The sequence below is a fragment of the Granulicatella sp. 20925_1_28 genome (assembly GCF_041433575.1).
Lineage (GTDB): Bacteria > Bacillota > Bacilli > Lactobacillales > Aerococcaceae > Granulicatella.
On sequence record NZ_JAPWBS010000014.1, the window covers coordinates 1 to 44,597 of the forward strand.

At 38.8% G+C, this 44,597-nt stretch carries 52 protein-coding genes; 11 read left to right on the forward strand and 41 right to left on the reverse strand.

What is annotated here, in order from left to right:
- Positions 1 to 29: 29 nt before the first annotated feature.
- The 16 genes from O3793_RS07035 to O3793_RS07110 form a co-directional block, all read right to left on the reverse strand.
- Positions 30 to 395, reverse strand: a complete 366-nt coding sequence (locus O3793_RS07035; protein ID WP_371446404.1) for a glycine cleavage system protein H — start codon at positions 393 to 395, stop codon at positions 30 to 32.
- 1 nt (position 396) lies between these two features.
- Complete coding sequence (locus O3793_RS07040) at positions 397 to 750, reverse strand: arsenate reductase family protein (protein WP_371446405.1); 354 nt, start codon at positions 748 to 750, stop codon at positions 397 to 399.
- Positions 747 to 1,994 (reverse strand): FtsW/RodA/SpoVE family cell cycle protein, encoded by a 1,248-nt coding sequence (locus O3793_RS07045; RefSeq protein ID WP_371446406.1) that lies wholly within the window; start codon positions 1,992 to 1,994, stop codon positions 747 to 749. The genes O3793_RS07040 and O3793_RS07045 overlap by 4 nt, the downstream gene beginning before the upstream one ends.
- On the reverse strand, positions 1,969 to 2,850 hold the full coding sequence (locus O3793_RS07050) for a YihY/virulence factor BrkB family protein (RefSeq protein WP_371446407.1): 882 nt from the start codon (positions 2,848 to 2,850) through the stop codon (positions 1,969 to 1,971). Before O3793_RS07050 ends, O3793_RS07045 begins: the two co-directional genes overlap by 26 nt.
- Before the next feature lie 230 nt (positions 2,851 to 3,080).
- Positions 3,081 to 4,439, reverse strand: coding sequence for an FAD-dependent oxidoreductase (locus O3793_RS07055; protein WP_048709539.1), 1,359 nt, complete (start codon positions 4,437 to 4,439; stop codon positions 3,081 to 3,083).
- Between the two features lie 268 nt (positions 4,440 to 4,707).
- Complete coding sequence (locus O3793_RS07060) at positions 4,708 to 6,039, reverse strand: DUF2130 domain-containing protein (protein WP_371446408.1); 1,332 nt, start codon at positions 6,037 to 6,039, stop codon at positions 4,708 to 4,710.
- A gap of 156 nt (positions 6,040 to 6,195) precedes the next feature.
- Positions 6,196 to 6,537, reverse strand: a complete 342-nt coding sequence (locus O3793_RS07065) for a thioredoxin domain-containing protein (RefSeq protein WP_048710993.1) — start codon at positions 6,535 to 6,537, stop codon at positions 6,196 to 6,198.
- 63 nt (positions 6,538 to 6,600) lie between these two features.
- Positions 6,601 to 6,813, reverse strand: a complete 213-nt coding sequence (locus O3793_RS07070; RefSeq protein ID WP_285252049.1) for a hypothetical protein — start codon at positions 6,811 to 6,813, stop codon at positions 6,601 to 6,603.
- A gap of 9 nt (positions 6,814 to 6,822) precedes the next feature.
- Positions 6,823 to 7,344: a cysteine hydrolase family protein gene (locus O3793_RS07075; RefSeq protein WP_371446409.1), complete on the reverse strand. Its 522-nt coding sequence runs from the start codon at positions 7,342 to 7,344 to the stop codon at positions 6,823 to 6,825.
- Positions 7,345 to 7,354: 10 nt separating this feature from the next.
- Positions 7,355 to 8,014: a YoaK family protein gene (locus tag O3793_RS07080; protein WP_371446410.1), complete on the reverse strand. Its 660-nt coding sequence runs from the start codon at positions 8,012 to 8,014 to the stop codon at positions 7,355 to 7,357.
- Between the two features lie 5 nt (positions 8,015 to 8,019).
- Positions 8,020 to 8,301 carry a DUF1294 domain-containing protein gene (locus O3793_RS07085; RefSeq protein ID WP_371446411.1) on the reverse strand — a complete coding sequence of 94 codons (282 nt, stop codon included), beginning with the start codon at positions 8,299 to 8,301 and terminating at the stop codon, positions 8,020 to 8,022.
- Positions 8,301 to 8,564, reverse strand: coding sequence for a glutaredoxin (locus O3793_RS07090; protein ID WP_371446412.1), 264 nt, complete (start codon positions 8,562 to 8,564; stop codon positions 8,301 to 8,303). Before O3793_RS07090 ends, O3793_RS07085 begins: the two co-directional genes overlap by 1 nt.
- A gap of 12 nt (positions 8,565 to 8,576) precedes the next feature.
- Complete coding sequence (locus tag O3793_RS07095) at positions 8,577 to 9,020, reverse strand: ribonuclease HI family protein (protein WP_371446413.1); 444 nt, start codon at positions 9,018 to 9,020, stop codon at positions 8,577 to 8,579.
- Positions 8,977 to 9,189 carry a cold-shock protein gene (locus tag O3793_RS07100; RefSeq protein WP_371446414.1) on the reverse strand — a complete coding sequence of 71 codons (213 nt, stop codon included), beginning with the start codon at positions 9,187 to 9,189 and terminating at the stop codon, positions 8,977 to 8,979. The genes O3793_RS07095 and O3793_RS07100 overlap by 44 nt, the downstream gene beginning before the upstream one ends.
- Before the next feature lie 58 nt (positions 9,190 to 9,247).
- The gene (locus tag O3793_RS07105) at positions 9,248 to 10,141 is read right to left on the reverse strand and encodes a hypothetical protein (RefSeq protein WP_371446415.1); all 894 of its coding nucleotides are present in this window, start codon (positions 10,139 to 10,141) and stop codon (positions 9,248 to 9,250) included.
- A gap of 104 nt (positions 10,142 to 10,245) precedes the next feature.
- A complete protein-coding gene (locus tag O3793_RS07110; RefSeq protein ID WP_048783211.1) occupies positions 10,246 to 10,590 on the reverse strand; it encodes a hypothetical protein in 345 nt (114 codons plus the stop codon).
- Positions 10,591 to 10,853: 263 nt separating this feature from the next.
- On the opposite strand from O3793_RS07110, the gene O3793_RS07115 reads away from it, so the two are divergent.
- The gene (locus tag O3793_RS07115) at positions 10,854 to 11,129 is read left to right on the forward strand and encodes a hypothetical protein (RefSeq protein WP_048710985.1); all 276 of its coding nucleotides are present in this window, start codon (positions 10,854 to 10,856) and stop codon (positions 11,127 to 11,129) included.
- A 66-nt stretch (positions 11,130 to 11,195) separates the two neighbouring features.
- Here the strand turns inward: O3793_RS07115 and O3793_RS07120 are convergent, their stop codons facing one another.
- From O3793_RS07120 to rpsP, 9 genes are all read right to left on the reverse strand, one after another.
- Positions 11,196 to 13,193, reverse strand: a complete 1,998-nt coding sequence (locus O3793_RS07120; RefSeq protein WP_371446416.1) for a heavy metal translocating P-type ATPase — start codon at positions 13,191 to 13,193, stop codon at positions 11,196 to 11,198.
- Between the two features lie 141 nt (positions 13,194 to 13,334).
- A complete protein-coding gene (gene rplS / locus O3793_RS07125; protein WP_048784034.1) occupies positions 13,335 to 13,682 on the reverse strand; it encodes a 50S ribosomal protein L19 in 348 nt (115 codons plus the stop codon).
- A 166-nt stretch (positions 13,683 to 13,848) separates the two neighbouring features.
- Positions 13,849 to 14,196, reverse strand: a complete 348-nt coding sequence (locus O3793_RS07130) for an ArsR/SmtB family transcription factor (protein ID WP_371446417.1) — start codon at positions 14,194 to 14,196, stop codon at positions 13,849 to 13,851.
- The gene (gene trmD, locus O3793_RS07135; protein ID WP_371446418.1) at positions 14,197 to 14,937 is read right to left on the reverse strand and encodes a tRNA (guanosine(37)-N1)-methyltransferase TrmD; all 741 of its coding nucleotides are present in this window, start codon (positions 14,935 to 14,937) and stop codon (positions 14,197 to 14,199) included. It abuts the gene before it with no gap.
- Between the two features lies 1 nt (position 14,938).
- Complete coding sequence (gene rimM, locus O3793_RS07140) at positions 14,939 to 15,454, reverse strand: ribosome maturation factor RimM (RefSeq protein WP_005606733.1); 516 nt, start codon at positions 15,452 to 15,454, stop codon at positions 14,939 to 14,941.
- Between the two features lie 12 nt (positions 15,455 to 15,466).
- Entirely contained in the window at positions 15,467 to 15,808 is a 342-nt protein-coding gene (locus O3793_RS07145; RefSeq protein WP_371446419.1) for a hypothetical protein, read from the reverse strand.
- Positions 15,808 to 17,100, reverse strand: coding sequence for a DUF1576 domain-containing protein (locus O3793_RS07150; RefSeq protein ID WP_371446420.1), 1,293 nt, complete (start codon positions 17,098 to 17,100; stop codon positions 15,808 to 15,810). The genes O3793_RS07145 and O3793_RS07150 overlap by 1 nt, the downstream gene beginning before the upstream one ends.
- A gap of 532 nt (positions 17,101 to 17,632) precedes the next feature.
- A complete protein-coding gene (locus O3793_RS07155; RefSeq protein WP_048711554.1) occupies positions 17,633 to 17,878 on the reverse strand; it encodes a KH domain-containing protein in 246 nt (81 codons plus the stop codon).
- Positions 17,879 to 17,917: 39 nt separating this feature from the next.
- Positions 17,918 to 18,190, reverse strand: coding sequence for a 30S ribosomal protein S16 (gene rpsP / locus O3793_RS07160; protein WP_048711556.1), 273 nt, complete (start codon positions 18,188 to 18,190; stop codon positions 17,918 to 17,920).
- A 201-nt stretch (positions 18,191 to 18,391) separates the two neighbouring features.
- Here rpsP and O3793_RS07165 point away from each other — a divergent pair, with 201 nt between their 5' ends.
- Complete coding sequence (locus O3793_RS07165) at positions 18,392 to 20,926, forward strand: transglycosylase domain-containing protein (protein WP_371446421.1); 2,535 nt, start codon at positions 18,392 to 18,394, stop codon at positions 20,924 to 20,926.
- Positions 20,927 to 21,033: 107 nt separating this feature from the next.
- On the opposite strand, the gene ccpA is transcribed toward O3793_RS07165, so the two are convergent.
- A complete protein-coding gene (gene ccpA, locus O3793_RS07170) occupies positions 21,034 to 22,035 on the reverse strand; it encodes a catabolite control protein A (protein WP_371446422.1) in 1,002 nt (333 codons plus the stop codon).
- A 155-nt stretch (positions 22,036 to 22,190) separates the two neighbouring features.
- Between ccpA and O3793_RS07175 the strand changes: the two genes are divergently transcribed.
- Entirely contained in the window at positions 22,191 to 23,294 is a 1,104-nt protein-coding gene (locus O3793_RS07175) for an aminopeptidase P family protein (protein ID WP_371446423.1), read from the forward strand.
- 55 nt (positions 23,295 to 23,349) lie between these two features.
- On the opposite strand, the gene O3793_RS07180 is transcribed toward O3793_RS07175, so the two are convergent.
- Positions 23,350 to 23,823 carry a YtxH domain-containing protein gene (locus O3793_RS07180; RefSeq protein ID WP_371446424.1) on the reverse strand — a complete coding sequence of 158 codons (474 nt, stop codon included), beginning with the start codon at positions 23,821 to 23,823 and terminating at the stop codon, positions 23,350 to 23,352.
- Positions 23,824 to 23,841: 18 nt separating this feature from the next.
- Positions 23,842 to 24,246, reverse strand: a complete 405-nt coding sequence (locus O3793_RS07185; RefSeq protein WP_048710581.1) for a DUF948 domain-containing protein — start codon at positions 24,244 to 24,246, stop codon at positions 23,842 to 23,844.
- Between the two features lie 147 nt (positions 24,247 to 24,393).
- Here O3793_RS07185 and O3793_RS07190 point away from each other — a divergent pair, with 147 nt between their 5' ends.
- On the forward strand, positions 24,394 to 25,263 hold the full coding sequence (locus O3793_RS07190; RefSeq protein WP_371446425.1) for a mechanosensitive ion channel family protein: 870 nt from the start codon (positions 24,394 to 24,396) through the stop codon (positions 25,261 to 25,263).
- Positions 25,264 to 26,018: 755 nt separating this feature from the next.
- Here O3793_RS07190 and cbpB read toward each other — a convergent pair.
- From cbpB to zapA, 10 genes are all read right to left on the reverse strand, one after another.
- The gene (gene cbpB, locus O3793_RS07195) at positions 26,019 to 26,495 is read right to left on the reverse strand and encodes a cyclic-di-AMP-binding protein CbpB (protein WP_371446426.1); all 477 of its coding nucleotides are present in this window, start codon (positions 26,493 to 26,495) and stop codon (positions 26,019 to 26,021) included.
- A complete protein-coding gene (locus O3793_RS07200; RefSeq protein WP_048784056.1) occupies positions 26,485 to 27,033 on the reverse strand; it encodes a YfcE family phosphodiesterase in 549 nt (182 codons plus the stop codon). The genes cbpB and O3793_RS07200 overlap by 11 nt, the downstream gene beginning before the upstream one ends.
- A 2-nt stretch (positions 27,034 to 27,035) precedes the next feature.
- Positions 27,036 to 28,478 (reverse strand): glutamate racemase, encoded by a 1,443-nt coding sequence (gene racE, locus O3793_RS07205; protein WP_371446427.1) that lies wholly within the window; start codon positions 28,476 to 28,478, stop codon positions 27,036 to 27,038.
- Between the two features lie 460 nt (positions 28,479 to 28,938).
- Entirely contained in the window at positions 28,939 to 29,664 is a 726-nt protein-coding gene (locus O3793_RS07210) for a hypothetical protein (protein WP_371446428.1), read from the reverse strand.
- A gap of 1 nt (position 29,665) precedes the next feature.
- Positions 29,666 to 30,517: an ATP-binding cassette domain-containing protein gene (locus tag O3793_RS07215; protein WP_371446429.1), complete on the reverse strand. Its 852-nt coding sequence runs from the start codon at positions 30,515 to 30,517 to the stop codon at positions 29,666 to 29,668.
- The gene (locus tag O3793_RS07220) at positions 30,517 to 30,882 is read right to left on the reverse strand and encodes a GntR family transcriptional regulator (RefSeq protein WP_048713660.1); all 366 of its coding nucleotides are present in this window, start codon (positions 30,880 to 30,882) and stop codon (positions 30,517 to 30,519) included. Before O3793_RS07220 ends, O3793_RS07215 begins: the two co-directional genes overlap by 1 nt.
- 180 nt (positions 30,883 to 31,062) lie before the next feature.
- Positions 31,063 to 31,374 (reverse strand): thioredoxin, encoded by a 312-nt coding sequence (gene trxA, locus O3793_RS07225; RefSeq protein WP_048713665.1) that lies wholly within the window; start codon positions 31,372 to 31,374, stop codon positions 31,063 to 31,065.
- 76 nt (positions 31,375 to 31,450) lie between these two features.
- A complete protein-coding gene (locus tag O3793_RS07230) occupies positions 31,451 to 33,808 on the reverse strand; it encodes an endonuclease MutS2 (protein ID WP_371446430.1) in 2,358 nt (785 codons plus the stop codon).
- Positions 33,809 to 33,863: 55 nt separating this feature from the next.
- Positions 33,864 to 34,400 (reverse strand): CvpA family protein, encoded by a 537-nt coding sequence (locus O3793_RS07235; protein ID WP_371446431.1) that lies wholly within the window; start codon positions 34,398 to 34,400, stop codon positions 33,864 to 33,866.
- A 6-nt stretch (positions 34,401 to 34,406) separates the two neighbouring features.
- Positions 34,407 to 34,763, reverse strand: coding sequence for a cell division protein ZapA (gene zapA, locus O3793_RS07240; protein ID WP_285252341.1), 357 nt, complete (start codon positions 34,761 to 34,763; stop codon positions 34,407 to 34,409).
- Positions 34,764 to 34,901: 138 nt separating this feature from the next.
- Between zapA and rnhC the strand changes: the two genes are divergently transcribed.
- Entirely contained in the window at positions 34,902 to 35,816 is a 915-nt protein-coding gene (rnhC, locus tag O3793_RS07245; RefSeq protein ID WP_371446432.1) for a ribonuclease HIII, read from the forward strand.
- A 357-nt stretch (positions 35,817 to 36,173) separates the two neighbouring features.
- Here the strand turns inward: rnhC and O3793_RS07250 are convergent, their stop codons facing one another.
- The 3 genes from O3793_RS07250 to O3793_RS07260 form a co-directional block, all read right to left on the reverse strand.
- On the reverse strand, positions 36,174 to 37,076 hold the full coding sequence (locus O3793_RS07250) for a magnesium transporter CorA family protein (protein WP_371446434.1): 903 nt from the start codon (positions 37,074 to 37,076) through the stop codon (positions 36,174 to 36,176).
- A 121-nt stretch (positions 37,077 to 37,197) separates the two neighbouring features.
- Positions 37,198 to 39,468, reverse strand: coding sequence for a pneumococcal-type histidine triad protein (locus tag O3793_RS07255; protein ID WP_371446436.1), 2,271 nt, complete (start codon positions 39,466 to 39,468; stop codon positions 37,198 to 37,200).
- A gap of 135 nt (positions 39,469 to 39,603) precedes the next feature.
- Positions 39,604 to 40,644 (reverse strand): M42 family metallopeptidase, encoded by a 1,041-nt coding sequence (locus O3793_RS07260; RefSeq protein WP_371446437.1) that lies wholly within the window; start codon positions 40,642 to 40,644, stop codon positions 39,604 to 39,606.
- A 166-nt stretch (positions 40,645 to 40,810) separates the two neighbouring features.
- Here O3793_RS07260 and O3793_RS07265 point away from each other — a divergent pair, with 166 nt between their 5' ends.
- The 6 genes from O3793_RS07265 (at position 40,811) to O3793_RS07290 (ending at position 44,432) form a co-directional block, all read left to right on the forward strand.
- Entirely contained in the window at positions 40,811 to 41,254 is a 444-nt protein-coding gene (locus tag O3793_RS07265) for a DUF1307 domain-containing protein (RefSeq protein ID WP_371446439.1), read from the forward strand.
- 74 nt (positions 41,255 to 41,328) lie between these two features.
- The gene (locus O3793_RS07270) at positions 41,329 to 41,910 is read left to right on the forward strand and encodes a DUF1307 domain-containing protein (protein ID WP_371446441.1); all 582 of its coding nucleotides are present in this window, start codon (positions 41,329 to 41,331) and stop codon (positions 41,908 to 41,910) included.
- Between the two features lie 71 nt (positions 41,911 to 41,981).
- Positions 41,982 to 42,527 carry a DUF1307 domain-containing protein gene (locus O3793_RS07275; RefSeq protein WP_371446443.1) on the forward strand — a complete coding sequence of 182 codons (546 nt, stop codon included), beginning with the start codon at positions 41,982 to 41,984 and terminating at the stop codon, positions 42,525 to 42,527.
- A gap of 29 nt (positions 42,528 to 42,556) precedes the next feature.
- On the forward strand, positions 42,557 to 43,165 hold the full coding sequence (locus O3793_RS07280; RefSeq protein WP_371446445.1) for a DUF1307 domain-containing protein: 609 nt from the start codon (positions 42,557 to 42,559) through the stop codon (positions 43,163 to 43,165).
- 30 nt (positions 43,166 to 43,195) lie between these two features.
- On the forward strand, positions 43,196 to 43,834 hold the full coding sequence (locus O3793_RS07285; RefSeq protein ID WP_371446447.1) for a DUF1307 domain-containing protein: 639 nt from the start codon (positions 43,196 to 43,198) through the stop codon (positions 43,832 to 43,834).
- Positions 43,835 to 43,868: 34 nt separating this feature from the next.
- The gene (locus O3793_RS07290) at positions 43,869 to 44,432 is read left to right on the forward strand and encodes a DUF1307 domain-containing protein (protein ID WP_371446449.1); all 564 of its coding nucleotides are present in this window, start codon (positions 43,869 to 43,871) and stop codon (positions 44,430 to 44,432) included.
- Positions 44,433 to 44,597: the final 165 nt, after the last annotated feature.

The following is a 44,597-nucleotide window of genomic DNA, read 5'->3' on the forward strand; positions in this document are numbered from 1 at the left end:
TGAGAACTCGTAGTTTTCTTTTTTATCTTTTATTTCACTTCACATTGTTCACATGGAAGGTCTTCGTCTAATAAAGCGTTAAATTCCACTTCGTCTACTCCATTTAAACGAACAATCCAGTTTTTCTCTTCTTCTAATTCATTTAAGAACTCTGGATTCTCTTCTAATTCATCATGGAAAGCCACGACTGTTCCGCTCAGTGGAGATAGTAATTCCGTCACTGCCTTTGCAGCTTCGACACTAATAATCGAATCTTCTGGAGTAACAGATTCACTCTTTAGTAATTCCACAAAGCTCACATCTCCAAGGTCATCTTGTCCTTTTGGCGAAAGACCAATCACATATTCTGACCCGTCTTGTTTAATCCATAATCCATTTTCACTATATTTCTTCATCTTATCTCTTCCATTTCTCTTCGTAAACTTCTTCTTTAAAACCAAATGTAGCTTCCCCATTATCCAACACAAGTGGACGTTTGATGAGCATGCCGTTGCTTGCCAATAGTTTTGCAGCTTCTTCATCACTCATTGTAGGGAGTTTATCTTTTAGGCCAAGTGAGCGATACAATTCGCCACTCGTATTGGCCATTTTCTTCCACTCTAAATTTTGAGCCTTTTTAATTTTCAATAGTTCTTTGGCAGTTGGTGGAGTTTCACGAATATCTTTTTGTTCAAAGGTTACATCATTTAACTCGAACCATTTTAACGCCTTTTTACAAGTCGTACATTTTGGGTGAATATAAACAATCATTTTCCATCCTCCTGACGTAAACGTAACATTGTCGCATCTTGGTGGTTGGCACCAAATGCTGAATCTTCATCTTCAAAAATCGTACTCTTGAAGTGATAACGCATTGACATAATAAGTCCAATCCCCATCATATTCCCAAGCAAGCTTGAACCCCCTTGAGAAATAAACGGCAACGGAATCCCCGTCAATGGTAATAGTCCAATCGTCATCCCGATATTTTCAACCACGTGGAATAAAATCATCATGATAACGCCGGTTGCGATATACGTATAAAACTCATTTTTCGTATCGAAGCAGACACGAATCATTTGATAAATCAAGATAAAGTAAATCGCGATTAAGAATGTACCACCTAAGAATCCGAAGTTTTCCCCGATTGTCGCAAAGATTAAGTCAGACTCACGAACGGGTACATATACATCAGATACACCAAAACCTTTACCAAGCATTTTCCCTGAACCAATCGCCTTCAAACTTTGGAATAATTGGTATCCATTTCCACCTTGGTCGCCGTATGGATCTAACCATGAATCGATACGCGCGAATTGGTAGTTCTTAAAGCCGATGTTTAATAGGATTTGACGGTTATACACTACTAAGTAAATAAGGAGTGCGCCGATTAATCCTGCTACAATAATAATTGGAAGTAAGATTTTCCAGCTAATCCCTGACATAATCAGAACGCCACCCAAAATCATTAAGAATACAAGTGTTGTCCCTAAGTCATTTTGCAAAATAACGAGTACTAACGCTGGCGCTGCCCATAAAATTAATTTTACGAATAATTGCCAGTCCGTATGTGTACTCTTATACTTCGTCTTCATATTATGCGAAGTCGCGACTTTGGCTAAAATCAAAATATAGAAGATTTTCACCACTTCGGAAGGCTGGAAGGAGAAGGTCCCAAATCTGAACCAACTCTTCGCCCCTGTATCCGCAAATGTTGCTCGGTCATAGAAGAACAGAACGGCCAGTAACATAAGGAGTCCTAAAATATAACCCCAAGTTGTTAGTTTCCATAACTGCTCCGAGTCAAATTGCATAATCACAATGATTGCGACAACCCCTACCACGTACCAAACGACTTGCATCAGTACCATTCTTAAAGAGGTGTTTCCACTAATCAAATAAGTTGTTGAGAATAAAGTTGCAATACTAATAAATGCTAATAATAATACAGGAAGGATGACGCCATAATCGATTCGTGAATCTTTATCGTCATACATTAAGTTCTTCTTTTTCATCCGTTACTCCTTCAGTGTCTTGTTTTGGGTGTCTAAAGCGGTAAACAATCACGTTCAACACGCCCCCTAAAATCATTACATTGGCAATAAAATACAGCCAAATCATAAATACAATCAATGTTCCAAACGCTCCATTGGCCGTAAAATTGCGACCCGCGTAATGAATATAAATCGAGAATAATTGCGAAATCAATACAAATCCAATTGTCGTGAATAAGCCTCCTGGAAAAGCATACAGGAATGACCATTTCACATTAGGAATTGAATAGTACATGAAACTCATGAGTAAAAAGACGGTCCCAAATAAGAGCCCCCATTTTACAAATGAAAGATCTAAAATAATCGATGCTAAATTGAGCGAGAAGAATTCTGCAACTAATCGTAACACTTGCTCACCAAAGATGAAGACAATCGACACAGCAAATACGATTAAAATAGCTGCCATCGCAATGACAATGGCAAAGAATCGTTCAAAAATAAAGTTTCTTCTCACCGGTGCGCCATATAAAACATTTAACGAGCGCTGAATACTACTAAACATCTGAGACGCTGGCCAGAATAAAATCACCAAACCGATAGAAAGCGCGCCCCCGTTGAAGTTTCCTAAGTAATTCCGAAGAATTGGGAATAGGACTTCAGTAATGTTGCCCGGTAAAATCGTTGCTAGTGTTTTAAAAATCACATCAATAGGAATTGGTAATAATGGAAGAATATTGGCAACCAGCATGACCATTGGAATGACAGACAATAACATATAGTATGCCATCGCTGCGGATTCAACGCCAATATTCACATGCATTAAATCTTCTTGAAAAATTTGCCAAAGCTTTGTTCCAAATTTTTTCAGTCGTTGCACGACCTTCCTCCCCTTTCCTATAAACCCTAGACACAATACTCTTATTATATCCTATTTATTGTATCATAATTGCCTACTTTTTTCTTGTTGAAAGAAGTGATTTTTACCCTTTCTAAAAAATTAACGACTCCTCTTCGCCAAAAAAAAATCTCAAGATTCACTTATAAGTAAATCTTGAGATTCAGACATCAAAAAAAGAGGATGCAAGCATCCCCCTTTTCTAAAAGTTATTATTTACCTTCTGCTAATACGCGTTCTTGTTCAACAGCAGCTTGTCCTAAGATGTTTAAGTAGTTCCATGGACGGTCGAATACTGGTTGGAAGAAGAAGTCTACATAAGCTAAGTCTTCGATTGTCATTTTGTTTTGGATTGCTAATGACAATGTGTTTGCAGAAGCTGTACAGTCGTATTTAGACATTACTTGTCCACCTACGATACGGTTTGTACCTACTTCGTAAACTAATTTCATGTAGATTTTTTCGTATGTTGGCATGAATTCTGGACGGTGGTTATCTACCACGTATACAGAACGTACATCTAATCCAAAGTGAGGTGCGCTACCTACGTTAACCCCAGTTGAACCAATGTTCCATCCGAATAAGTGTAATCCTGATGTTGATTGAGTTCCACGGTATTTCACTTTGTGACCGTTGATGTTTTTACCTACTAATGAACCCATACGTACAGCGTTAGTTGCTAATGGAATGTATGCATGTCCTTCGTTAGGGTTGTAGTTAACAGCACAGCTGTCTCCTGCAGCATATACATCTTTAACAGATGTTTCCATGTAGTCGTTAACGATGATTGCACCGTTAGGCATAGTTTCTAATTGGTCTTTCACTAAGTCGTTGTTTGGACGGAAACCAACACATAAGATAACCATGTCAGCTTCGTATTCGCCACCTGAAGTTACAACTTTGTTTACAACGCCGTTTTCGCCTTCGAATGATTTAACCATTTCGTTTAAGCGAACTTGTACGCCACGTGCACGTAAGTCTTCTTCTAAGATGTCAGTGAATTCTGGGTCTAAGTATTTGTTTAAGATACGGTCTAAACCGTCTACTAATGTTACTTCTTTACCTTCTAAAGCAAATGCTTCTACTAATTCGATACCGATGTATCCACCACCGACAACAACGATTTTCTTCTTGTCGTTTTTCTTAGCAAAGATTTCTTTTGCTTGGTTGTAGTTTTTACATAATTGAACGTTTTCTAATTCACGTCCTGGAATTGGAGGAAGAATTGGCCATGATCCAGTTGTAAGAACTAATTTGTCAAATGAATCAGTCTTTTCTTCGCCTGTCTTTAAGTCTTTTACTGTTAATGTTTTACCAACAGTATCGATGCTTGTTACATCGTGTTCCATACGAACAGTAGCTCCTAATGAAGCTAATTCTTCTGGACTAGAATAGAATAGTCCTTGAGGGTCTTTAACAACTCCTCCTACGTATAAGGCAATCCCACAAGATAAGAATGAAACATTATCATTTCTTTCGTATACAACGACTTCTGTTCCTGGATTGTCATTTAAAATTGTTTTAACTGCAGCAGTACCCGCATGAGTACATCCAACTACTACAACTTTCATGTATTTTCCTCCTATAAACCTGTTTGTTTATTTGTGCTAGATAAGAATTATTATTATCTATACCTCTATATGGTACACATTACACCCTAAAAAAGCAAACGATATCATTTGGTGAAAATGTTAATTTTTTCTCGTTTTTTCAATCATTTCCAACTGTTCATTATCGGTGGCCATTTTCACGTTTCTTTATTCTAAATGAGAACAGTTATCGTTATTTCATCATTAAAAAAAACTCTACTCCGTATTACTACGGAATAGAGCTTTGTATTTAGGATTCGTCCGAGTTTAGCTCTTCAAAGCGTTGTTTCATCGTCGGATTGTTCTTCACGAGTTTCTTCACGGTTAGGTCTTCCGCTTTATTATTGGCTAGGCGTAAATTATTTTCAGAAGAAAGCAATGCGGCTTTTGTCTTCTCCAGACTCTTAATCGTCTTGTCGATTTCATCAATGGCCGATTGGAATTTCTTACTTGCAAGTTCATAATTACGCGCAAATCCTTTTTTGAAGGTCTCAAGGTCTTCTTCAAAATGCGTAATATCAATATGTTGGTCACGCATCAAGGCTAACTCTTGTTTATATTGCAACGAATTTAATGCGGCATTACGAAGCAAAGTAATGATTGGAATAAAGAACTGTGGACGCACCACATACATTTTCGGATATTGGTAGGACACATCTACAATCCCTGTATTATAGAGTTCATTATCCGCTTCAAGTAAGCTCACGAGAATTGCGTATTCGCATTGTTTTTCATGACGGTCTTTATCCAACTCTTTAAAGAAGTGTTCGTTTTTCTTCTTCGTTGCTGTCTCGTCATTTTCGTTTTTCATTTCAAACATGATGGATAGAATTTCAATGCCATTCTCATCATATTCACGGTAGATATAGTCACCCTTGCTTCCCGTTTTGGCATCATTGTCCTTGCCAAATTCTGCGCGCGGGAATGCGGTCATGCGAAGACGATTAAATTCGATTTCGCAATGTTGTTCAAGGCTTTCTCCCACCATCTTCGTTGATTGTTTCGCCTTGAAATCTTTATAGAACGCAATCGCTTCGTCTTTTGCCTTTAACTCTAATTCGAATTGGTCTTTCTTTGAACGTAATTCTAATTCGTATTTTTCTTTTAGGGCCGTTTGTTGCACTTCTTGTTCTTTTTGTTGTAACTCTTTTTCTTGTTTCAATTCAAGAATCGTACGTTCTTTCGCGTGTAAATCTTCTTGGAATTTTTGTGACAATTCTACTTCTTTGAATTGGAGTTGTTGTTTTAATTGGTCCAATTCTGCTTGGAGTGCACTAAATTCTTTCTCTTTTTGATGGAGTGCTTCTTGCACATTCTTTTCTTCTTTAACATCCGCATTCTTCAATGCTAATTCAAGCGAAAGAATCTTCTGTTCAAAGCTGGCACGTTCCTCATCATACAGACGCTTTTCTTGCTCTTTTGCGAGTGCTTTTTCCGTCTCAAATTGTTTCTTCGCAAATTCCAACTGCTTATGAACATCCTCTGCAAATTCCTTATTGCGTACTTGATTCACAATATCTGCATACGAGTTCTCATCAATCGTAAAGACCGTTTGGCAATGTGGACATTTAATTTCGTTCATCGAACCCCTCCTTTTTATTTCTATTTCATTCTATCACAATATCGAATTTGAGCACAGACCCAAAATAGTTCATTACCATATATGGTAATGATTGATTTTTTTGCACGAAAAAACTCTCCGCGAATCACTTTCACGGAGAGTCTCACTTTACATTTATTATCCAATAAAGGCTTTGATTTGTTCCACACTTTGTGATGAGTCACAAACCACACGCACTTCGCCGCCACGAGCAACTAATAAACCAGGTACTGTTGGCATATTGTATTTCGCACGGAAAGCTGCTAACGCTTCGTTAGCTCTGTCTTCTGAATTGATGAAGTACATTTCTTTTCCTAATGCTTCACGCACTTCGTTAATTTTTGGAGCAAAGCGACGGCAGTATGGGCAAGTTGGACGTCCTACGAAAAGAACGACTTCCTTTCCTTCACCGATTAACGCTTCTACTTTCTCAGCTGTTGTTTCCACAAATTGGCTTACATCTTTTGCAAATTGTTCCATGATATCCCTCCGTTCATTTTCCTTCATTATGACAACGAAAAAAGAGTAGCGCAACAAATGTGCCTACTCTTTCTTATCTTTAGGATTGATTTCTTTATATTTTTTACGAATGTATAATAAGCGGCAAATAAACGCTCCTAACATCCCGATGGCAATACCGCCAATGACATTGTCAATAAGCATCCCAATTCCAAATCCGATTGCAATCCCAATCACCATGATAAGATTCAATACGGACATTTCTCTAATTCTGTCTTTTGGATCTTGTTCTCTCATTGCTACCTCCTACTCAACGACGTTAATATGACACATCTTCATGGCGCTTAACGCGTTATCGTGTGACGCTGGCGTTACCCCTGCACAGGCACTTGCAACGACATTCACTGGCACATTCACAAAATGCGCTTTAGCAAGCAGTGCATTACTAATCACACAAATATCTGTACAGATTCCAATGAGTGTAATACTTTCTAAATCTGGCACTTCTTTTTGAATGAGTTCCATTAATTTTTCTGATCCAAATGTTGGTTTTTCAACGCCTTTTGCATGACGACTCTCTAAGGCTTTTTGGATTTGTGGATTTAACTCCCATCCTTTAGACCCTCTCACGCAGTGCACGACTGGCAAGTGACGTCCTTCCTCTGTTTGAAGATAGTCTTCACTATGAGTATCTAGTGTATAAAATACCTTTCCATCGAAATTTTCAATCACCTCAACGGCATGGTCGATAATGGCTACGGCTTCTTTTGAGCCAAGCACTCCATTGACAAAATCATTTTGCATATCCACAACTACTAAAGCTTTCATGTTTTTCCTCCTATTTATGTAAAAATGCTTTACGGAAACTAAAATAATACAATCCAACGAGAATATATCCAATACCTACAGCGATGATTGTTGCTGCCCCAAAGGATTGAAATAGCTGGTATGAAACCGTGACGCCAATTCCAAAGAACAGCATGCTCGTAAAATAAAAGAGCACTTTCCAACGATCCTTAATCTGACCGCGCATCAATCGCCCAAGAACCACTCCAATATCGGTTAAATAGCCTGTAAAGTGAGATGTTCGTACGATAATTCCATGGTAGTAAATAAACATCCCATTTTGTGTTCCGACAACAAACGAGAAGAAATATAACCATTTCTCGTCGCGTAATCCAAACAGAAATAATAGAAGCATCATACTTCCGAACATCATTAATAATACTCCATACCGTTTTGTCGGTTCAAATTTTTTCTTCGAAAACAGAAATCCCGACAAGACGCCGCCACCAGAAAAACAGAGAATCATTCCTAGTAAATGGAGTATTGTCCCCCATTCTTCTTCATTGAAGGACAAAACAAATTGCGTAATATTTCCAGTAAAGTGCGTTGTTGGCGTGAAAAATAGTAATAGTGTGACAACATTGACCATTCCCGCTAACGTACTAAGAAGTGCAATCCAAACATCAAAATAAAAACGTTCTTGTTTCTCCATGAGCCCTACTTTCTAAGCCATAAACTATAATAAAGGATACCCCATATTGCGATATTCAATAGGAACGTCCACATAAAATAGTGTTTTCGCTTTTTATGGTTAAAAATTACTAACCCAAGAAGCCCACCAAAGCCTCCACCAAATAAACCAATCCCAAGAAGTGTTTTTTCCGGAACGCGCCACTTTCTCATGACGGCACAAAGCTTATCAAAGCCCATCAACACAAAAAGCAGCCCATTCATTCCTAAAAAGTACAGTGGAATGACGTTATTCTTTAATTCTTCCACTACTTGGCAAACCTTTCTTCGAGGTCGCTCACTTCAAAAATATACTCTCCACCAGAGACAAGACACGGAATTCCCACCATTCCCTGTTCTTTACGTGGGGTAAATACTTCTTCATTATCTCTTAATCTCAAAAATTCTTTTAAGTTTCTCATACTCGCTGTAATATCCACTTCACGTGCCGTTACGCTCAGTCTTTCCATCGCCGCTTTAAATGGCACAGTATCTGGACATAGACTACTAAAATAGAGTGTTTTTTCGTTCATTTGTTTGCTCCTTTATAGCTTTCCAATCGTTTGTTGGAGGGCTTGTCTTGCTAATTGATCCGCACCCTTATTTTCACTTTCAGGAATCCACTTCACAAATAATTGTGGAAAGTGTTTCACCTGCTTTTGAATTTCCTTTAAAACGATTCGATTTGCTTCTTTTTTCGTATAATTTTTTTCAATCGCATCAGCGGTTACTTTGGAATCGGTATGCATGAAAATCAGTTCTTCTTGGTATCCTTTCTCCAGCAACCAGCCTAATGCCCAATGAATGGCTGTGAATTCCGCTAAATGATTATCCATTTTTTCTTCCACAGGAATCTTAAATGGCATTTGTTCCCCATCTTTCAAAACGAGGACTCCCAACCCTACGTCTCCTGGATTTCCATTCACGGCCGCGTCTGTATAGACTTTAATCATTTTCGACAACGACCACATGCGTCGCTTGAACGCCATGTGCTCCTCTTGTAATTTCGAAAGTCACCTGTTGACCTTCTTTCAACGACTTGAATCCTTCTTGCGCAATTCCTGTGAAATGCACAAAAATATCTTCATCCGTTGTTGTGTTTCGAATAAACCCATACCCTTTTTCGTTGTTAAACCATTTTACGATTCCACTTTCCATGTGAACTCCCCCTTTAATGTACCTTTATTATACTGTGTTTTCTCTCATTACACCGAAACTATGCCTTCAAATGACGAATAAATGTTTCATCATTTTCGTACAGGCTTAATAATAAATTTTCTCGTTGTAGCTGTACCTCTAGCCACTCAGCTCCATCACTGAAATAACGGTCCACAAATGGACTAACGCGAAGAAAATCTGATTGCGCCTTTTGCAATAACAGTTCTTTCATCTCTTCTTCTAGAGCATTTTGCGTATCAATCAGTCGTTCAATTTCTACAAATACTGGATGATCATAGACCGAAACCACTTCTGATTGATCGACTTCGACCACCTTTTCGATAAACGCATCATAGTAGCGAATCTTTGAAATTTTCCCATCCGTTAACCAACATTCTATTAAGAATCCTTTCCAAAACAGTTGTGTCAAAGGGCTCATAAGAAACGATTCGATAACAGTCCATTTCAATGGTGTTTGCATCAACATCAAGGTTGTTGCCATATAGTCATTCTGCTCTTCGGTCAATGGCTCGTCTTTTTTCAAACGAGCACTTAATTGTTGAAGCTTCTCGACTTCTTCCTGAGTGAAACGATTCTTTTCCTTCTCGCAAAGCAGTGTACACTCAAGAACCTTATCCATTCCCAGTGCTGCAATCACATTTTCGTGAACCAGCCAAGCCTCAACTTGCTTAAACTGTTCATTTTGAATCGCAACTTTCATTTTCCACATCCAGTAGCTAGATTCACTCGGCAGCTTTAATTGATCTTCTTCGATATAATACGTGAGATCATCCCACCGATTCGCCTTTTCAAGCAATTGGAAAAACTCTTCAATCTCATCGATATACTCATTCTTCTGTACTTTCTCTTCGAAGACATCAATAGCATTCTCTACAAACGTTTCAAATTCTTCTTCTGAAAGTACTTCTAGTTGTTTCTTTTCCTCGCTCATACACGTCTCCCCTGTCTTATACCTTTCTATTATACTTTAAAGGCGGTCAATTAGAAAGCACACAAATAAAAAAGGCTCATGACAATTCGCCATGAACCTAACCTTTATTCTTCCTCTAGTGGTAAAAATTCTACAATATCTTTGAAATTAACAACCGTTCGCGATTCGCAAATATCTTTCATGCAAGTATTAGAAGCATTCCAGTCAATCACAACGATGGCACTATTCGCCAATAATTTATAGATGATTCCAATCATTTCTTGTTCTCTAAAAGTAAATCGAATGCGATTGCCGACTTCCGGACGAATCGATTCTTTTACCTGTAAAATAATACGAACTCCTTCATCATAGGAGACCCCTAACAAATGCGCAATTCTCGATTTGCTCGTCCCTTTTCGAAGTTCCGTTTCCACAGTACTCTTGACATCTTTCGTGACACGTTTCGCCATTGCTTTCGCCTCTTTTCACGCCTGGCCAAAATCCTACACTACACACTCATCAAATTTATTATATCACAATTTGTACCCTCTGTGGGCTAAAATAACTAATTTTCTGATTTAAAGGCTTTTCTTTTATGAAAAAATGACGTCTTTCATAAATAAAATTTGCTTTTAGGCGGCTTTTTCAGGAACTTTTGCTCATTCGTGAACATATATTTGTAAAACGCATACATTTCCACTATACTTTAAATGTAATGAATGGAGGGATTTTAATGTTAGACCAATCAATCACGATTTTAAAATATGAGTACCATATTGCGCCGGGAAGTTATTTCCACGTGGAGACACCTTGGGTAAAGGATGTTAGCGAGATTAAAACGGTCATCATTGATCAAGATAATGTATTTACGAAGATGTTAAGTATTTACCCTAATAACTTCGTAATGTTTTTAGAGCAATTCCCTGAATATAGTATTTACCGGACAAATGTTCCGTTAGAACTTATTCCAACCGGCGATTCATACCGCGTTTGTTTCGATCAAGCGTGATTACAACTGCAAAAAAGCAGAACTTGGACAATCTTATTTCTCTGCGTCCGAGTTCTGCTTTTTCATTTATTCTTCTATTGGTGCGAGTAATCGTAATCCGTTTAAAAGTACTAAAATCGTACTTCCTTCATGTAACACCACTCCCCAGCCGATGTTTGTTAATCCAAAGAAATTAAGGATTAAGAGCATTACAACGACTGACATCGCAAAAATCATATTTTCTAAAATAACGCGGTGTAATTTCTTACTAATCTTATGAGCAGAAACAAGTTTTTGTAAGTCGTTTTTCATAATGACGATATCACTTGTTTCAATTGCAATATCTGTCCCATTTCCCATCGCAATACCGATGTCAGCAGTCGCAAGCGCTGGCGCATCATTCACGCCGTCCCCTACCATCGCTGTTAAGCCATAGCGTTCTTTTTGAGACTCTATCTTTTCTAATTTTTCTTCTGGTAATACATTTGCCACTACTTCTTGAACGCCAAGTTTCATACCAATCATTTCAGCAGTTTCTCTTGAATCCCCTGTAATCATTGTTGTATGCACCATTTGGCTCTTGAAGTAATCGAGTACTGCTTTTGAGGCTTCGTTTGGAAGGTCCATAAACGCCATTAACCCAACAATCGTATTGTCTTTAACAACTGTTACAACCGTCTTGCCTTCGCTTGCCCATTCTTGCATACGAGAAGAAACTTCTGCCGAACGGTTGACGGTATCTAGTGGTTTCATGATTTGGATTTCTTCACCGCTAACAACAGAACGTACTCCTTGTCCTACAAGTACTTCTACTTCAATTTCTTCATCTAAAACTGGTGCTTCACTAAATTTACGAAGTACAGCTTCTGCTAGAGGATGTGTTGATTGTTTTTCCATTGCTACAATAGCAGGAATAATCGCTTCATCTTCAAACCAGTAATCCGTTAAATCAGGAGTTCCTTTTGTTAACGTTCCAGTCTTATCAAATGAAATGACACGTAATTCTTGCAATTGAGAGATGGCTGCTCCACCTTTCGCTAAAATACCCATTTTAGATAAACGAGACATCGCTGCTAAAGTTGCTGGTACTGCACTTGCTGCTAACGCACATGGAGACACCCCAATGAGGTATACCATTCCACGGTAAAGCGTCGTGTTTAAATCCCATCCCATTAAGAAATATCCAAATAATAGGAAAATTGGCCAAATAATTAATACGATATTAACATAAATTGGTTCAATCTTTTGGATAAAGGTTGCTTGTTTATTCATTGAATGTTGCGCATTTTCAACAACCTTCATAATTTTCGCAAAGACAGTATCTGAACTTTCTGCAGTTACTTGCATTTCAAAGCGATTAGAAATATTGACAGTACTTGCAAATACTGAATCGCCTTCTCCTTTTGAACGAGGCATGCTTTCACCTGTAATGGTTGCTTCATCAATCGAAGTTAAGCCTTTTGTAATGACGCCATCGATTGGTACTTGGTCGCCATGTAATACTTCTAATGTATCCCCAATTTTTAAGTCTGTTACTTCAACGACAACGACTTCCCCATTTTCTTGAATAAGGCGAGCTTGCGTTGGATTCATTTGTAATAATGCCGTTAGCGACTTACGGCTTTTCTCTTCTACATATTCTTCAAGGAAGTGAGCTCCTGCAAAAATCAAAATCAGTAAAGCTCCTTCTTCTGCATTCCCAATAAGCACAGCTCCCACAGCCGCAAGCGTCATTAAGATATGCACATTCGGTTGGAACTTCCCTTTCTTTTTACTACGCTCAATCGTATCTTCAATCCCTTCCATTATTACATGGTAACCAGATAAGAATACTGTTAAAACGAATAAAATATTCGAAAACCCGTTCCCCATAAAATGAAGAACCATCCCAATAATGTATAGCACTAGTCCTACAATATAAAAGATGACTGCTTTACTATCATCATGGTCATGACCGTGACCATGTCCATGTTCGTGGTCGTGGTCTTCGTGATGCAAGTAATGATCTTGGCATGTCTCTCCTTCATGAGATTTTTCTTTATTAAATAGATGTTTAATTTTATGAAATTGTTCTTTTAAACCCATGATATCTCTCCTTACTATTTCTTCTTATAGCCATAATACATGAATATCTATTCATATGTCAAGCGATATCTTAGAGTTATTCTAAAAAAATTTTTCGTAAAAAAAGAGACTGGCCAAAGCCAATCTCTTTTGATGTTTCTATTAACGACGACGTTCTTGGATACGTGCTGCTTTACCACGTAAGTTACGTAGGTAGTATAATTTAGCACGACGAACTTTACCGTAACGAACTACTTCGATTTGTGCTACACGTGGAGTGTGTAATGGGAATGTACGTTCCACACCAACACCGTTAGAAACTTTACGTACTGTGTAAGTTTCGCTGATGCCAGCACCACGACGTTTGATAACAACGCCTTCGAAGATTTGGATACGTTCGCGAGTTCCTTCAACAACCTTAGCGTGAACACGTACAGTGTCACCAGGACGGAATGAAGGGATATCTGAACGTAATTGTTCTTGAGTTAATTCTTCGATTAATTTGCTCATGTTTTTTTCTCCTTCCAACAAACATTCATGACTTGGCATTTTTCCAATCAGCGGAATATCGTTATCTCTGAGTGAAGTCTCACTCACTCGAAATATACTAACATACTTGCCTATCAAATGCAAGCAAGATTATCAATTTTTTTGACGTTTTTTCTCTGTCTAAAAACTACGCAGAATGCTCTTCACAACAGTGCTCACTCGCTAAATTATAGAGTTCTAATACATGGTGATCTTCCAAAGAATACCACACGTGTTTTCCGACTTTTTCTGCCTTCACGATATGATGTGCACGCAGCTTTTTCAACTGATGAGAAATCGCAGACTGCTCCATCCCAGTACAGTTCATTAAGTCTTCTACACATAGTGGTTCGCGCTGTGTCAATAACGTAATAATATTGAGTCTTGTTGCATCCCCAAGCAACTTGAAGAGCTGCACCATTTCACTTCGCCCTTCGTCCTTAGACAACAGTGCTTGAAATGCTTTAATTTCTTCTGCATTTAGATGTTCAGCCATCTAGCATCCCTCTTCCTCTTTCACTTCTTGTAGTAACTTTGCTTCCTCTTTTGAAAGTTCATACTTTTCTAGTAAATCCGGTCTTCTTAAATACGTCTTACGAAGCGATTCTTTCATTTGCCACTCCGCAATTTTCGCGTGATTTCCACTAAAGAGGACTTCTGGAACTTCCATTCCTTTATATTCTCTTGGACGTGTATATTGTGGATGTTCTAATAATCCTGTGGAATGTGAATCTCCTACCGCAGACGCATCATTTCCTAATACATCTGGCAAGAGTCGCACCGTTGCATCAATCATTACCGTGGCGGCTAATTCCCCACCTGTTAACACGAAATCTCCAATCGAGTATTCATCCGTCACAAGCGTACGAATACGTTCATCATAGCCTTCATAGTGGCCACAAATAAACACCAGATGCTCTTCCTTCGATAATTCTTCTGCGTCCTTTTGCGTAAAAGTCTTCCCAGCTGGGTCCATTAAAATCACACGTGGCGTCGTCTCAGGAGAACGCTCACGAATCGACGCGAGCGATAAATCAATCGGCTCGACTTTCAGAAGCATCCCGGCTCCACCACCGAATGGATAATCGTCCACATGATTATGTTTATTATTTGAAAACTCACGAAAATCCGTTGTTTCAAATTCGATTTTCCCAGCTTCGATGGCCTTTCCGATAATCGATTGCGTCATCGGTCCTTGTACCATTTCAGGGAATAATGTTAATACATCAATCTTCATCTTAATCGATCAACCCTTCCAATAGATGGATATAAGCTTTCTTTTCTTCTTTATCGACTTTATAAACGACTGGTTCAATAAATGGAATTAAGAGTTCTTTCTTTCCTTTTTGTTTTACAACCCAGACATCATTTGACCCTGGAGAAAGAATTTCGGTGACTTTTCCAAGCACTTCACCTTCATCCGTTACAATTTCCAGTCCGATAATTTCATGGTAGTAAAACTCGTCATCTTCGAGTTCAGTCAACTGTTCTTCGGCTACCTTTAGGAGACATTCTTTGTATTTTTCTACATCTTCGATACGGTTCATTCCTTCGAACGTTAACAAATCAAAGTTTTTATGACGACGATGACTTGCTACTGTCACAAATGTTAGAAACTCTCCATCTTTAAAAATGGCTAATTCTGTTCCTTTTTTATAACGTTCTTCGGCAAAGTCTGTCGTTGAAATCACACGCACTTCCCCACGAAGGCCTTGTGTATTCACGATTTTTCCTACTTTATAAAAAGTTGTCATTCTTCTTCCTCCTTAAAAGAGTCTCTCTACAATAATCTTAAGCGTCTCATCAGTCACTTCAACATCATAATCATCGATACATTGACCGAGCATAAAATAGTTTTTATCACGGTTATGTGTTCCCATTAAAGAACTATACATTGAATCTAATTCTAAGTGTTTTTCAACTGAAAGCCCTGCTTCTAACAAATCTAAGTCTTCTGGTAATTTTGTATATGGCGCTGTACACGTAATAGTCGCTTTTTCATGCGGTACATACACGACATGCGCTGTTACATCATACAATTCATGGTACAAATAATAATCGACCATTTCCTTCACGATACGTTTTACAAAATCCTTTTCTGTTGCCATTATCCCTCAGCCTTTCTTTCCTTGATATCTTGGCGAATACCTTCAAAAATTTCAAAAATTGGTACGAGAACCGCTGCAACGAATCCTCCCGCGAATCCATTGTTGTAGAGGTTTAATCCCCCATGCATTACAACTACGTGGCTTACAAGTGTAATATGAACGAACCCAGCAATCATCCCAGCAACTGGTCCATAATACCCACTGACAGGCGCAAGAGTTGTTCCAAAGATAGCAGCCACGAGTGCGCTCGTAGTTGCTGCGTCGACTCCTGTTAAGTAGCAACCAATCATAATCCCTACTAACACAGGAACCGTATTTTTCACTTGATTCCCGAAGGCTCCAAAGCTCATCGCTCCAATAATACTGCCGACAATCGGACCATTCAGTTGTCCACCATTAATAAGGACATAGCCTAACAGAACGAAGCCCATGATGCTCATATTGAACGTTACCGTTGCAAGGTTTGTCATTTCAACAAAGTCACTTGGCAGACGTCCTGACAGTTTCAAGAGTAATTTAAAATGATATTTTTCTTTCTTTTGAACATGTAGATAGAAGCTTGTCGCTAGCAAAATCAGACATAGTCCAATCAACAGCCCATATAAAATAAGTGGGCTTTCTGTATTCGCAAGCGTCTTTGTTTCTACTTCGATTCCAAATGCATTTAGAAATCCTAGAACGACCATTCCAACGATTCCCGCTGTAAACCCAACGTTATACAAGCTGAACCCTTGATGGAACCCTAAATACTGCGTTGATAATTGGGGCAAGATGAATCCAATAAAGATTCCAAGTACATAGGCAATCAAAATACTAAATCCGCTTGGCAATACTCCTCCAAACGCAAGGAAAGAAACTAATGGTCCTAATGCCGATCCAAACAATCCGACAATAACATAATTTCGATAATTCTGCTTCGTGACTTTTGCATAAATCCAGACACCTAGCATAAACGGAATACTGTTAAAAAGGTTTTTCCCGAAGAAAGAGAATCCCGCAAGCATCCCTAAACTCCCAATCACCGTTCCGTTAACAGGAATTTCTAATTTCTTGTAACTATAAATATTAATCAGAAGCATAATCGCCACATTCAACAGCGTACTTCCAACGGACGCAATTTGCATATAATCCGTAAACAACTGACTTGGCGAAATCAGAATCGTAATCATTCCTTGAAGTAACGATTGTGGCGATTCTAAACAAAATGCTAGCAGCATCAAAATAGTGGATAGGCCAAATAAATAATAATATTGTCGATTCATTTGTTCTTTTAATATCGGCTTTTTCTTCATAAGGTCTTCCCTTCAACTATAATTTTACTCACTTATCATACCAAACTCACGAAAAACAATCAAAAACCCGAGTACTAACAACAATAAAAGAACACTCATTATACCGTATACGGTATAACGAGTGATACCTTATACGGTATCACCCACCTTTTCTTACCCTCTAACTCAACGCAGAAATCCATCTATTGTAGCACCAACAACTTTGAGCACCCATTGAAAGCACACACCCTCTTCTGTCTCTTCCCCCGGCAAAGCCTTGAAGGAAACCAAACTTTTTTTATGATAACTAAACGATGACGGAGAATACTACGGATTTTATACTCACTGTAATGGGGAATCGCATTAAATGCGAATTAGAAGGAGTTAGGAAGAATTCCTTACTCCTTCTTTGAGGCTTTAAAGGCGAGAGACGCTAGACTCGAGCCGGTGCCCTTTTACAGTGAGTATAAAGTAATCCGTAAGGATTCTCCGTTATCGTCGCCCATATTTTATAGCACAAAAAAAGCCTTGGATTTCTCCAAGGCTTCGCCTATTAATCTAGGTTCTCAATACTTAGACGCACACGTTTTGGTCCGCGAGTACGAACACTATAAGTAATCGTACGGATAGCGCGAGCCACACGTCCTTGTTTACCGATCACACGACCGATATCTTGAGGATTCACGCGTAAAGTATATTCCATGAATTCATCTGATTCAGAGACGTCAATACGAACATCATCAGGGAATTCAACTAATGGTTTAACCATTGACAATACTAATTCACTAATCTCTGGCATTCTTTTCACCTCTCCATCGAGTTGTCGACTTTATAGAAATTACTTAGAAAACTTTGATTCGTGGAATTTCTTCATGATACCTTGTTGTGATAACAAGTTACGAACTGTATCAGAAGGTTGCGCACCGTTTGCTAACCATTGTAATGCTAATTCTTCATTGATTGAAACTTCAGCTGGGTTTAATAGTGGGTTGTATGTTCCGATTGTTTCGATGAAACGACCATCACGTGGTGAACGTGAATCAGCTACAACAACACGGTAGAAAGGACTTTTCTTAGAACCCATACGTTTTAAACGAATTTTAACTGCCATAATTTACACCTCCATGTATTAATCTCACAGTTACATAGTTTAGCAGATGAAAAGATGCTTGTAAAGTATTTTCTCTTTACACCTTTAACTTTTTTTAGCAAAAAACGCTCTAAACCCTACTCCCACTAGTAATAAATAGTATTTTTCATCCGTTTTTGATATAATGAACAAAAATATGTTTAAATGAAAAGAGTTGAACTTATGTCAGAACAGAACCAAACTCCAGATTGGCGCGAGGCTCTACTTTCTATTTGGAACAAACCGATTCTTAAAAATATGCGTTTTATTTTTAACATTGCTTATTCAGTCCTTAAAAACATCTTCGTAATCGCTATTCTAGCATTAATGCTCATTGGTGTATTCGGAGGCGGGATTGGACTTGGATATTTTGCAAGTTTGACATCCAATGAAGAACCACTCACTCAAGAACAAATGAGTGACGCCATCGGAAATCTCAACTTAATCTCGAGTTTCTACTATCAAGACGGGACGAAGATTTCAGATGTAAATACAGATGAATTACGTATTGTAAAACCTTTATCAGAAATTTCGCAATATGTAAAAGATGGAATCATCGCAACAGAAGATAGTTCATTCTATGATCATAACGGGATTGTCCCTAAGGCTCTTATCCGTGCCCTCTTACAAGAAGTTGCTTCTTCTGATTCAGGTGCAACGGGTGGATCTACCTTAACACAACAATTAATTAAGCAACAGATTTTAACAAGTGAAGTCACTTTTAAACGTAAAGCTAATGAAATTCTTTACGCATTACGTCTTGAAAAACACTTTACCAAAGACCAAATCTTAGAAGCTTACTTAAACGTTTCTCCGTTTGGACGTAATAATAACGGATTAAACATCGCTGGTATCGAAGAAGCCGCTCAAGGTGTCTTCGGGGTTTCAGCAAAAGATTTAACGTTGCCACAAGCTGCGTATCTTGTTGGGATGCCTCAAAACCCAATTGTTTACACACCGTATACAAACATCGCAACATTAAAAGAAGATGTTTCTGCCGGTGTAGAACGTATGAAGACCGTTCTCTTCAGTATGTATCGTGAAAACAAAATTACTAAAGAACAATACGAAGAAGCTCTTGCGTATGATATTACGAAGGATTTCCTTCCACCAAAAGAGCTCACATCAAACCGTCAATCTTACTTATATCAAGCTGTTCATCGTGAAGCGGTGAAAGTCTTAATGAAAAAAGCAGCTGAGAAAAACAAATTAACGTATAACGATGTTAAAAACGACTCAGAATTATATAGTAAATACTATGACGAAGCTGAGCGTGAATTAAGCTCTTCTGGTTATAAAATCACGTCTACAGTTGATCAGAAAGTCTACGATGCCATGCAAAAAGCAATCGCAGAACACGGCGACTTAATTGGACCAACTTATAACACACAATACGTTGACCAAAGTTCAGGTGAAACAAAAACTCAAAAAGAACCAGCTCAAAATGGTGCTGTCTTAATTGAAAACAAAACAGGTCGTATTCTTGGATTCGTCGCAGGTCGTGACTTTGAAGCCAACCAAGTGGACCACGCGTTCTCAACACACCGCTCTCCTGGTTCAACCATCAAACCAATCTTGGTGTACGCGCCAGCGATTGAAAACAACTTGATTTACCCAGCAAGTGTCGTTCCGGATACGAAAATCAGTATCGCACAAGGAAACGGAACTTACTGGCAACCAACCAACTATGGTAACTCAATTACGAACCAATTCTTAACGGTTCGTTACGCACTGTTCAAATCATTAAACAACCCAGTAATTAAGATTTACCAAGCAATGCTTCAAAAAGGCATTAACGCTGGTGAATACTTGAAGAAAATGGGAATCACTGAAGGTATCGGTGAAGATGAATATCAAAATATCGCCCTTTCAATCGGTGGTACGAGAACAGGTCCTTCTGTAAGAGAACAAACAAGTGCCTTCTCAACACTGGCTAATGGCGGTGAACACCACGAATCATACTTAATCGAAAAGATTGAAGACTCTCGTGGAAATGTGATTTACCAACACGAAGATAAATCAGAGCGCGTCTTCTCAGATGCAACAGCGTTCTTAACAACCAACATGTTACAAGATATCGCAAGCTCTACTATCTTCTATAACATTAAAGGAAATATGGGATTCAGTTCTGATTTAGCTGGTAAAACAGGTACTTCAGAAAACGAGATTGATAACTGGTTTGTAGCTTACACTCCAACAGTTACTCTTGGTTCATGGATCGGATATGACAACTTCTATAACGCTCGATACGCGATTACTGGTGGCGACGGATACGGCGAACCAACGATGCGTAGTCAACGTCAATGGACGAACTTGATGAGAGCTGCATACGAAGCAAACCCTGAATTGATTGGTAAAGAAACAAGCTTTACGCAACCAGACTCTGTATATCGTGATTCTGTTGTATCAACAACTGGTACAAAAGCAGGTTCATTTAAAGCAGAAAATGGTGGTACGTACTCGATTGGCGGTTCAATGACTACTGATTGGTTCAAGAAGGATTTCCCTCCTATGAATCCAAAATACGACTTTATGGTAGGTGCAACTCCAGAAGAATTAAATCGATTCTGGAATAAATCTTCATCTTCTAGCGATAAGAAAAAAGAAGAGGAGAAAAAGAAAGAAGAAAAGAAACCTGAGACAACTCAAGCACCAACAACTCAAGCGCCAGCAACTCAGGCGCCTACCCCTCAACCTCAAACAACAAAAGCACGTTAATCTAAATAACAGAAAGGCTGAATAATGTCCAGCCTTTCTGTTATTTCCTTCTATTCTCTATAGTATAAAAAACAGCCTATTCTATGTGATAGGCTGTTCGTTTTTTCTTACTTTGTTGTGTTTCGTAACTCAATCTTGTAAGGTAATGTAATTTCAGATTCCACAATCTCTTCTTTGTTCATAATCTTCGTCAATAGACGCATTGCTACGGCACCAATATCATATAAAGGTGGTGCAATTGTTGAAAGAATTGGACGTGTCATCTTCGTTAATTTAGAGTTATTGCTTGAGATGATTTCAAATTTCTCAGGAACTTTAATTCCTAAGTCGATTAATCCATTTAATAATCCTACTGAAGTTTCGTCGTCTGTTACGATTGCAGCTGTTACGCCAGCTTTATGAATACGTTCTGCGACTGATTCACCTGCATGGTATGTCAATGGCACTTCGTATACTAATTTAGAATCGAATTTAATACCCGCTTTATCTAAAGCAGCTTTATATCCTTCTAAACGTAAATCTACAGAAGCTATATTTTTCAATGCAGCAGTTACGAAAGCCACTTTCTTATGTCCGTTTTCAATTAATGTTTCAACCGCTTCTTGAGTCGCTTCTTTATAATCAATATTGACAGACGCAATTTCATGTTCCGCATCCATTGTTCCTGCTAAAACGATTGGTGTTTTAGAACGAATAATTTCAGTGCGTAATTCAGGTGTTAAATGGTTTCCCATATATAAAATACCATCTACTTGTTTTGACAATAATGTGTTTAACACTTGAATTTCTTTATGATTATTTTGGTCTGAGTTCGCTAGAATAATATTGTATTTATACATTGTCGCAATGTCATCAATCCCACGCGCTAAGCTCGCAAAGTAAAGGTTTGTGACATCTGGAATGATGACTCCAACAGTCGTAGTTTTTTTACTTGCAAGTCCACGAGCAACGGCATTTGGACGATAATCTAATTCATCGATAACATCTAGCACTCTCTTACGAGTTGCTGGTTTTACGTTAGGGTTCCCATTTACTACACGTGATACAGTAGCCATGGATACATTTGCTTCACGAGCAACATCATAAATCGTAATTGTTTGCTTTTCCATCTACAAATCTCCTTTGTGCATCTTTTCATCTAATCTTAGGGTAGCACTTTCATAAATCTTTTGCAAGCGTTTAACAACAATTTTCATATAATTTTTGAAACTATTTACATCATTGATGTAATAATATGCTACAATAGATTCAAGGAGATGAAATTATGAAACTAAACGCTACTTTTATGCAATTGGAAAGTGAAATGAAAGAAAAACAAAATCCGATTGTTTTTATCCAAAATCCAGAGACCATTCGTCTTTTGACGAAATTCTCAACAGAACCACATGAACGAATTGTAGCCCTTGTATATACACCCGGTGCTACTCCGCTACTCTTCGTTCCAGCATTAGAACATCAAGTCGCTCAAAAAGCTGAGCCCGGCTTTATCGTGAAGAGTTATCAAGACCATGAAGATGGTTGGAAACTCTTATCAGATGCGATTAAGGAACACTTCCCTACAGAGCTTAATTTCGCCGTGGAAAAAGTGGACTTCTCACTCTTTGCAGCTGAACAATTGCAAAAGCACTTCCCTGGTATTCAGTTCTCAGTGGACTTAACGCCAGTCGTGCAACAACTTCGTCTCGTAAAAGACGCAGAGGCCATCGATAAACTCGTCTACTCAGGAACCTTTGCCGATAAAGCCATTGAAATTGGAAAGAAGGCCTTGAAAGTTGGCATTACAGAACGCGAAGTCGTTGCCATTATCGAATTCGAAATGAAAAAACTAGGTGTCTCTCAAATGAGCTTTGATACAATGGTGCTCTTTGGAGACCACGCTGCGGATCCTCACGGTGAACCTGGAGACCGTACCCTTAAAGAAAACGAATGGGTCCTCTTTGACCTAGGAACGATGGTCGATAGCTACGCAAGTGACATTACTCGTACGGTCTTCTTTGGAAGCGAAAGCGCGAAAGACCCACGCCATCAAGAAATCTATGACATTGTACAAAAAGCACACGATACAGCTATCCAATCAGTAAAACCTGGCATGAAAGCTAGCGAAATTGATAAAATTGCTCGTGACATTATCGCAGAAGCTGGATATGGTGAATACTTTATCCACCGCCTTGGACACGGAATTGGACAAAGCGTTCATGAATTCCCTTCAATTATGGAAGGAAATGATATGGAACTCGTTGAAGGGATGTGCTTCTCTGTTGAACCTGGTGTGTATATTTCAGGTGACTACGGCGTTCGTATCGAAGACTGCCTAGCCGTTACAAAAGACGGTGCAAAACTATTCACAGCCGTTAAATATGAATTCTAATCAAAAAATAAAAAGCCTGGGAAAATCCCCAGGCTTTCGTTGTTTATTAATGAAATTAAGCTTCTTCTTTAACGTCTTCTGCTTTTTCTTTAACGTCTTCAGCTTTTTCTTTAACGTTTTCTGCTAATTCAGCAACCACTTCAGCTGAGTCTTCTTTGTGTTTAGCAAAGTTTTCTTTTACTTTATCAACTGTTTCGCTAAATTGGCCTTTTAAGTTTTCAGTGTGTACTGCAACTTGGTCTTTTAAGTTAGCTGCTTGTTTAGAAACTTGTTCTTTTAAGTGGCCAGCTTGTTCTTGTAAGTTAATGCGGATATCTTGTGTTGAAGTTTTAGCTACTTCTGCAAATTCAACACCTTTTGCACGTGCGATTTCACCGTATTCTGATAATTGTTCTTTATAGCGATCTGCTTCTTTCGCTAAATCTTCACGTAATTCTTTACCTGATTTTGGTGCAAATAATAAAGCTGTTACTGCTGCTGCAGACGCTCCGATAAATGCTCCTAATAAAAATCCACCTGATTTACTCATGTTCAACACTCCGTTTCGTTATTTTACTTTTTTCTTCTTTGAAAGAATCGTTCTTCCAAAATTAAATGCCGCAACTGCACGGCTTGTTTTTGAAAGCTTCACTGCTTTTGTTGCTAGATTACGAGATGATGTATTTACATCAGAAATCGTCACACCTAAATCGCCTGCCGCTATAAACAACGGATTTGTCACTCTAAGTTTGCCGTTCACGTCATCTACAAGTACATTTGCTTTATTTAATAATCCTTCAACTTCAATTGAAAGACTATCAACATCTTTTGTAATGACTTCTAATGAATGATTCACGTTATCAACGGTTTTATTTAATCTTGATAAAATCGGTGATACTTTGACAATTACAAAAACCACTAATGCTAATAAAGCACATGCAGCAATTAATGCAGCAATCTCAACACCTGTCATTGAGCCATTCCTCCAATCTTATAGTATAAATTAATGATAACACTTTCTCATGAAAAATACCATAAAATTAATACTTGAAACTGCACTACTTTCAATCATTTTTTACATATGGTACACTTATTTTATTACTAATAAAGGGTGACAAATATGCACAACGTCTTATGGATAGATTCCATTTCAAATTTCTTTACGAATTACTGGAATTCCTTTGATTGGGAATCCATTTTATCTAATGTTTTTACGAAATTATTATCATTAATTTTATTATTCCTACTATTCTACTTTGGAAAGAAATTTTTACATTTTCTATTTAAGAAAACTATTCTTTCCTCTGTGAAAGTCGTTCGTCAAAGCGAAAACAGACAAAAGACAATCGTGAAGCTCTTAGAAAATATGCTCGATTATTTCTTATACTTCATCTTAATCTACTGGATTCTCTCGATTATCGGGGTTCCAATCTCTAGCTTACTCGCAGGGGCTGGAATTGCTGGGGTTGCACTTGGTCTTGGCGCACAAGGTTTCCTATCAGATGTGATCAATGGTCTCTTCATCCTACTCGAACGTCAATTCGAAGTTGGAGATGCCGTTTTAATCAACAACATTTCTGGAACCATTGCAAGCGTCGGAGTCCGTACTACACAAGTTCGCGGATATGACGGAACACTGCACTACATTCCAAACCGCAATATCACTGTTGTCAGCAACCAATCTCGTGGAAATATGCGCGCTTTAATCGAACTTCCAATTAGCAGTAACGTCGACTTGAAGAGCGTCTATGAAACCATCGAAGCCGTACACAAACAATATGCCGAAACAGACGACGCATTGGCATCACCACCAAATATCGTTGGCCCACAAACCAAGCCAAACGGCCAATTTGTGTTCACCATCGCACTGATGACAAAGAACGGTTTACAACACGCCACTTACAAGCGTTACCTCACCCTTTATCAAGAAGCACTGTTGCAAAAAGGCATCGACCTTTCTTCACCAGTCATCCCATATACAACCAATTAAAAAAGAAGGCCCACGCCTTCTTTTTTTGTTTCCTTATAATCCACTCCATAGGATGCACCACACCCTATTCCTTCCTCTCTCCTTCTTACGGAATGGTATATAACTCATCTGCATTATAAAAATAAGCTACAGAGATTCCGAGGAATTCTATAATAGCAATAATGGGCATACGCATAAAATGCGAATTAAAGGGCGTAAGGAATTTATTCCATACATAAAAAACTTTATAAAAATAGACGCAGTAGCTGATTGAATTAAGCTTCATCACTCGTGATTCGCTTACTCCTAATCAGCCTTGCGGGGGTAAGACTACAAAGAAAAACGGGCTCACACTGTGATCCCGTTTTTGTCTTTGGTCTTACTCCCTTTTTGAGGCTTTTAAAGCGAGAGATGAAAGACTCGAGCTGGTGCCCCATTATAGCTATTATCTAGAATTCCTAAAAAGAAATCGCTTTGTGCTCTAAGAAACTCAACATGAACCTTCCAATTGGGATGCAGATTCTTTCCTCACATTTCCTCTACTTTCTACGGAATGGCACATAAACTCACTCAAATTTGAATAAACCCATTACAAAGAGTCCTTTGGATAATGTAGTAATCATCGTAGCGAGTGTAATCGATGCGAATTACTGGTGCTTGAAAATTTATTTTCTAGCGCCAGTTTGAGGCTCGATAGGAACTGAGACGTAAGGCTCAGTCCGATACAGCTACAATGATTACTATCTGAATATCCAAAGGACTCTAAAGTAATTGGTTTATTTACTATTTTCTTTTTCCACAAAATCATATTTGCGGGTGAGTTCATGTACCATGAAGTTGATGCGCTTTAAAAGCTCCTTCCTCGTCACAATCCCTACAAACTCATCCTCCTCATTCCCAATACAAATAAAACTTTCATCCACAAGCTCATTTAACACATCTTCCACTTGCGTATCCTGATGAATGATTGGAAACTCCGTACGCATGACTTCACGCACTTTGTATTTTCCTAACTGATTCATATGAATTTGTTCCACACCCGTGATTTTATGTAAAATCATCGCCAGTGAAATCAGGCCTACAATTTTATTTTCCTTATTCAATACAGGAATGAGTGAATAACGCACATTCGTCAACACAAGCATCGCGTGTTCCAATGTATGATCCTCTTGAAGAATGGCTACTTTTTCCGCATCGATAAAGAGTTTATCACGGTCTTCAAGTAACAACTCCTGGATTCGTTTATGAATCAAGCGTATACCCTCCCTCATCAGACCACGTATAGTCTAAAACGAGGCCATCTAATACTTCATGTTTTGTTGTGTAATACGTTAAGCGTAATTTGTCTTTAGAAAGAATATCCAGTACTGCATACGACGGAGTCCCCTCATAGCTACCACGAGGATAATTCGTTGACCCTGAATTGATGCAAAGCACCCCGTTAACATTCTCTGCATTTAGTTTATGCGTATGTCCGTAAAATGCGACACGCGCTCCCATTTCTTTAGCCGCATTGGCTAAATACTCGCGACCTGTGTTCACATATTCGAAGTGCCCATGCGCTACGAAGAAATTAATGCCCTCTAGCGTAAACACTTCAGAACGTGGATACTCTGGGTCGTAATCACAGTTTCCTGTTACACGAATACAATGCGATAGGCGTTCATCTTTATAAGGAAATTCTGAATCTCCTGTATGCACGAATGTCACATCACTTCCTGCATAGTGGTCGAAGATTCTCTTTAATGTTAACTCTTGTCCATGGTTATCACTGACAACGACAATTTTCATAATTATTCCTCCGTTTGATTTAACTCATGAGTCCATTTTTCCCACTGGCTAACAAGCAATTCGATGGCTTTCGCACGGTGGCTAATTTTATTTTTAATATCCATTCCTAGTTCCGCAAAAGTCTTACCATACTCAGGCACAACAAATAATGGATCGTATCCAAATCCGCTATCCCCAGCTGGAAGTGTCGCGATTTGACCTGGGCATTCTGCTTGAACCACTAGTGACTCGCTATTTGGTGCAGCTAGCACTAAGCAACAAGTAAAGTGAGCCGAGCGCTCTTCTCCAACGAGTCCGCCAAGTTCTGATAAGAGTTTGGCGTTATTTGCTGCATCGCTCTTTGGTTCGCCGGCAAAACGTGCAGAATATACTCCTGGTTGACCGTCTAACGCATCGACGCAGAGACCAGAGTCATCCGCTAATACGATTGTTTGAAGCTCATTCGCAATCGTCTCAGCTTTCAAACGTGCATTTTCTTCGAAGGTTGTTCCTGTTTCTTCGACTTCTTCTAATTCTGGAAAATCTCGCAGTGTCTTTACAGAGTATCCTTTTGGCTCAAAAATCTCCGCAAACTCTTTGGCTTTCCCAACATTATTGGTTGCAATCACAATTTCTTTTTTCAATTCGACGGGTTTTACTTCTTCTTTAAGTGTCACTTTTTTCACCTTCAGACCTGTTCGATTCAACCAGTTTTCAGCAATTTCTTCAAAGAGGCTTGCTTCTCCAGTTGTATAAATTTCAAGAGTTGGTTTGGGATTCGATTCAGGCGTTTCGCTTAATTTGCAATAATCTAATAACGCACTCACGCTGGAAACTGTTTCTGCGCCTGAGTCAATTAATGTGACGCCATCTCCTACCACTTTTTGAATCGTTTGACGAAGCAATGGATAATGCGTACAGCCTAGAATCACCGTATCAACCGCTGTTCCTTCTAATGGACGCAAGGTTTCGCGAACCACTTCTTCTGCCTCAGTTGTATCTGATTGATTACTTTCAACAATCGGTACAAATTTCGGACAAGCAATATCAAAGACTTCAATATCCTTATTCTTGTCATGCATGGTCTTTGGATACACTTTACTAGCAATCGTCGCGTTTGTTCCAAGTACACCGATGCGGTCATTCTTCGTTTGCTTGATAGCTGCAAGGCTACCTGGTTGAATCACTCCAACGACTGGAATCGTTAATGTGTTTTGTAATTCTTCTAGCACCACTGCAGTCGCGGTATTACAGGCAATCACAAGCATTTTAATATTTTTCTCTAGTAAAAATTGCACCATTTCTAATGTATATTGGCGGATTTCTTCAACTGGTCGTGTACCGTATGGGCAACGTGCTGAATCGCCAAGGAAGATCATGGATTCGTTTGGTAATTGTTTGAGGGCTTCTTTGAGGACAGTAAGACCGCCAACGCCCGAATCGATAAACCCGATTGGTCTTTTCATGGTTTCTCAACCTTTCTTTCTTTAGTCTTCTATAGTATACCATAGTTCGCGTAACGCTGATTCAAAAGTGGTTTGGTTTATGAAAAAGTTAATCAACGGAACTCCACCTTCGGTGTTTGAATGAAAAGGCTTTGGAGGGTCTACACTGCGTGCCTTTATCGGATATCTTCATAGTGTTTGTAATAGCTGTATCGGTTCGAGCCGTGGTCTCTCACCTACTGAGCCTCAAAGCAGTAGTAAGGAATAAATTCCTAACTACTGCTAATTCGCATCAGTTACGCTCGCTATTACTCACACTATAGAATCCGATAAGCACTCCGTTTGACTCCTCCAGCCTTTTCATTCAAACACTGGTGCTCATAACTTTTTGCGATACAACTAGGTGACTAAAAAAGAAAGGGGAGAAACCTCCGCCCTAAACAAAAAGAACTCCTGACGTGCAGGAGTTCTAGGATAGATTTTAGTCTGGAGTGATGCTTTGGTGTTTTCTTGTAACGAGGATTTGAAGCACCACTAGAATCACTAATGCGATAGAAATAGATTCAACTTTATGTGTTGTAATAAGGTTGATGAATTCTAGAAGAGCTTTTATAAATTCTGGCATTTGGCCATCACTAACTCGTCTAAAAGCACTTCCACCGATTAATGCAGTAAGCATGAACACTCCTGATAATGCGAAGATGCCTGCCTTTTGATTAATTTTATTAAGAACAATCCCAATAACATTTGCGATTAAGTGAATTAGAACAACCTTCACGAAAAGAACTGCGATGCTAATCACGATATTTTCTGGGTCAAATAGGTCCCCTAAAATTGATTGAATGGTTACTGTGCCGAGTGAAACTCCATTTCTTAGTGGAATTAATAAGGCGTAAATAAGTGTGATGATTCCAGAATCGACAAGCGTTTGAATGAATAAGCTTTCGATTTGTTCTTTTCTTGTTAATCCTAATTGGCTTTCTAGACGGAATTGTTCAACGATATATCCAATTCCGATCAGTAATAGGATAATTGCAATTTCATTATCGAAGTAAATTGGGAAATAAGTACCGAATGTGCTAAGGTCCCCATTTGCAAAAATCTTCATTAAGAAACTTGTAATAATCCACCAAGCTCCTAAGAACATTAAAATTGTTTTCCATCTTCTAGCTAATCCCATGCTGACAACTGATAATAAACGGTTCATCTTATTCATTCTCCTTTCGAGTGATTGAGATAAAGTAATCTTGTAATGTTAATGGAGAAAACTCTAATCCTGGTTGTGTTTCTCCAATAGCACCAATCACCACGCTTCTTGTAAAGTTTCCGATTTGTTCTGTTTCAAGAACTTTCTTATCGGCAACATATTCTTGTACTAATGGGGATGCACCACTTACGACGTATCCTTTACGAAGAATATCTTCGACCAACACTTCTTCTGTGACCAATCCGTCTTTAATAACAATCACTTTTTCTAAAATGGAAGCAACTTCTTCGATTAAATGCGTTGCGATGACAAATGTACGAGGACGGCGCGCATACGCTTCAAGCAATTTCTTGTTAAAGATATGGCGGTGGTTCGCATCAAGCCCAAGCACTGGTTCATCTAAGAAGATATATTCGCTAGGGTTTGCCAGCGCCAAGATAATCTTCATGATACTTTTATACCCTGTTGAGGCTTTTGAGTATTTTTGCTTCACATTCACATCGAACACTTTGATAAGGTCTTGGGCAAATTCCATATCAAATTCTGGATAAGTCACTTTATAGATAGCAAGGAGATCTTTAAATTTAGATTCTTGCGGGAACCAGTTATCAGAACTGGATAAGTACACTTCATGCATCGCGTTTGCTGTTTTATGAAGGTCCACCCCGTCAAGAGTGATGTCCCCGCTTGTCTTTTCGATGCGGCGTGCAATCATATTGAGCACTGTACTTTTCCCGGCACCATTTCGTCCGAGCAACCCGATAATACTTTCAGGTTCAATCGTGAATGTTGCTCCTTTTACCGCTTCTTTTTTTAAAAACTTCTTCTTTAAATCCTTGACTTCAATACTCATTATTGGAAGCCTCCTTCGATGATTTTTACTAATTCGTCTTTCGTAATACCGAGCGCTTGTGCTTCTTTTAAGAAGTTTGGCACCATTTGATTGGCAAATTCATTTTGCTTCTTGCTTAAGATAATTTTTCTGGCCCCTTCTGCTACAAACGTTCCAAGACCTCTTCGTTTTTCAAGTATTTGTTCGCTCACGAGTAAGTTCATTCCTTTCAATACCGTTGCTGGATTGATTTGATATCCTGTGGAAATCTCAGTTGTCGACGGTACTTGATCTCCTTCTTTGTAGACTTCATGGAAGATTTCTTCTTCCAATTGATTCGCTACTTGTTGAAATAACGGGATATCACTTTGAAAATCAAATTTCATAACGCACCTCCTTGTTCATGATCACTTTATGTTAATCGGTTAGTTACTTGTGTAACTAACTATAAAACCAAAACTAAAATTTGTCAACACCTTTTCGAAAATATTTTTGAACAAAATAAAAAAACGCCTGACATACCAAGGAAAAACCTTGATATATCAAGCGTTCGGAGACTTTAGATTTTATAAGTATTTTTCTAAAATTTCTTCTAAGTGTTCTTTAGCATGGTAGCCAACTACTTTATCAACGACTTCGCCATCTTTTTTGATAAGCAATGTTGGGATGCTCATAATGCCAAATGCACGAGCTGTTTCTGGGTTTTCGTCAACGTCTACTTTAGTAAAAGTTACTTTATCTCCCATTTCTTCGTCTAATTGATCAATTACTGGACCTTGCATACGACATGGGCCACACCAAGTTGCCCAGAAGTCTACTAAGACTACTCCATTTTTAGTTTCTTCTGCAAAGTTTTTATCTGTTAATGATTTTACCATTCGAATCATCCTTTCCTTTTTCTACAAACCTAGTATAGCAAGCCCCCTACTTGCGACCAACTATTCTGCTCACGGTTTACTTAAAGGTTACGATGGTCGCTCCATTTCCACCCGTATTCATCGGTGCAAATTCAAAACTTGCGACAGAACGGTGGCTACGTAGCACCTTATGAACGCCTTGTTGGATGGCCCCTGTTCCACGTCCATGAATAATCGTCACGCGTGGATAGTTCGCTAGAATCGCAGCATCCAGATATAACTCTAGATCCTTCATCGCTTCTTCGTATCGTTTTCCGCGAAGGTCTAGTTCAGAAGAAACGTGACTGGCACGCGCACTCTTCACGATGACTTGTTGCTTGGCCTCTTGCGCTTCGGCAATTGGAGAAAGATCCTCAACGGCAATCTTCATCTTGATGATTCCCATTTGAACCACCCATTCCTTGTCGTTCACCTTTTCAACAAGCGTACCGCGTTGACCAAACGAAAGAACCTCGACACTTTGTCCGACTTGCAGCGCCTTCTTCGCTTTTTCTTTGCGAAGCACCTTGTTTTTCTTCAAGGCTTGCTCATGCTTCAAGTCTTTCAACGCCGTTTTCTTCTCAATCATTTCATGCTCTTTAACAGTACTTTGCTTACTTCTTAATTGAAGCTCACGAATTTCAGATAAAATCTTATCCGCATCATCTTGACTCTGCTCAATTAACGTATTCGCACGTTCTTTCGCCTCTTCTAAGAGACGCGCTTTATTCGCTTGGAATTGCTCTGTTTCGCGTTGTAAATCCTCAAGTAACTGCGTACTCAATTCTAACTGATGACGCGTCTTATCGGCATCACGTTGCGCACGGCGACGTTTTTGTTCCAAGTCACTAATCATCGCATTCAAGTCTTGGTCTTCTTCAGATAGAAGTCCGCGCGCTTGGTAGATGATAATCGATGGTAAGCCGAGACGTTTTGAAATATCAAAAGCATTACTAAGTCCTGGTACTCCTAGTAAAAGTTGATAGGTTGGTTGAAGGGTATCCCCATCAAATTCCATACTCGCATTAATCGTCTTAGGGCGGTCATAGCCGTATGCTTTCAACTCAGGATAGTGCGTTGAGGCAATCACATAACTTTGCTTACTTGCAATATAATCAAGAATCGCAATCGCAAGAGACGAGCCTTCTTGTGGGTCAGTCCCCGAACCGATTTCGTCGATTAAAAGCAAGCTCTTATCGTTGATTTGTTTCAAAATAGACACGATATTCGACATATGAGAGGAGAACGTCGATAGGTTTTGCTCAATTGATTGTTCATCTCCGATATCCGCAAAAATCTCTGTAAAGATCCCCACACGACTATTTTCACCCGCAGGAATATACAGCCCCATCTGTGCCATCAATTGAATCACACCGACCGTCTTCAAGAGAATGGTCTTCCCACCCGTATTCGGTCCTGTAATGACAATGGCTTGATACTCTTCACCAAGAATAATATCGTTTGCTACAGCCTTCTCACGCTCTAAAAGCGGATGCCAAGCTTGCCAGAGAGCTACGTAATTATTAGCGTCGATAATTGGCTCTGTTGCTCTCAATTCATGAGCGTACAGCGCTTTTGCATTCACTACATCCAGACGTGCCAATACATAATGGTTTTGATGCAGTGAATTCGTATAAGGCATGAGTTTTTGAGACAATTCCCAAAGGATACGTTCTACTTCGCGCTTCTCTTGGATTTGATACTCACGAAGCTTGTTGTTTAAATTCACGACTGCTTGTGGCTCCATAAAGAGCGTTTGCCCCGTTGAACTTTGGTCATGGACCGTTCCGCCAAAGACTGATTTATACTCTGCTTTTACAGGAAGTACATAACGGTCATTACGAATTGTGATAATCGTATCGCTTAAATATTGCGCATTCTTTCCTGTAAGGTATTGATCCATTTGACGACGAATATCTTGTTCCGTCTTTTGAATCCCCACACGAACCCCGTGTAAAGTTGGAGACGCGCTATCTAAAACATACCCATCTTCACGAATAGAGGCTTCTAGTTCGCTTGTCACCTCTGGAATACTTTCGAGTTTTTCGACCAAACGAGGCACACGTTTTAGTGCAATTTCCTCTTCTTCGACTTTTTCAAAGAAACGCTCAACCTCATGCGTTGTTGTTAACACACGTAGGATATCACTTAATTCGCGTCCATTCAGCCCTGCTTCTAGCTCTAGACGTTTCAAAGCAAAACTAATATCTTTCAATCGTGGAATTGGAATCCCTTGTTTGAGACGGAGTAACTCCACTCCATCAGTTGTTTCTTCGATTTTATGTTGAATGGCCTTTGCATCGACTTCAATCGGAAGTTCCTTAATCATTTGCTTTCCTTTTTCGGAAGTCGCATATTCGGCCAGTTGTGTTCTAATTTTGGAAAATTCTAAAACCTTTTCGATTTTCGAATTCATAACAGTCCTTCTTTCTTAAAAAACGTGGAACAAGTTTGTTCCACGCTTCGAGGTTTTATTTAGGTAATAACCAACTTGAAACGATTGGCGTTACAATTGGTGTTTTTGTGATGATGAAGTTTGGCAATCCACCTTCGATAATTTTTTGTGCTGGTGCCAGCGGAATCATCGCTACTGCGTAAAGTACAAAGTAAATGAATAAGTAGTTCATCAGGAATCCAAGTGCCGCTCCACCGATCGTATTGAATTGTTTCAATAGCGGTAAGAATGTTAATTCGCTAGCGACATATCCAAGGAATCGAACCACTAACCATCCTAGAATCATGATGACTAGGAATGCAACCAATTTATAGAATGATTGGTCGAGTGACATCGCTTGGGCTTCTGTGAAAATCGCTAAGTGATTTCCAGGAATGTATGATGGATATGGGATGTACACCGATAAGAACTTCGCGAGTCCTTCGTAAGTGAACATCGCAACTAGGAATGTGATGAAGTATCCTGCGATATACACGAGTTCTAAAGTTAATCCTCGGCGCATTCCAGTATACACACCAACTAATAAATAAAATAAAATAATTAACGTTACCATTGAACCCTACCTTCTCAACAAATCTTGTTGTAATTCAAATTGTTTTTCTAATTCTTGTTTTCTATTTGCATCAATCGAAGGGCGTTTATGTTGAACGGAGCGCAATTCTTTTTCCAACTGCTCTACACGTTTCTTCAATGCGACCACTTCTTCTTGCTTTTCAAATTGATTCGAGATGGCGTTGATGGCTGCAAGAAGCGCCACTTCTTCCGTCGACAATTTGTCAGATACTCGAGTGATTTGGTCTAATTGTTCTTGTAAGACACGCACAATACTTTGCATTTCTTGTTGCGACTTACGACCAATAATCGTATAAGATTTCCCTGAAATCGTTGCTTTTACTCTTGTTTTTGGTTGATTCACAAAAGACCCTCTCACTTTCTCCATAATATCACCTTATTTTACCATTTTTCATTTAAAAAATACACTAATAATCCACTTTTTTAGAGAGTGGACGGATGAAATTTGTCATGGTATGCTAAAAAGAAAAGGGGGAACGACATGAATTCATTAACTTTAATTTTATCACCTGAGCAAATTGCAACACTTGGAGCAACCTACGCTTCATACATGCAATCTCCTCCACCACACGCAACATTGCGTCTAAAGATCGACGGTTTATCGATTACGGCCTATAAATCGGGTAAGGTTCTCTTCCAAGGAAAAGGCATTGAAGACTTTATCCAAAAGAACCACCTCGAACAATCGATGGATGTCACTACAAAGAAAGCCCTCGAAGAGTCGACTCTTCCAGAAGGTTTTGCGACTTGGAGCATCATCGGAAGCGATGAAGTCGGAAACGGCGCTTACTTTGGTCCACTGACGGTTGCGGCGGCTTATGTTTCAAAAGAAAATATCGCAACATTAAAAGCGATGGGCGTTCGCGATTCTAAAGATATGACGGACGAACAAATTAAGGCTCTCGTTCCAAAAATCAAAGAAGCTGTGCCTTATAAGTTATTAACGCTTTGGCCAGAGAAATATAACGAAGTCCAACAAGTTAAAAATCTAAACGAGATGAAGGCGCTGCTTCATAACCAAGCGTTCCGTCTCTTAAGCGAAAAACTCGCTCCTGAGGTTCCAGAAGCGTACTTAATCGACCAATTCTGTAAACCAGACTTGTATTACCGTTATCTCAAAGGCCAAGACCTTGTCGATAAGAAGAAAACATACTTTATTACAAAAGGCGAAAGTCACCATATCGCCGTTGCGGCAGCATCCATGATTGCCAGATGCGCCTTCCTTGATGGCCTAGACTCTCTAAGCGCTGAATACGGATATGAACTCCCAAGCGGTGCCGGTGCCAACGTCGATAAAGCAGCAGCCACTATTTTAAAACACGGTGGCATGGAACTCCTCGGTAAAGTGGCCAAACTCCACTTCGCCAACACCGAAAAAGCTAAAAAATTAAAATAGTTTTTCTCTTCCAAAATGAGGTTAGATAGGCTCTTCGCAGATTTCCAAAAACACTCCTACTGGATAGGAAGTAGTTTTTTACGTGCTTACCCAGCAAATGATTACGGAGAATCTTGTGGATTTTATTGTAGCAGTAACGTGAAAAAGCAAAAAATGCGAATTAAAGGGAGTTAGGAATTTATTCCTTACTCCCTTTTTGAGGCTTTTTAGGCGCAAGACCAAGGCTTGCGCCGGTGCAACGTTACAGCTACAATAAACAAATCCGCAAGGATTCGTAGTAATCATATATCTGAGCACAGATAAAAACCTAGCACACACAAACAAACACCTTCCTATCAAGTAGGAAGGTGTTTTGGGTTAATCTTTCATAATGCGCTTGATAATCTGCGACACGCCTATCCAACCGAATGCGATAATCAAAAGAATGATCGCCCATCCGTGTCTAAACTCCGTAAATGGAATCTGCACATTCATCCCAAAGAATCCCGTCACAATATCCGGAATCGTCATTAAAATCGAGATGCCCGTTAAGAATTTCATCGTGTCGTTCAAGTTATTATTCAATACATTGTTATACGTGTTTGCGATTTGATGCAAGATTTGAAGATGTAACTCTGTCATCGCTACTAATTGATTCGCTTCGATGATGTTATCTTCCAACTGCTCTCTTTCAGAATCGTCGAGTTCCTTGAAGGCTTGTTGCGTCTTCAGTTGCTCTAATACTACCGCATTTTGCTTCGTCGCAGAAACTAAATACATCCCTTCAATCTCCAAGTCAGATAAACGGAACAAATTATCCTTTGTGGTTTTCTTTCGGAGCAATTTACTAATATTTTGTTGTTCTTTATTTAACTTTTCGATAACTGGGAAATAGTTTTCCGAAATCGCAAATAAGCTATGCAATAAGAAATTAAATACGCTCCAATGCATATTCTCTTCCAGCTCTTCACGAATTTGATCAATAATATATTCATTTTGCGCATTGGAAATCGTGACGATCTGATTTTGTCGTACGATAAACGTCAACGGAATCGTATCGTAATGATTTTCTTCGCGCGATAAGTTGAGGACATTATAAATGACCACCAAAGTCTTCGTTCGGCGATTATACTCCATATGCGCGCGTTCGTTTTTATCCAGCGCGTATTCAATCATCTCATCATCAATTTCATACGTATCGTAAATGGATGAATATTCACTGATTAAATCTGAATTAATGTTAATCCAAGTATTGTTTTCGCCAAAATGCATGACTGCCATTTAAATCCCTCCTTCAACTAGAATGCTGTATTAGTATACCATAAATACCGCTAAACCACCTATTCATAGGAAACAAAAACACGCAACTCTTCTTTTTCAAAGAGTTACGTGCTTAAAAGTTCTATTGTTCAACAGTTGTTGTTTCTACTGTTGTAGCGGCTTCTGTTGTAGCGGCTTCTGTTGTAGCCGTTGTTTCTTCTGTTGTCTCTACAGAAGCGGTCGTACTTTCTGTTGTTTCTGTTGTTTCTGTTGTTTCTGTTGTTTCTGTCGTTTCGCTTTGTGTCGTTGTTGTTTCTTCGGATGGTTTTTCCTCTGAAGGTTTTACATCTAGAATAGAGCTCTTCGGAGTGCTGTTATCTTTATCCGATTCATCTAGCGCCATTTCAGCGAAGTCTTTTGCTTCTTGAAAAATGCTTTGTTCTTCCTCAGAAGCTGGCGTTAAAATTTCTTTTAGATTCTTTCCGATTGTTGCATCGACTTTACCATCGGATTTCGCATGAGATTCCTTAATCGCTAATTTTGCACGATAAGACTCGATGATAAGTGATTCAACAGGTGTCGTCGCAAAGTTCAATCGTGAACCCATATAACGCTTAATTAAGCTTGCCACTTCTTCACGAAGCGTAGCAGGTAATTCTTGGTCTAAAACGTGTTGTGTTAAGAAGTATAAGTAACGCATTCCTTCAATACTAATACGGTCGTTGGCATCACGTAACGCTTGTACTAATGAACGAATCGCGTTCACTTGCTCTTCTGTATTGGATGCACGCGCTTTTGAAGCTAAGTCTTTTAACTCGTCAGCCGTTACGCCGTAGTCTTGTAAGTTCAACTCACCAACCATACGAACCGTTTCTTCGTGAGTCGCGTTCATCTTTTGTTCTTCAGGACTTACTTCTTCTGCAGCGACTGTCTCGTGATTAATCGTTTGCGCCTCGAAGCGTTCCAATCCTTTGACGAATCCTTCTGTTGAGTTCCCTTTTAATTGCACTTGTTCTTTATATTCGTTCAAGGCTACTAAAATACGGTTGAATGTCACTGGATCATCTTTGTATTTTTCACTGGCACGCGCTTTGACTTCATCGATTTTGGCAAAAACGTCATTCACATTCACATCTCCTGCCACAAATGGAGGCACAATGACTGGAAGTTTATTTTTCTCATAGGCTTCGATACCATCTTTGTTGACGATATTCATGGAGTGACTATGGTCACCGTGCGGAATATCGAAGCGTCCATTCACAATACGAATCGCTGTACGAGAAATCCCCATACGTCTTGCAATTAAATCAATCTCCTGAGAAAGTCTCACTTCTGCAGGAATCGATGGGTCAGAGTTTGGCACTTCAAAACGTTTCAATGGAATCACCCAAGGATGAATATGGTTCTTATCTTGCCCTTGTTCCATGTTTTGGAAGGCAAATACTTTTCCGACATACTCGCCTTTGTCATTTGTTACAGACTCGAACTTAATCGTATCTCGTTCTACGCCGTAAGCATAGACAATGTAGTCTAAATATTTTTGAATCTCTGGCGATTGTAATGTCCACCCCTCAGCTTGCGGTGTCGCAATATCTGTTGCAGGAGGTGTTACAGGTTGTGTGCTTGCTGTACTTGGACTTGATGGTGTCACAGTCCCGATTGTACTAGCGACTCCTGTGTGGTTGCCACCAGTCGACGGTCTTGAAGTTGGTTCATCGTCAAATGTATAAGAAGCACTACCATCTCCACAGTCTAATACATCGTGGAAATGGTCTCCATGTGGGATGCGTAATAATTTACACGTTCTCTTCTTGCCGTTTTCATCTTCTCTAGTCACGGTCTGAGCGTTTGCTAATTGTGAACGGTAAATAAAATGAAAGTGATCTCCATGGCGAACTACGAAGCCTAACTCATTTTCACTAACAATATCGTTTGGATTGAAGACGTAATTGTCTTCTACTTCTCTAGTCACTGTCTGTGCGTTTGCTAATTGTGAACGGTAAATAAAATGAAAGTGATCTCCGTGTCGAACAACGAAACCTAATTCATTTTCACTCACAATATCGTTTGGATTGAAGACATAATTGTCTTCTACTGTGCTCGTTGTCGCACCTGGTTTTTTCTGTTCGTAAATGGCATCTGCCGGTGGCGCACCATATACAAAGTGATAATGGTCTCCGTGTTTTTTCAAATACCCATTCTCGAAGACTTCTCCGACAATTGTCTTTGGTTTATTGTCTTTAATTTCTTTCGCTGCCTGTTCGTATTTTGCCATACGCTCGGCATCAATGGTTGTCTCCTCGGTTGTTGTGTCAGTCGATGCAGCTTGTTGCTGTGTTAATACGGCGCCTGACGTAAAAAGCAATCCAAGGGCTACTGCTCCTCCTAAAATCGCCTTTTCTTTTTTGTTCATAAATCTCCCACTTTCTAAATCGTAAGTTTTACGTTTTAGAGTATACTCTTTGATAGAACCCTTGTCAACAAAATTCTTCAAAAATTTTTCAAACCCAAAAAAAGCCTTCCCAAACACTGTTGGAAAGGCATCCTATTAAGCTTCTACTAATGAACTTAAAAGGTAAGCATCGACTAACTGTTGCGTTGCTTCAACCGAATCAAGATGCGTTCTTTCATAAGAGTGGCTTGATTCAATTCCCGCACCGAGTAAGGCGTGTTTCACTTCTGCTCCAGCACGCATTGCTGCTGAGGCGTCACTTCCATAATAAGGATAAATATCTAATTTAAATGGAATATTCTTCTCCTTACATAGAGATACAAGATGTTGACGGAAATCAAAGTTATAAGGCCCAGAACCATCTTTCACACAGACAGAAACGGTGTATTCGTCTGTTTGTTGGTCATCCCCCATCGCACCCATATCCACGGCTAAGAATTCGACTGCTTTTTCTGGGATGCTACTGTTAGCTCCCGTTCCAGTTTCTTCAATACAACTGAACATGAAGTGAGTCGTTACTGGCAACGTGATGCCTTCTGATTTGTATTTCTTTAATAAGGTTAATAAAATCGCTGCACTCACTTTATCATCTAAGAAACGGCTCTTGATGAATCCTGTTGGTGTGATGACAAAACGTGGATCAAAGGATACAAAGTCCCCTACTTCAATTCCTAATGCACGTGTTTCGGCTTCGTTTGTCACTTTCGCATCCAAACGAACTTCCATATTATCTTGGCTACGCTCCACCGTTCCCGCTTCACGATATACGTGTACGCTTGTTTGATGTAATAAAATTGTTCCAGAAACAGTGGTTCCATTGCTAGCAACGTGAACTGTACAGTTTTCTCCTTCTATCATATTCCAAGCAAATCCACCAATACGGTCAAGTTTTAAGCGTCCATCTGGTTTTACTGCACGAACAATCGCACCAAGTGTATCAATATGTGCCGTTACCACACGTTGTTGCATATCTATTACTCCAGGTATTGTTACAACCACTAATCCTTTTGCTGTACGTGTTGGCTCATATCCCATATCTTTTAAGACATCGATTAAATAGTCTTGCACATCTTTGGTATAGCCAGTTGGTGACGGAATTGCCACAAGTTCTTTCAAGAATTTTACAGTTTGATTCATACTTTTTCCTCCATTTCACTGTAAGATTAGTATAGCACATTTCAAGTAAATTCAAACCGTTAGCAATTGTCAACCTTCATTGGCACCCATTTTTGTAAAAAGGCTTGCATATTAGAATTATTAGATTTATAATATATGTATATTACAACTTGAAAGGATGTATTTCATGAAAAAAGCAATGAAATTATTCGCTGTGTTATTTACAGCATTATTCGTACTATTAGGATGTGCGAAAGAAGAATCTACAGCATTCGAACTAAAGAATGGTCCGCATACTTCAACAATAACCTATTACTATAAAGGAGACGTTGTAACGAAGCAATCTGCTGAAACGAAATACGTTATTTCTGAGTTACCAATCTCTGAAGACGAAGCAATGGAACAACTTAAAGAAGAGAATGAGGAATACACTAAAATCAAAGGGATTACTGCTACTCTAGAATCAAAAGACGGAGTGATTACTCAACTTGTAACGATTGACTATTCAGTAGCTAAAGTGAAAGACCTGCAAAAAGCTTTCCCAGACTCTTTCTCAGGAGATGGTAATGCAGTAAGTTTCAAAGCTTCTAGAGAATTGATTGAAAAAGCTGGATATACTGAAAAGAAATAATTAAATAAAGAAGACCGGTAAAGAGATCTCTCTTGCCGGTTTTACGATACATAACAAAAAGTGAGGTAAAAATCATGAACAAAACAACAAAAGCATTCGCACTTCTATTTACAGCTGGTCTAGTATTAGCAGGTTGCGGACAAAAACAAGACTCAACTGCTACTACTCAAGCAAAAGTAGAAACAACAACAGCTGCGCCTACAACTGCTACTCCAACGACAGCTGCGCCTACAACTGTTGCTCAAGCAAAAACTGACATGCCAGCAGATGCTAAAAAAACAGTTCTTGAAGCTAGTGATGATGCTGTAAAAGCTGTGATGACGTTATATTATAAAGATGACGTTTTATTAAAACAGGAAAGTGTAACTACTTATATTGTTTCAAAAATGGAAGGCGAGAATCCTTTAGAAACACTTAAGAAATCTAGTGCGAAAACAGAAGAAAAACTGAAAGACTTTATCGGTAAAGGATTTGAGATTAAAACAGATTACAAAGATGATGTTTTCACGATTACTTATTCTTTCGATTACACTAAACTTGATATGAATAAATTAAAAGAAGTATATCCGACTTTAAATCTACGTGATGATAATACTCTTGGCTACTCTGAATTTAAAGAGGCACTCCTTAAGGGTGGCTATAAAGAAAAACAATAGTAATATTCTAGATTAAATAGGGAGAAGAGGGTCCTCTTCTCCCCTTTTTTCAAAAATGAAGGAGACTATGCATGAAGAACACAGTGAAAGTATCTGCACTCCTCTTTACCAGTGCATTCCTCTTAGGTGCGTGTGGACAAGAGAAAAAAGAAGAAACAACGATTGCTACAACACAAGCAACGACAGTTACTCCAACGACAGCTACTCCAACAACTGTTTATAGTTTAGAAGATGCTCAAAAAGCAGTTTTTGAAATTAGTGATCGAGTTGGTACAATAACAATGACATTTTATTATAAAGATGATGTCTTATTAAAACAAGAATCTGTAGAGAATTATACACTGTCAAAAATTGATGCAGATAATCCTCTTGAATTACTTAAAAATTCTTCTGCGGAAGACGAACAAAAATACAAAGATCTTATCGGTAAAGGTTTTGAGTATAAATCAGCACACAATGATGATATTTTCACTGTTACTTATTCATTCGATTACACTAAAACCGATATGAAAAAACTCAAAGAAATTGAGCCAAATTTACGACTAACTGATGACAATACGGTTAGTTACTCTGAGTTTAGAGATAAACTTCTCAAGGCTGGTTATGTAGAAAAATAATAATATGATTTCAAAATAAGGAGTTTATTATGAACAAACTGACAAAAGTATCCGCACTCCTCTTTACAAGTGCACTACTCCTAGCCGCTTGTGGTCAAAGTCAAAAAGAAGAAACAACGGTCGCTACGACTCAAGAGACAACTCAGGCAACCACTCAAGCGACAACAACACAAAAGGCAACGACTGCTCAGGCTCAAACAACAGTCGCCAAATCGGATGCTAAAGAAGGTCAAGTCGCATTTGAGCGAATTAATGGAAACAACATAACGAAAGTCAAGATTACCTTTAAAAATGGCTTGATTCAAAAAATGACGACCGATTCCATTATCGATTTTGACATATCAGGCTTGCCAGAAACCTCTAAAGAAGCTTTCAAACAAGCGTTGCAAACACAAAAGCAAACTATGGAGCAAAGCTATAATCAATTAAAAGAGCAAATTAAAGATGTCACTGGTCTAAAGCTTGATATTCGTATGGAAGGAACTAAATACATCCAATCATACGAAGTCGACTATTCGAATGTAAACTTCGATCAGCTAAGAGAAATCGATCCAGATTTTACGTCTAAGAAAGAGGCTACGAATTACGATCAAATCATACAGTCACTACTCGATGCCGGATTTACAAGAGTTAACTAATCATAAACTTATAAAAAGGAATTCTATAAAATGAATATAAAAGTAAAACAACTAACACTTTTAGCAACTGCAGGTTTCTTACTTGCGGCATGTGGACAAAATAACTCAGCAGAGACAACACAAGCAGCTCAAGAAACATCACAAGCGAATAATAAACAATCAAAACTGAACCCGGCTAACAATCAACAGAGCCAAGAAAAAGCAGCAGACAATCAACAAACTAAAGAAAAAGCGACTAATAAGCAACAAAACAAGAAAAAGTCGAACGCACAAAATAGCAGCAACCTTCCAAAAGACGGTGAAACTGTTTATAAACTAGAAGATAATGGTAATACTACAACCATAAAATATTATTTTAAAGACGATATCGTTTATCTACAAGATGCCGTATATGCGTTTAACCCTAAAGAAATGGGTAAAACCGAAGAGGAAATACAAAAACTTCTCAAAAAGAGACACTCCATCTACAACGGCGTTAAAGGAGTTGAATCCACTATTGCACGAAAAGATGGAATTTACTACCACACACTCAAAATTGATTACAACAATATCGACTGGAAAGAGCTTCATAAACGCGCTCCTAAAACATTCACCGATGAGAATCCAACTGCTTTAAAATATAGTGAGGCTGTTCCAAAATTACTTGAAGACGGTTACGTTAAACAATAAAATATAAGGAGTTTTAAGAAAGGTTTATAACAAAATGAATAAACACTTGAAAATATTAATCGCATTACTCTCATCATTTTTTGCTCTTGCGGCTTGCGGACAAAACAATTCAGCAGGAAGCGCAGCGCAAACTTCACAAACAGCTCAAGAAACCACGACTGCTCCAACAACACAAGTAGCGTCCAATAAACAAAATACAACAGAAGCTCTGCCAAAAGACGGTGTACAAAGATTCAAGCGTATAGATAAAGGTGGATCAACATTTCTTATCTACTACTTCAAGGATGACATCGTCTATAAACAGATTGGTATTTACTTTTATAACCCTAAAGGATTAGGCAAATCTGAAGAAGAGGTTGTTCAACTTCTGAACAAAAGTCAAGAGCTTTATAAGGATGTAACTGGAATAACCTCTAAAGTTGAGAAGGAAGATGGAGAATACATTCAAACCGTAATATATGATTACCAAACTATGGACTGGAAAGAGTTACATCGACGCGATCCGAATCAATTTCCTGCGACCAAACCAAAACCAGTGAAAATTAGTGAAGCTGCAGCTAAATTACAAGAAAAAGGTTATGTTGAATATACAGAATAAACTCAACCAAATAAACAGCACCAAAGACACTCCTTAGCCGTCCTTGGTGCTGTTTTCTTGTTTTAAATTTGAGATGTAACAAAAATGTGACGTAACATTTTTGTTACATCTTCTTTTGTATCATTTATGATACGTATCATAAATGATACGTGATTATCAAATATG

What these genes read in the sequence shown, in the direction of transcription:
- O3793_RS07290 (WP_371446449.1), top strand. Translation starts at nt 43,869, where the DNA reads ATGAATAAACACTTGAAAATATTAATCGCATTACTCTCATCATTTTTT.
- O3793_RS07215 (WP_371446429.1), bottom strand. Translation starts at nt 30,517, where the DNA reads ATGAGTATTGAAGTCAAGGATTTAAAGAAGAAGTTTTTAAAAAAAGAA.
- O3793_RS07265 (WP_371446439.1), top strand. Translation starts at nt 40,811, where the DNA reads ATGAAAAAAGCAATGAAATTATTCGCTGTGTTATTTACAGCATTATTC.
- O3793_RS07250 (WP_371446434.1), bottom strand. Translation starts at nt 37,076, where the DNA reads ATGGCAGTCATGCATTTTGGCGAAAACAATACTTGGATTAACATTAAT.
- O3793_RS07190 (WP_371446425.1), top strand. Translation starts at nt 24,394, where the DNA reads ATGCACAACGTCTTATGGATAGATTCCATTTCAAATTTCTTTACGAAT.
- ccpA (WP_371446422.1), bottom strand. Translation starts at nt 22,035, where the DNA reads ATGGAAAAGCAAACAATTACGATTTATGATGTTGCTCGTGAAGCAAAT.
- trxA (WP_048713665.1), bottom strand. Translation starts at nt 31,374, where the DNA reads ATGGTAAAATCATTAACAGATAAAAACTTTGCAGAAGAAACTAAAAAT.
- O3793_RS07060 (WP_371446408.1), bottom strand. Translation starts at nt 6,039, where the DNA reads ATGAACGAAATTAAATGTCCACATTGCCAAACGGTCTTTACGATTGAT.
- O3793_RS07255 (WP_371446436.1), bottom strand. Translation starts at nt 39,468, where the DNA reads ATGAACAAAAAAGAAAAGGCGATTTTAGGAGGAGCAGTAGCCCTTGGA.
- O3793_RS07150 (WP_371446420.1), bottom strand. Translation starts at nt 17,100, where the DNA reads ATGAAGAAAAAGCCGATATTAAAAGAACAAATGAATCGACAATATTAT.
- O3793_RS07095 (WP_371446413.1), bottom strand. Translation starts at nt 9,020, where the DNA reads ATGGCGTTCAAGCGACGCATGTGGTCGTTGTCGAAAATGATTAAAGTC.
- O3793_RS07155 (WP_048711554.1), bottom strand. Translation starts at nt 17,878, where the DNA reads ATGCCAGAGATTAGTGAATTAGTATTGTCAATGGTTAAACCATTAGTT.
- O3793_RS07235 (WP_371446431.1), bottom strand. Translation starts at nt 34,400, where the DNA reads ATGGTAACGTTAATTATTTTATTTTATTTATTAGTTGGTGTGTATACT.
- O3793_RS07130 (WP_371446417.1), bottom strand. Translation starts at nt 14,196, where the DNA reads ATGGCTGAACATCTAAATGCAGAAGAAATTAAAGCATTTCAAGCACTG.
- O3793_RS07100 (WP_371446414.1), bottom strand. Translation starts at nt 9,189, where the DNA reads ATGGAAAGTGGAATCGTAAAATGGTTTAACAACGAAAAAGGGTATGGG.
- O3793_RS07120 (WP_371446416.1), bottom strand. Translation starts at nt 13,193, where the DNA reads ATGGGTTTAAAAGAACAATTTCATAAAATTAAACATCTATTTAATAAA.
- racE (WP_371446427.1), bottom strand. Translation starts at nt 28,478, where the DNA reads ATGAAAAGACCAATCGGGTTTATCGATTCGGGCGTTGGCGGTCTTACT.
- O3793_RS07185 (WP_048710581.1), bottom strand. Translation starts at nt 24,246, where the DNA reads ATGACAGGTGTTGAGATTGCTGCATTAATTGCTGCATGTGCTTTATTA.
- O3793_RS07070 (WP_285252049.1), bottom strand. Translation starts at nt 6,813, where the DNA reads ATGAGAGAACAAGATCCAAAAGACAGAATTAGAGAAATGTCCGTATTG.
- O3793_RS07220 (WP_048713660.1), bottom strand. Translation starts at nt 30,882, where the DNA reads ATGAAATTTGATTTTCAAAGTGATATCCCGTTATTTCAACAAGTAGCG.
- O3793_RS07090 (WP_371446412.1), bottom strand. Translation starts at nt 8,564, where the DNA reads ATGAACGAAAAAACACTCTATTTTAGTAGTCTATGTCCAGATACTGTG.
- O3793_RS07035 (WP_371446404.1), bottom strand. Translation starts at nt 395, where the DNA reads ATGAAGAAATATAGTGAAAATGGATTATGGATTAAACAAGACGGGTCA.
- O3793_RS07080 (WP_371446410.1), bottom strand. Translation starts at nt 8,014, where the DNA reads ATGGAGAAACAAGAACGTTTTTATTTTGATGTTTGGATTGCACTTCTT.
- O3793_RS07175 (WP_371446423.1), top strand. Translation starts at nt 22,191, where the DNA reads ATGAAACTAAACGCTACTTTTATGCAATTGGAAAGTGAAATGAAAGAA.
- O3793_RS07110 (WP_048783211.1), bottom strand. Translation starts at nt 10,590, where the DNA reads ATGGCGAAACGTGTCACGAAAGATGTCAAGAGTACTGTGGAAACGGAA.
- O3793_RS07105 (WP_371446415.1), bottom strand. Translation starts at nt 10,141, where the DNA reads ATGAGCGAGGAAAAGAAACAACTAGAAGTACTTTCAGAAGAAGAATTT.
- rpsP (WP_048711556.1), bottom strand. Translation starts at nt 18,190, where the DNA reads ATGGCAGTTAAAATTCGTTTAAAACGTATGGGTTCTAAGAAAAGTCCT.
- O3793_RS07165 (WP_371446421.1), top strand. Translation starts at nt 18,392, where the DNA reads ATGTCAGAACAGAACCAAACTCCAGATTGGCGCGAGGCTCTACTTTCT.
- rimM (WP_005606733.1), bottom strand. Translation starts at nt 15,454, where the DNA reads ATGACAACTTTTTATAAAGTAGGAAAAATCGTGAATACACAAGGCCTT.
- O3793_RS07145 (WP_371446419.1), bottom strand. Translation starts at nt 15,808, where the DNA reads ATGGCAACAGAAAAGGATTTTGTAAAACGTATCGTGAAGGAAATGGTC.
- O3793_RS07200 (WP_048784056.1), bottom strand. Translation starts at nt 27,033, where the DNA reads ATGAAAATTGTCGTTGTCAGTGATAACCATGGACAAGAGTTAACATTA.
- O3793_RS07285 (WP_371446447.1), top strand. Translation starts at nt 43,196, where the DNA reads ATGAATATAAAAGTAAAACAACTAACACTTTTAGCAACTGCAGGTTTC.
- O3793_RS07075 (WP_371446409.1), bottom strand. Translation starts at nt 7,344, where the DNA reads ATGAAAGCTTTAGTAGTTGTGGATATGCAAAATGATTTTGTCAATGGA.
- O3793_RS07210 (WP_371446428.1), bottom strand. Translation starts at nt 29,664, where the DNA reads ATGAACCGTTTATTATCAGTTGTCAGCATGGGATTAGCTAGAAGATGG.
- O3793_RS07055 (WP_048709539.1), bottom strand. Translation starts at nt 4,439, where the DNA reads ATGAAAGTTGTAGTAGTTGGATGTACTCATGCGGGTACTGCTGCAGTT.
- O3793_RS07045 (WP_371446406.1), bottom strand. Translation starts at nt 1,994, where the DNA reads ATGAAAAAGAAGAACTTAATGTATGACGATAAAGATTCACGAATCGAT.
- O3793_RS07275 (WP_371446443.1), top strand. Translation starts at nt 41,982, where the DNA reads ATGAAGAACACAGTGAAAGTATCTGCACTCCTCTTTACCAGTGCATTC.
- trmD (WP_371446418.1), bottom strand. Translation starts at nt 14,937, where the DNA reads ATGAAGATTGATGTATTAACATTATTCCCTGAAATGGTACAAGGACCG.
- O3793_RS07040 (WP_371446405.1), bottom strand. Translation starts at nt 750, where the DNA reads ATGATTGTTTATATTCACCCAAAATGTACGACTTGTAAAAAGGCGTTA.
- O3793_RS07065 (WP_048710993.1), bottom strand. Translation starts at nt 6,537, where the DNA reads ATGGAACAATTTGCAAAAGATGTAAGCCAATTTGTGGAAACAACAGCT.
- O3793_RS07260 (WP_371446437.1), bottom strand. Translation starts at nt 40,644, where the DNA reads ATGAATCAAACTGTAAAATTCTTGAAAGAACTTGTGGCAATTCCGTCA.
- O3793_RS07230 (WP_371446430.1), bottom strand. Translation starts at nt 33,808, where the DNA reads ATGAATTCGAAAATCGAAAAGGTTTTAGAATTTTCCAAAATTAGAACA.
- O3793_RS07115 (WP_048710985.1), top strand. Translation starts at nt 10,854, where the DNA reads ATGTTAGACCAATCAATCACGATTTTAAAATATGAGTACCATATTGCG.
- O3793_RS07180 (WP_371446424.1), bottom strand. Translation starts at nt 23,823, where the DNA reads ATGAGTAAATCAGGTGGATTTTTATTAGGAGCATTTATCGGAGCGTCT.
- O3793_RS07280 (WP_371446445.1), top strand. Translation starts at nt 42,557, where the DNA reads ATGAACAAACTGACAAAAGTATCCGCACTCCTCTTTACAAGTGCACTA.
- O3793_RS07270 (WP_371446441.1), top strand. Translation starts at nt 41,329, where the DNA reads ATGAACAAAACAACAAAAGCATTCGCACTTCTATTTACAGCTGGTCTA.
- rplS (WP_048784034.1), bottom strand. Translation starts at nt 13,682, where the DNA reads ATGAGCAAATTAATCGAAGAATTAACTCAAGAACAATTACGTTCAGAT.
- rnhC (WP_371446432.1), top strand. Translation starts at nt 34,902, where the DNA reads ATGAATTCATTAACTTTAATTTTATCACCTGAGCAAATTGCAACACTT.